The sequence below is a fragment of the Streptomyces sp. AC1-42W genome (assembly GCF_003248355.1).
Classification (GTDB): domain Bacteria; phylum Actinomycetota; class Actinomycetes; order Streptomycetales; family Streptomycetaceae; genus Streptomyces.
The window spans coordinates 2,009,266-2,065,640 of the sequence record NZ_QKWY01000001.1 but is presented as its reverse complement, the minus strand read 5'-3'; the positions used below and the strand labels follow the sequence as shown (position 1 = coordinate 2,065,640).

Genomic DNA, 56,375 nt, shown 5'->3' with positions numbered 1-56,375 from the left:
GCGGCGCCGGGTCGACGTGAACGTAACAAGGATGAAAGACGACCGAAAGAGTTTGCGGAAGATTTCTGCAAGCCCCGACGATCGTTACATTGGCGTGTCCTCAAGGTTGCCGTCAAGCCACTTGACGAAACTGCTCTCCCCCTGGCACATAAGGCCGAGCGGCCCTGATTCCGCAGTGCGACGATCTGACCGCAGCCGGCAAACCCGGCCCGCAAAGCCTTGCAAGATGTTGCCGTCGGCCGTCGCTGGGAGTGGCTTCGGGCCCGCCGGTGGGTGCGGGGCGGCACGGGGCGGGCCGGGGGACGGCGTCCGGGCCCCTGACCTGGACGGTGTCCGGCCCCCCTGACCTGGTGGGCAATCCGACCCGCTCCCGGTACAGTCCAGTGCCATGACCGCACGGCTTGCCGATATCGCAACTCAGGCGGGAGTCAGCGAAGCGACGGTCAGCCGCGTACTGAACGGCAAGCCCGGTGTAGCCGCTGCCACCCGCGAATCCGTCCTCGCCGCTCTCGACGTCCTGGGCTACGAGCGCCCCGTACGTCTGCGCAGGCGCAGCGCGGGGCTCGTCGGCCTGATCACGCCGGAGCTGGAGAACCCGATCTTCCCGGCGCTCGCCCAGGTCATCGGGCAGGCGCTGACCCGGCAGGGCTACACGCCGGTCCTGGCGACGCAGACGCCGGGCGGCTCCACCGAGGACGAGCTGACCGAGATGCTGGTCGACCGGGGCGTCTCCGGGATCATCTTCGTCTCCGGGCTGCACGCCGACACCTCCGCCGACATGGGGCGCTACGAGCAACTGCGCGCCAAGGGCGTGCCCTTCGTGCTGGTCAACGGCTTCTCGCCGAAGGTGCAGGCGCCTTTCATCTCCCCCGACGACCGGGCCGCGATGCGGCTGGCGGTGACGCATCTGGTGTCGCTGGGGCACAGCCGGATCGGCCTGGCGGTCGGCCCGAAGCGGTTCGTGCCGGTGCTGCGCAAGATCGAGGGCTTCCACGCCACGATGCGCGAGCAGTTGGGCCTGTCGACCGATGAGATCAAGGAGCTGATCCAGCACTCCCTGTACACGCTGGAGGGCGGCCAGGCCGCCGCATCGGCGCTGCTGGAGCGGGGCTGCACGGCGGTGGTGTGCGCGAGCGACATGATGGCGCTCGGCGCGATCAGGGCCGCCCGCCGGCTCTCCCACGAGGTCCCGCGCGACCTGTCCGTGGTGGGTTACGACGACTCGCCGCTCATAGCGTTCACCGATCCGCCGCTGACCACGATCCGCCAGCCGGTGACGGCGATGGGCCAGGCCGCCGTGCGTACGCTCCTGGAGGAGATCGGCGGCACGCCCGCCCCGCACAGCGAGTTCGTCTTCATGCCGGAACTGGTGGTACGCGGCTCCACCGCCGCGGGCCCCGGCCCGGACCCGGCCGGCACCACGCCGGCGTCCCTCCCAGCATCGCACGCGGACGCGTAGCCGGCCCGCCGCACCCGTCCCGCGCTCCTCCGTCACTGACCCACCGCACCCGCCCCGCGCGGGTTTTCGGCATGCCCGCGCACGGTCACCGGAGGTGCAACCCGCGCCCCACCGGAGGATCATCGGGCAGAGAGGGCAAATCTGGCAGACTCTGTGCCTATGGGTGAATTGAGCGTGAAACGACAGGAAGGCCGCACGGAGGCCACCCCGTCACCCATCGTGAACGAGGCGGCTCCCGAGGCGAACACCAAGCAGTCCGGTCGCACACACGGGCTCGGCAGAGCGCTCGACAGACCACTCGCTCACGTCGTGTCCCGGCTGCGTTCCCCCCGGTCGCCCCGGCGGCCCCGTCTCTGGTTCGAAATCCTGCTGGTGGCGGTGAGTTACTGGCTGTACTCGCTGGTGCGCAACGCGGTCCCGGAGCAGAAGGCCGCCGCCCTCGCCAACGCGGACTGGCTGTGGTCGGTCGAGCGCTTCCTCGGCATCGCGGTCGAGCAGTCCGTCAACCACGCGGTGAACTCGGTGACATGGCTCATCGTCTCGATGAACTACTACTACGCGACCCTGCACTTCGTGGTCACGATCACCGTGCTCATCTGGCTGTTCCGCCGGCATCCGGGGCGTTACGCGGCGGCCCGGCTGGCCCTGTTCGCCACCACCGGCGTCGCGCTCGCCGGCTACTACCTCTACCCGTTGGCGCCGCCCCGCCTGATGAACGGCGGCAACTTCGTCGACACGGTCCTGGTGCACCAGACCTGGGGTTCGATGGCGTCGGGCAACTTCAAGAACATGTCCAACCAGTACGCGGCGATGCCGTCGATGCACATCGGCTGGTCCCTGTGGTGCGGCCTCACCGTCTTCGCCCTGGCCTCGGTCCCCTGGGTCCGCGTGCTGGGGCTGCTGTATCCCGCGGTCACGCTGATCGTCATCGTGTCGACGGCCAACCACTTCTGGCTGGACGCGGTGGGCGGCATGGCCTGCCTGGCGTTCGGTTACGCGGTGTCGTACGCCTGGTACGGAGCGCTGCCGCACCGGCTGCCCAGGTGGATTCCGCGCAAGGCGTCCCGCCCCCGCCTCAGCGCGGTGAGAACAAGCCCCTCCGGCGATTGAGGAGCGGGGTGCGGGGCAGCGCCCCGCAAAGGCTCGGCCCCCGTGGAACCGCTCGGCCCCCGTAGAACCGCTCAGCTCCCGTAGAACCGCTCAGCTCCCGTAGAACCGCTCCTCCACCACCGCGCGCGCCCGCCGCGTGACCCGCCGGTAGTCCTCCAGCATGTCCCCGACGTGCCCCTCCTCGTACCCCAGGTACCGCCCCACCGCGGTCAGCTCGCGCGGGACCGAGGGGAACGTGTCCCCCGGCCTGCCGCGTACGAGCATCACCGCGTTGCGGACGCGGGTGGCGAGGACCCACGCCTCGTCCAGGGTCCGGGCGTCGTCCGCGCCGATCAGGCCGGCCTCATGGGCGGCGGCCAGCGCGGGGCGGGTGCGGGTGGTCCGCAGCCCGGGCACGGAGCGGCCGTGCCGCATCTGCATCAGCTGCACCGTCCACTCGACGTCGCTCAGCCCGCCCCGCCCCAGCTTGGTGTGCAGGGTCGGGTCCGCGCCGCGCGGCAGCCGCTCGGACTCCATGCGGGCCTTGAGCCGCCGGATCTCGCGGACGGCGTCGTCCGTGAGCCCGTCCTCGGGGTAGCGCAGCGGGTCGATCAGCTCGGTGAACTCCGCGCCCAGGTCCAGGTCCCCGGCCATCGGCTCGGCCCGCAGCAGGGCCTGGCTCTCCCACCCCAGCGACCAGCGCCGGTAGTACGCCTCGTACGACTTCAGGGTGCGCACGAGCGGCCCGTTCTTGCCCTCGGGGCGCAGGTCGGGGTCGATGACGAGCGGCGGATCGGCGGTGGGCAGCTGGAGGAGCCTGCGCATCTCGGAGACCACCCGGCTCGCGGCCCGGCTCGCCTCCTGCTCGTCCACGCCCTCGCGGGGTTCGTGCACGAACAGGACGTCCGCGTCGGAGCCGTACCCCAGCTCGTGGCCGCCGAACCGGCCCATGCCGATGACCGCGAACCGGGTGGGCAGCGTGTCGCCCCACTCCGCGCGTACGGCGGCCCGCAGCGCACCGGCGATGGTCACGGCGTTGATGTCCGTGACGGCGTCGCCGACGCGGTCCACGAGGGCGCCGGGATCGGACTCGGCCGGGCTGTCCTCCGTACCGTAGGAGCCGATCAGGTCGGCGGCCGTCGTGCGGAACAGCTCGCGTCTGCGCACCCCGCGCACCACCGCCACGGCCGTCTCCGCGTCGTCCGCGCGCCCCACCGCGGCCAGCACCTCCTGCTCCAGGTGCTCCCGGCTGCGCGGGGCCAGGCCGTGCGGGTCGCCGAGGATGGAGACGGCCTCCGGGGCGCGCATCAGCAGGTCGGGGGCGAGGCGGCCGGCCGACAGGACGCGCGCCAGGTTCTCCGCCGCGGCGCCCTCGTCGCGCAGGAGCCGCAGGTACCACGGGGTCTTGCCGAGCGCGTCGGACACCTTGCGGAAGCCGAGGAGGCCGGCGTCCGGGTCGGCGGAGTCCGCGAACCAGCCGAGCAGCACGGGCAGCAGGGTGCGCTGGATGGCGGCCTTGCGGGAGACCCCGGAGGACAGGGCCTCCAGGTGGCGCAGGGCGGCCGCCGGGTCCTCGTAGCCGAGGGCGACGAGCCGGGCGGTGGCGGCCTTGGTGCTGAGCCGGGACTCGCCTGGCGCGAGCTGGGCGACGGCGTCCAGGAGGGGCCGGTAGAACAGCTTCTCGTGCAGCCGCCGCACCACGGAGGCGTGCCGCCGCCACGCCTGGTTCAGTTCGGCGATGGGGTCGGTGCGCAGGCCCAGCGAGCGGCCGAGGCGGCGCAGGTCGGGCTCCTCGTCGGGGACGAGGTGGGTGCGGCGCAGCCGGTAGAGCTGGATGCGGTGCTCCATGGCGCGCAGGAAGCGGTAGGCGTCGTCGAGCTGGACGGCGTCCACCCGGCCCACGTAGCCGCCCCGGGCGAGCGCGGCCAGCGCCTCCAGGGTGGACCCGCTGCGCAGGGAGGGGTCGCTGCGGCCGTGCACGAGCTGGAGGAGCTGGACGGCGAACTCGACGTCCCGCAGTCCGCCGGGGCCGAGCTTCAGCTCCCGGTCCACCCGGTCGGCGGGGATGGTGTCGACGACGCGGCGGCGCATCTTCTGCACGTCCGGGACGAAGTTCTCCCGGTCCGCGGCCTGCCAGACGAGCGGCGCCACGGCGTCCACGTAGTCGGCACCGAGCGCGGCGTCGCCGGCCACCGGCCGGGCCTTGAGCAGCGCCTGGAACTCCCAGGTCTTGGCCCAGCGCTGGTAGTACGCGAGGTGCGAGGAGAGCGTGCGCACGAGGGGCCCGTTGCGGCCCTCGGGGCGCAGGTTGGCGTCCACGGGCCAGATGGTGCCCTCGACGGTGGTGTCGGAGCAGATGCGCATGAGGTGGGCGGCGAGCCGGGTGGCCGCCTGCATGGCCTTGTTCTCCTCGGCGCCGTCGGCCGGTTCGGCGACGAAGATGACGTCCACGTCGGAGACGTAGTTCAGCTCGTGGCCGCCGCACTTGCCCATCGCGATGACGGCGAGCCGGCTCTGCGCGGCGTCGTCGGGCGCGGCGGCGGAGGCGATGCGCAGGGCGGCGCGCAGCGTCGCGGTGGCGAGGTCGGCGAGTTCGGCGGCGACCTCGGCGACGTCGGTGGTGCCGCAGACGTCGCGCGCGGCGATGGACAGCAGGCACCGGCGGTAGCCGACGCGCAGGGCGTCCGGGTCGCCCGCCCCGGCCAGCTCGCGCTCGAACTCGGCGATGCCGGGGTGCAGGTCGGCCGCCTCGTACGTGACGAGTACCTGCCAGTCGCGGGGGTGCCGGGCCAGATGGTCGCCGAGCGCCTCGGACGCCCCGAGCACTCCGAGCAGCCGGTCGCGCAGGGGCTTGGCGGTGACCAGCGTGTCCAGCAGGATCTGCCGCTCCCCCGCCTCCTCCGCCTCGGCCAGCCGGACCAGGCCGCGCAGGGCGAGATCGGGGTCGGCGGTGGCCCCGAGCGCTTCGAGGAGCACCGGGTCGGACCGTACGGAGGACAGGTCGGGCAGGTCGAGCAGCCGCTCCGCGGCGGACGGGTCGGTGAATCCGTGCCGCAGAAGTCGGGTGAACGTACTGCTCCTGCGCCCCGGCACCATGGTCATCCCGCGCTCTCCCGCCCGCCACCAGTCCAGCTCCCAGCCTTCGGAGTTTAGGCGCTGCCCCGACGGGCCGCGGGGACCGGCGGTGCTGCGGGGCGTTGGGGCGGGGCGGCGGGAACCGCGCCCGTGCCTCCGGGCGTGTGCTCTACGGTGGGGCGGGTTGCCGGACGAGGGGGAGGGGCCGTGGAGCGATCGGGGCGAGGGGTGCGGGTGTGAGCGGTGACGGCGCGGACCTGCGTCTGGACAAGGCGTCGGTCGCCGAGTTCACCAAGGGCCTGAATACGACCGTCGACGGGCTGGGGGAGCTCGGTGGGGCGACCGGTTCGGTGCTGGGCAAGGGGTTCTCGGGGCTGGCGATGACCGGGATGGAGGCCGGGCACCACGGGCTCTCGGTGGACTTCGAGGACTTCTGCGAGCGCTGGGAGTGGGGGGTGCGGGCTCTGGTGCGGGACGCCAGTGGGCTCGCGAATCTGCTGGGTCTGGCGGCGGGTACGCAGTGGGAGCACGACCAGTACCTCGCGGGCACGCTCAAGGTGGGCGCCAACGCCCTGTTCGGCGGGAACCCGCACGCGAGCGAGGAGGAGATCGCCCGGCAGGACTGGGGCGACGTCCTCACGCCGGACTACCTGGACCCGGACTACAGCCCGGAGTCGTTCCAGCGGGCCGGCCAGGACATGGGGCAGACCTGGAAGGACACCGGCCGCACGGTCCTCACCGAGGGCACCGGCGGCCGCCGGGCCGACATGTTCAACAGCGCGCTGGGGATCTCCGACGAGCAGTTCGACGGCATGCTGGACGAGACGTTCGGCCCGTCCCCGGAAGAGCGCGCACAGCGGGCACAGCAGCGAAGTGAGCCGGGGGGCGACTGACCGTGGGCATAGGCGACGTCATCAGCGACCTGACGCCCGACCCGGTCGAGAACGCGGTCGAGGACGGTATCGAGTGGGCCGGCGACCGGGTCGAGGACGTGGGGAACTGGACGGCCGACCGGCTGGATGACGTCGGCTGGCAGTCCGGCGCGGACTGGGTGCGTGAACAGTCCCGTTCCGTCGCCAACCGGATGGGCGCCGAGGTCGACGAGATGGACCTCGGGCAGACCGAGGACAGGACCGAGCTCGTCTACGGCAGCCCCGCCGAGATCACTGCCACGGTCGCGAAGCTCCGGGCCTTCCGGGCCGCGTTCGACGGCACCGGGGACGGGCTGAAGGGGCTGGACTCCGGAGAGCTCAAGGGCGAGACGGCCGACGCCCTGCGCACCGCGGTGAGCACCCAGCCGCCGAAGTGGTACGCGGCCGCCGACGCCGCGGCCGGGGCGCTGGGGGCTCTCGACGCCTTCGCGGACACCGTCACCTGGGCACAGGGCCAGGCGCAGACGGCGATCGACAAGTGGAAGGCGGGCGTCAAGGCGTCCGAGGACGCCGCGGACGCCCACCGCAAGAAGGTGGACGACTACAACAGCGCCGTCGACCGCTGCAACGCCCTGCCCGCCGACCGGCGTGACCCGTCCTCGCTGCCGCCGCGGCCGCCGTCGACGTTCACCGACCCCGGGCAAGCAGCTGATGCAGGACGCGCAGGACTTACTCGCCGCCGCCCGCGAGCAGCGCAACTCCGCGGCCGAGACCGCCCGGACGGCGGTCAGGGCCGCCCGCGACCTGGCGCCGCGGAAGCCGTCGTACGCCGGGCAGGTGCGGGACGGGTTCGAGGAGTCCCAGGTCATGGGCATGCACCTGGACGGCGGGATCATCAAGGCGTCGGCGGGCATCGTCAACCTCGTGCGGGGCGTCAACCCGATGGACCCGTACAACCTGACGCACCCGGCGCAGTACGCCACCTCGCTCAACAGCCTGGCGGCCGGGCTGGTGGTCGCCGCGAACGACCCGGCCGGCACCGGCAGCCGGATGGTCCAGGACTTCATGAAGGACCCGGCCGAGGGCGTCGGCCGGCTGATCCCCGACCTCGCGCTGACCGCCGCCACGGGAGGCGGCGGCGCCGCGGTCAAGGGCCTGCGCGTCGTCGACGAGGCGTCCGACATCGCCCGGCTGCGGCGACTGGCGGACGACGCCCCGGAGGGCACCCACACCCGGTCGGACGGCCGGCGCGTCACCGACGGCACCGACCCCGTCGACCTGGCCACGGGCCGGATGTTCCTGCCGCAGACCGATGTCGCGCTCCCCGGCATCCTGCCGCTGCTGTTCACCCGCCGCACCGAGTCCGGCCTGACCGCCGGCCGCTTCCTGGGCCCGTCCTGGACCTCCACCGTCGACGAACGCCTCCAGATCGACTCCGTCGGCGTCCTCCACGTCACCGCGGACGGCCTCCTGATCCGCTACCCGCACCCGGCACCCGGCGCGCCCGTCCGGCCGGAGTCCGGGCGGGCCCGTACGCTGCTGGCCCGCGACGCGAACGGCGACTACACGGTCACCGACCCCGACAGCGGCCTGGTCCTCGACTTCGACGCCCCGCCCGGCGCGGAGCCCGGGGGCGACGGCGTCGCCTGGCTCGGCGAGATCACCGATCGCAACGGCCACCGCATCACCGTCGAGCGCGCCGAGGGCGGCCTGCCGCTGGCCCTGGTCCACTCCGCGGGCCGGCGGCTCGGCCTGACGACCGCCGACGGCCGGATCACCGCCCTGTCCCTGACGGGTGCGGGTGCGGACGCCACGGACCTGCTCCTGATGAGCTACGGCTACACGGACGGCGACCTCACCGCCGTTACCAAGCCGTCCGGCGCCACGACCACCTTCGTCTACGACGACCGCCACCGTGTCACCGCCTGGATCGACTCCAACGACAGCCGCTACGACTACGTCTACGACGACCGGGACCGCGTCGTCGCGGAGGGCGGCGAGGCCGGCCACGTACAGATCACCCTCGCCTACACCGACCCCGAGTCCGGCCACCGCACCACCACGCTCACCACCGCCGACGGCCACACCACCCGCCACCTCTTCGGCCCCGGCTGCCTCCCGCTCGCCATCACCGATCCGCTCGGCCGCACCACCCGCTTCACCCACGACCCACACGGCAACCCGCACTCCCGCACCGACCCACTGGGTCACACCACCACCTACACCTACGACGACAACAGCCGACTCGCCGCGATCACCCGGGCCGATGGCAACCAAGTCCGAGTCGAGTACGGTTCGCTCGGACTACCTGTGGAGATCAACGAGCCGGACGGTGCCCGCCGCACGCAGGAGTTCGACGAACGCGGCAACCGCACGGCCGTCACCGACGCGGCCGGGGCCACCACCCGCTACACCTACGACGACGCGGGCCGCCTCACCTCGGCCACCGACGCCCTCGGCGCCACCACCCACATCGAGTGCGACGCCGCCGGCCTGACCGTACGGGTGACCGGCCCCGGCGGAGCCGTCACCCGCACCGAGCGGGACCCCCTCGGACGGCCCGTCCGCATCACCGACCCGGTGGGCGCCGTCACCCGCCTGGAATGGCACCCCGACGGCGGACTCGCCCGGCGCACCGCACCGGACGGCGCCACCGAGTCATGGACGTACGACGGCGAGGGCAACGCGCTCACGCACACCGACGCGGCGGGCGGGACCAGCCGCTTCGAGTACACCCACTTCGACCTCCTCGCCGCCCGCACCGGACCGGACGGCGCCCGCTACGCGTTCGAGCACGACCGGGAGCTGCGCCTCACCCGCGTCACCAACCCGCAGGGCCTGACCTGGGACTACGCGTACGACGCGGCGGGTCGCCTCGTCGCGGAAACCGACTTCGACGGCCGCACCCTCGCCTACGAGACGGACGCGGCGAACCGGATCACCGCCCGCACCGACGCCCTCGGCGGGACCATCACCTTCGAACGCGACCCACTCGGCCGGGTGATCCGCAAGGACGTCGGCGGCCGGGTGACGACGTACGCCTACGACCGGGCGGGGCGGCTGCTCGAAGCGGTGGGCCCGGACAGCGAGATCCGCTACCGGTACGACCGCCGGGGCGCGGTCAAGACCGAACTGGTGGACGGCCGTGCCCTCTCCTACTCCTACGACGCGCTGGGCCGCCGTACCGGGCGCGTCACACCCACCGGCCACGCCACCTCCTACACGTACGCTCCCGACGGCCGCGCCCGCAGCCTCACCAGCGGCGGCCACCGCATCGACTTCACGCACGACGACGCCGGCCGCGAACTCACCCGCGCCTACGACGACGCGCTCACCATGACCTCCGCCTGGGACGAGGCCGGCCGCCTCACCGCCCAGCACATCGACGCCGGACCCCGCCGCGTCAACAGCCGCGCCTACACCTACCGCGCCGACGGCCACCTCGTGTCCGTCGCCGACCGGAAGTCCGGCACCCGCACCTTCGACCTCGACCCGGTGGGCCGCGTCACCGCCGTCCACGCCAAGGACTGGACCGAGCGCTACACCTACGACGACGCCGGCAACCAGACCTCCGCCACCTGGCCCTCCGGCCACCCCGGCGCCGAAGCCACCGGCTCCCGCGCCTACACCGCCACCACCCTCACCCGCGCCGGCGACACCCGCTTCGCGTACGACGCCCTCGGCCGGGTCACACTGCGCCGCAGGACCCGGCTGTCCCGCAAACCCGACACCTGGCACTACACCTGGGACACGGAGAGCCGCCTCACCTCCGTCACCACCCCCGACGGCACCCGCTGGCGCTACCACTACGACCCGCTCGGCCGCCGCACGGCGAAACAACGCCTGACCGCCAACGGGGACGTGGCCGAGGAGACCCGGTTCACCTGGGACGGCCTCACCCTCTGCGAACAGACCACCCACCGGCCCGACACCCCGACCGCGGTCGCCCTCACCTGGGACCACCACGGCCCGGCCCCCCTCGCCCAGACCGAACGCATCCTCACGGCCGACGACCACCACACGGAGATCGACCGCCGCTTCTTCGCCATCGCCACCGACCTCGTCGGCACCCCCACCGAACTCATCGACGAGACCGGCCACACCGCCTGGCACTCCCGCACCACCCTCTGGGGCACCACCACCTGGCCCCGCACCAGCACCACGTACACCCCGCTCCGCTTCCCCGGCCAGTACTACGACCCGGAAACCGGCCTCCACTACAACGTCTTCCGCCACTACGACCCGTCCACAGGCCGCTACACCTCCCCAGACCCCCTGGGCCTGGCCCCGGCCCCCAACCCGAACACGTACGTGGACAACCCGACCACAGGGTCCGACGCGCTCGGTCTCGCTCCCGACTATCAGTCAATCTACAAGGCCCCTCAACGAGGGCAAGGCGACATTCAGGAAACTGTGGGATACCGAGCCGAAGACTTCCCGGGTGGGCCTCATGACCCGTACATGAACGGAAAGGCATATTTCGCCAAGGAGCGTGAAATCGCAGAGAAGTACGCCAAGCACTATGGCGAAGGAATTATTGAGATCAAGATTCCCCGAGAAGAGTACGATCTTCGCTTCGGGCAATACGAGCGCCCCTATGAAGGTGGCACCTTGACCGAGATCGAGATCCCGAACACCTCGGTGGAGGATCTGAACCACTACCCCAGGGTGAGGCACAGGTAGCAGTGGAAGACGCATGGGAAGACGCGAAGCTCCGGTATCCGGTCGGCGGCAGGGCTCACGGGGTGGTCCGTGTGCGGCGCCCGTTCGGAGTGTTCATCGAGTTGGACGGTGCTCCCGAAGTGATCGCACTCCTGGACATCGCCTCGTACAATCCCGATCCACTGGTAGTCGAACTGCCCGAGGTCGGAGAAGGAGTCTTCGGCGAAGTGGCTTTCCACGACGAGCAGCAGAGGCAGATCCGAGTGCGGGTGGGCGCACCGTTCTGGAATGACGATGCCGGACGGGCGGACATGGGCGGGGGCTCAGGTGCGAACTGAACCCGAATCCCCCGAGATTCGGCAAACCCCGATGGGGGAGCAGGAGATGCCCGGCCCAGCTGAACTGGAGTAGCTCGATCAACGAACACGCGAGCGGCATCGAGCTGTGGCCGTAATGCAGACAATCGAAGATCCAGCAGGCGAGGGCGTGGTCGCATGGCTGACACGTCGACAGGGAGGACGACAGTCGGGCCCGCCCACCGCCCCCGTCTATATGGCGACGGCGGTTTTCGTCCAGGGCTCCGAGGAGGAAATCCGGCCGGGCTGGTCGGCATCAGCTGACCAGCTGAGTATCTTGCTACAGGAGACCGAACGGCTGGACAAAGGACACTGGAGGTGTCTGGTGGGATTCCTCGTGCCCGAGTTGGCCGCTCCCCACATGCGTCCCGGAGCCGAACTGGTGGTGCTGGAGGGGCCGCGCACCGTCGCCCGCTTGCGGATCGAGACCGTGCGCGGTCCGGAGGGAGGGACGTCGACGTGAGGGCCGCCACACTCATCGTCGGCGACGGACCGCGCAGCCCCAGGCGATGCGGGACCGGCATCCCCAGCACTCGGTGACGTGGGAAGTGAAGGCGGACATGTACGGAGAGTTCCTCACCCCCGACGACGAGGCCGTCTACGAGGCCACCGGCGAATGGCCGGACGCGGACGAGAGCGGCGCGCGGGTTCTCACCCTGCACGATGACACGGGGCAGTCGGTCGTCTTCTCCTACGATGCGGTGGGGAGGTCGGTGAGGATTCGCTGGGTGAACGATCAGGGGGTCGGGATGATGGACCTCTTCCGTGAAGGAGCGACGCGTCTCTCCTTCACATCAGGGAATTCGGCGAAGGGTATTTCCATCGAATTCCACATGGGCGAGTGCACGGGCTCCCTGGACATTCAGGTGACGCCCCGCATTTCGGTGAGCGACCGCCTCCTGTTCTCATAGGCGGCCGGTTCACAGGAGGGGAGCGAGAGATGGCCGCCCTGGCCCTCGCCGCCAGGCGTCTCAGCCGGGCGATCGACGGCGCCGACAGCCGGCAGATCAACGAAGCCGCCCGCGATTTCGTGGAGACGCTCACCTTCGCGACGGCTGATGAGATCCTTGCCATGCTTCGCGAGATCCTGGCCGAGGACTGGACGGCGTTGCCTCCCTGGGCCCGGAACCTCGCCTACCGCCTGGCCTGCCTGCAACGTCCTGATGACCCGCGACTGCTCCGCGAAGCAGCCGCCGACCTGCTCTGCTTCGGGCCCGACTGGGACGCGTTCGCCGAAGAACTCAAGAGCCGCGCGGCTGAGTTGGAGTAGCTCTGCCCACCACCGGTAGGCTCGTCGCCCGGTGGTCATGAAAGACGCATGGGAAGACGCGAAACTCCGGCACCCCGTCGGCAGCACGGCTCACGGGGTGGTACGAGTGCGGCGCCCGTTCGGGGTGTTCATCGAGCTGGACGGCTCTCCCGAGGTGATCGGGTTTCTGGACATCGCCTCGTACAACCCCGGCCCGCCGGTGGCCGGCCTGCCCGAGGTCGGGGCCGGGGTCTCCGGCGAAGTGGCCTACCACGACGAACGGAAGAGGCAGATCAGAGTCCGCGTGGGCGAACCCTTCTGGAACAACGCGGAACCGGGCAGCCCTTGGCCCTGGGTATTCGGCAGAACCGGTGAGTGAGCCAACCAGCCGGATCGGATGAGGTGATGATGGCGGTGCGACTGGGATTCGACGGTGACTGGTTTGCGACGGTGACGGGCGAGCCGCTCGATCTCGTTCCCCGTCTCCATACCGACCTGCAGCTTTCCCCCTGCGCGAACACCGTGGAACGGGAGGCGTTCCTCCTGGGTACCTTCGGCAGCCAGGACTGGCTGTGGGACGTGGTCGACATCCTGCGCTTCGATCCGGACGACCGGCGGCTGGTCGGGGCCGAATTCTGCATTCCGGAAGACGAGGCGTCGGCGGAGGACTCGGCTCGTCTCCGTCTCCCGCCCGAGACGCGGTCGGGCGGGCTCCGCGCGGACCAGGTCAAGGACTTCCGGCTGGAGGCCTGCACTGTACTGTGCCGTACCCCCGGCGACTCCGTGCTGACCTGCCTCCGCGACCTCGACGTCCTCGACGAGCCGCTGGAGGCGCGCGTACGCATCGCCCAGGACCTGGCGCTCCTCGTCCAGCACGGCACCGTCGTCGGCTGGAGTCTCACCGATCCCGTGCGCTACGTGACCACCCCGTACGTCGATCCCGACCCCGACCCGCCGGCGGCCGCCACCCGCAGACTGTTCACCGAGTGCATGGACCTGCTCGCCGAGCCGATGGCCTTCGCGCTCTCGGAAGGCGAACCGGCCGCCCTCGAACGGCTCCGGGCAGCCGATCAGGCCCTGCACGACCAGCGCGAGGACCGCCACCGGGCGAACGCCCTGCGCACGGTCATCAGCCAATACGTCGAGGACTACCTCGACGCGCCCGGGCGACAGCCATAGCCCGCCGCGCGAAGTGGCCGACTCCCCGGACGACACCGCAAGGCCGTCGCGTGCCGTCCCCTTCAACCGAAAGGACGGACCTGGGAGTTGGTTGTCGACACCGATACCGACATCATCCTCCGCTTCAACTTCGTCAGGTAGGAATGGCGCACGAATTCATCATTGAAGCAGCGACCCCTCTGGCGGGTACGCTTCGCTACTCCGAGGCTGACCGAGGGTTCTCCTTCCGGCCGCAAAGCCTTGACGACCTGGCTCGGCTGGAAGGGGGCGGAGGGCGGACGAGTCTCGTCGCCGACACCCTTCAACTGGAAGTCGCGGTGGACAGCGGTCGCGCCCTCTATGTGTGGGGCTACTTGCCGAAGGAATCGTGGCAGCGGGAGAAATTGAAACTGCCGACCTCCGCCGGCGGTGCCGTGGCAGTAAAACTGGATGACCCGCCGTTTGAGGAGCATATTTCTGCATCGATCGCTCGATCAGGCTGGGATTTTCTGTTCGATGAGGCTTCGGGGCTGGTCCGAGTCGTGCGAGATCGACGGGTTCCCGAGAAGCTGGTCGAGATCGCCGATGGCGTTCATCTTGGTCTGAACGGTACGGAATTCATCTCGTTCTGGCTCTGCCCGGAGTTCGTTGAGTACAACCACGCAGGCGGCCTTGCTGAGCAGCGTCAAGCGCTCACGCCGGATTTCCGTGGGGCGCATGGCGCGAGCTGCCCCCACGGGCCGCCGTACTGCGAAACGACGTACTGTCCAAGGCCTTCCCCGAGGCCTACGCCAGCGGGTAGGCGAGGATGTATCACGTGCCCGGCAACGGCATGAGTGGAATGAGTTCATGGCTGTAGTGATTGCAATGCTGGAAGAGCTCAGGGATGTCGCCCCGCTGACCGCCGAGGGTGCGGCGGCACGGTTCACTGCCCAGAAGTGGACGCCTGGGGAAAGGCCCCGCGACGGCGTGGAGACGTCGTGGGACAAGGACGGCGTCGGAAGCTGGATCCAGACGTTCCCCAGTCGGTCGGTCAGCGTCTCGTTCGCCGTCTGGATCCGCGACGTCGACGAGTCGGACTACTTCGACGACCTGGAAGCCGTCTACGAGCAGGGTGAGCAGGCGCTGGCCGACTTCCTGCCCGAGATCGAGGAATCCCCTCTCGTCGGCCACCTTGTCGAGGCCGAGCAGACGGAGGCGGACAGGGACGAATTCATCGCGGTGAAGAGATGGACCCTCGACACCCGGATCGTGACGGCCGGTGTGATCCAGCAGGACACCGATCTTCCGGTGATGGTCGTGGTGACGCTGGAGGAACCCGGCACCGCCTGAACCACCGCGCCCACGCCAGGAAGCCCGTTCCGTGAAAGCGCGACGCGTCTCTCTCAGAATTCCCTGTCGCAGTGGCCCACTGCGACACACAGGACAGGAAGGCCGGATGAGATGGTGACGGCGAGGCAACTGAGATTCGACGGTGGCTGGTCCGCGACGGTGACGGATGAGCCGCTGCGCCTCGTCCCCCGCTTCGAAGGCCGGACCGTACGTGTCATGCCCTGGGTGGACGTGACTGAGCGGGAGGAGTTCCTGCTGCATACATTCGGCAGCCAGGAACGTCTGTGGGACACGCCTGATGTCCTCCGCTTCACCCCGGCCGGCCGGGAACTGTCCGGGGCGGAGTTCCATGTGCCCGAGGAGTCCGCGTACGCCGGGGACCGCGCTCGCGTACCGCTCCGTCCCGCCGTACGCCCGGGCGGGCTGCGGGCGGACGAGGCTCGGGACTTCCGGCACGAGGTGACCTCGGTGCACTGCCGCGCTTCCGGGGACACCGTACTGACCTGCCTGCGCGACCTCGATGTCCTCGACGAGCCCCTGGACGCCCGCATCGGCATCGCCCAGGATCTGGCGCTCCTCGTCCAGCACGGCACCGTCGTCGGCTGGAGCCTGTCGGACCCCGCGCGATACGTCACCACCCCGGACGCCGTCCCTGACCCCGCCCCGCCGACAGCCGCCGTCCGAAGGCTGTTCACCGAGTGTCTGGACCTGATCACCCAGCCGCTGATCCTCGACGTGGAAGACCGAGAACCAGCGGCCCTCGAACGGCTCCGGGCAGCCGATCAGGCCCTGCGCGACCAGCGCGAGGACCGTCACCGGGCAGACGCCCTGCGCACGTTCATCAGCCAGTTGGTCAAGGACTGCATCGAGACCCCGGCCAGGCGACAGCCATAGCCCACCGCACTCAGCTCGGAGAAACTCTCACCCGGAACCGCCCGCACCGGTCGCCCGGTGAGGCGGTCGCCGCGTCAGCCCGCTGCCCGTGTTCCCGTCACCACGGTCGCGTACCGCTCCTCGCAAGTGGCCACCCGGGCGGTGAGGCCGGCGGCGGCGACGGCCTGTGCCGCGCGTTGCGCCTGGCGTTCGCTCGTCTCGACGAGGAGGCTGCCGCCGGGGGTCAGCCAGTGCGGTGCCTCGGCGGCGACGCGGCGCAGGACGTCGAGCCCGTCGCCGCCGCCGTCGAGCGCGACGAGCGGTTCGTGGACGCGGGCCTCGGCGGGCAGCAGGGGGACGTCCTCGCTCGGTACGTACGGCACGTTGGCGAGCAGCACGTCCACGCGCCCGCGCAGCGTTTCGGGCAGTGGGGCGAACAGGTCGCCCTCGTAGACGCGTCCGCGCTCCCCGATGTTGCGGCGGGCGCAGCGTACGGCGGCGGGCTCGACGTCGGCGGCGTGGAGTTCGACGCGGTCCAGGGCCGCGGCGAGGGCGGCACCGAGCGCGCCGGAGCCGCAGCACAGGTCGACGACGACGGCCGGGCCGCCGCCCTCGGGGTCCGGGGCGAGGGCGACGGCCCGTTCGATCAGGAACTCGGTGCGGCGGCGGGGGACGAAGACGCCGGGGTCCACGGCGATCCGCAGCCCGTTGAACTCGGCCCAGCCCAGGACGTGTTCGAGGGGATGTCCGGCGGCGCGCCGGCGCGCCATGGCATCGATGTCGGCGGGGTGGTCGGCGGTGGCGGCGATGAGCCCGGCCTCGTCCTCGGCGAAGACGCAACCGGCGGCGCGCAGTGCGGCGGCGAGGGAGGACAGGGCGGACGGTGACAGCGGGACCGGCATGGTGCGGAGCCTTTCGGAGAAACGCCGAGGGGTGCTCCGCGGCCGGGTCAGGTCCGGTCGGCCACGCGATCGCGGGAGGGGAGCACCCGGTGCGATACAGCGGTGATCGGTCCCACCTCCTTGGTCAGGTCCCCGTGCGGGGATGCGAAAGACTACCTCAGACGGCGCTCAGCGCCGCCGGGCCCGGTAGTCGTCGCCGCCGTTGAAGAAGCTGTTGTGGACGGCGTTCGACGAGTTCGCGGCGCGGATGTTGCGGATCTCCGCGCTGTGCTGCCGCTCGATCTCCTGGCCGTCGAAGTTGTGGGTACGCCGCCGCTGACGCAGGTTCACCCGCACGATCAGCAGAACGATCAGTGCCGAAAGCAATCCCATCAGACCAAGAACCGCGTGCACGATGCCCCTCCCCCTGGTCACGCCCCGCGAGGGGCCCGTGATCGTCCGCCCATTGTCCGGTACCGGGGGGAGGTAGTCCAGGCCGGCCGCCGGGGAGGCCGATCCTCGCGCCGGAACGTCTCAGACCGCGTCGTCGGGGGTGACGATCCCGGTAGCCGCGGCGAAGGAGACGTACGCGAAGAGGAAGCCGACGGCGAGGACGAGGACGATGGCGAGCACGCCGGGCAGGCGCTGTTTCCGCGACCGCAGGGCCAGGACGCGGCCGGGGTCGCGCGGGTCGTAGAGCGCCTCGATGCTCCAGGTGTTCACGGAGGAGAACACGGTCCGGATCATGCCGGACGGGTCCGTGAACACGTACTCGCCGGACCGGCCGTGGAGCCGGATGGCGGCGGTCCGGACGCCGTGCTTGCGCAGATACCGCTCTTCCACCGGCGTGTAGAGAAGGAACGCGCCGAGGGCGAGCACGGGGATCGCGACGAGGCCGAGCGGCGTGACGACGGCCAGGTTGGTGGGGGTGCCCAGGACGCCCACGAGCACGCTCACGCCGATGACCAGCACGACCCCGGCGTACGTGCCCAGCCGCATCCGGCGCAGCCACCTCCGGTAGCTCGGCTGGTACAGCCGCTCGCCGGAGACGAGCCCCGCCCCGTCGACCGGGTCCACGCCTTCGGGCCGCTCCGGCAGCGCCGCGTTCACCGCGTCGGCGAAGGCCGTGGCGGCCCCGGCGTCGGCCACGTCCCAGACCCGGTGGACGAACGGCTTGTCCATGACCGGCGAGGCGGTCAGCTCGATAGCGAGGTGGTCCGCCTCGACCCGCGCCCGGTTGATGGCCGCCAGCGGAATGTGCGCCTGCTCGTGCGGGCGCCGCACGGTCAGCCCACCGTCCTCCACGAGCACGACGGTGTCCGTGCCGGCGTGGAGAAGGGGTATGTGAGATGTGAGGGACATGTGCGTGATCGTATGCGCGAACACCGCTCCGGGGGAGTCCTTCGTCCCGGCATTCGACGCACCGTCACGCGGCCACGATGGCCTCGAAGATGTCGGCGTCGGTCTCCCGCTGCCACTGGGGCAACTCGCCCCAGTCCGCGACGTATCCGGGCTTCGGCTCCTCGAAGTGCTTGTACATCTGGGCCGTCCAGCACAGCGCCACGAACCGCCCCTTCTGCTCCCGCGAGAGCCGCGCCGCGTGCCCGCCGCTCACCTCGACGAACTGCCGCACCTGCTCGTACACCGCCCCGGCCGCCTCCCGCTCCCACAGCGGAGTCTCCTCCCACGGCGTGACGTACCCGGCCTTGGGTTCCCCGGGAAAATGCCGCCGCACCCCGGCGATCCAACTCTCCCGAAACAACCGCGCACCCTCGGGCTGCGACATGACTACCCCTCCTTCGCGATGTGTTCCGCACGCTGAGCGAACGCCCTGCCGTCGTGCGTGCGGACCTGCGGCGCACCGTCGAGCAGGGCATCGGCGACCCGGACCGCGTAGACCTCGGCCATCCGGGCCGTGACCTCGTCCGGGGTCAGCCACTCGACTGCGGTTGATTCGTCGGACAGTTGCTCACAGCCTCCCTCGGTGCGGCAGCGGAAGACCAGGGCGACGATGCCTCGGGACGTGTTCTTGTAAACCCCGGTCAACCGGTCGGCCCGCACCTTGAGACCGGTCTCCTCGAAGACCTCGCGCCGGACGCCGTCCTCCGGAGCCTCGGCCAATTCGAGCACGCCACCAGGCGGTTCCCAGGTCCCGTTGTCGGCTCGTCTGATCGCGAGTACGCGACCGTCCTCCCGGACGACGACTCCGGCCACGGACACGGAGTGAAGCGGCGTTGACGGGCTCTCTCGGCGGATGTTACTCATGTACATGAGGATAGGAGACTCAGAAGGACCATGACGGGCAGCGACGTAACCTCTTCGGCCAAGGCGAAGTATCTCCAGATCGCCGACGACCTCACGGCACAGATCAGGTCCGGCACACTGGCAGCCGGGGACCCTGTACCGAGCGAATCAACCCTCATGGAGCGTTACGGGGTCGCCTCGGGAACCGTGCGCAAGGCGGTCGCGGAGCTGCGAGCCACGCAGTTGATCGAGACCCACCATGGACGCGGCTCGTTCGTCCGCTCCCGGCCACCCGTGCAGCGCAAGTCCTCCGACCGGTTCCGCCGCATACACCGGAACGCGGGCAAGGCCGCCTACCTCGCGGAAGCAGAGCAATCCGACGGCAAGCCCTCCGTGGCCGTGCTCTTCATCGGCCCGGCCGAGGCACCCGAGGAGATCGCGAAACGGCTGGGCGTACCCCTCGGCTCCAAGGTACTCGCGCGCAAGCGCCGCTACTTCCGCGAGGGCGTCGCGACCGAGGAGGCCACCTCCTACCTGCCCTGGGACATCGCGAAGGACATCCCGGAACTGTTCGCCGAAAACCCCGGCGGGGGCGGGATCTACGCGCGCCTCGAAGAGAACGGCCACACCCTCGCGGAGTTCAGCGAAACGGTACGCGCCCGCCTCGCCACCAAGGCCGAGGCATCCGCACTGGCACTCAGCCCGGGTTCCCCGGTGATCCACCTCGTACGCGATGCCGAAGCGACGTCCGGGCGGATCGTAGAGGTGTGCGACACGCTCATGGCCGCCGATCAGTTCGTCCTGGAGTACCGCTTTCCCGCAACGGACTGAGCGGACGTCAGCCTTGCGCGCACCGGCGCACATTGCAGCGAAGACAGCCGCTTGACTCATGTACAGAAGTCGGGCAATCTCATCGACGTAACTCATGTACATGAGTACATGAGGTCGACTCTTACGCATGAGGTGCTCATGTCGTCGTTCAAGGTTGCCGCTACGCGTATGACGCTGCGGGTGTCACATGACTCGGGCCGGACGTGGGGTCCCATCACGGTGGTGCAGGCACCGAATGCACCAACGCTGCCCGTCCTGGGCGGATACCCGCCGTGCGACTGCGCACGGTGCGCGGAGCGGACCTCGCTCACGTCCAGCGGGGCGGTGTCGTGATGCGGTGTGCGCTCTGGCGTCGGCTGCCACTGTCCCTCGCCGAGGAGGCGCGTCGTACGGCAGCGTCAGGTTGCGTCGATGCCGCCGCACAATGCCAACTGTCCGGCCACACGAACGGCCCGCACTACGCACTCCTCGACGAGGCCGGCCCAACCACCGCTCTGTGGCTCCGATGGCATGACGCCGAAGTCGGGCTCAGCGTCCTCCCGGACTGCCCGTCCAACGCCCCCGGCCACGACGGCGACGCCTGCTGTCTGTTCGACGGCCATGGCGGTCCGCACAGTTGGCAGGACATGCGGCCGGATGACAATGGGCCGCATGGACCTTCTGTCGCATCTGGGGCAGACGCTCGATGAGTTGGACGCGCCCCGTTGGCCGGACGCGTCCGCCGGCTCCACGCAGCTGGTGCGGAAGGTGCACGCGCTGCGGCGGGTGCCGCTGGGGGAGTTGCGGGCGGCGGATCTTCGGGTGCTCGTCTCGCAGCAGGTGGCGTTGGCGTACGTCGTTCCGCTCGCCGTGCGGCTGTTGCTGGAGGAGCCGCTGCTCGACGCGTACTACTACGAGGGCGACCTGCTGCTCACGACCGTGAACGTGCCGGCGCCCGTGTGGGACCTGTTCCCGGAGTTGGCGCGGGAGTTGCGGGACGCCGTGGCCCGGCTGCCGGAGGGGGCGTTCGCCGGGCTCCCCCGTGGCGCCACGGAGGAGATCGGCCGCTTCCTCGCCTCGGCTCAGCGGAACTCGTGAACGACCTGGATCTCGCCCACGATGTGCGCGTTGAAGTCGTCCAGCTCCTCCGCCGGAACCCATAGTTCCAGGATCGTGCGTCCGCCCGCCTGCTGGACCGGGTAGCGGCGCAGGAAGTCCGTATCGACCTCGAAGCGGGTGACGAAACCGGCGCCGCTGTGCGGCACGTTCCAGTCGCGGGCGATGCGAATCGCGTAGTCCTCGTTGAGCACCGGGTAGAAGATCGGCTGCTCGGGAAGCCGGGGCGGCCAGGCACGCCAGCCCAGTTCGCGCACCAGAGCCAGCTCCTCGGGACCGGTCGGGCGCCAAAGGGTCGTCGTGGCTCGGCGGCTGTTCATGGGGCCGGACGATACCGGCCCCGCAAACCCGGCGGCCATGCCATTTCGACGCCGGGCCGCGCCGGCGTCGCCGGAGCGGCCGAGGGAGGGGCGCGCACACCTGACGTGGCGCGGCCCTCCCGGCGGAAACATCCAGCCGTGGCTACAGCACCGGCAGCAGCGCCTTCAGTTCGAAGGCCGTGACCTCGCTGCGGTATTCCTCCCATTCTCGCTTCTTGTTGCGGAGGAAGAAGTCGAAGACGTGTTCGCCCAGGGTTTCCGCGACCAGTTCGCTCTTCTCCATCAGGGAGATCGCCTCGCCCAGGTTCTGCGGGAGCGGTTCGATGCCCATCGCGCGGCGTTCCGCGTCGGAGAGGGCCCAGACGTCGTCGTCGGCGCCGGCCGGGAGTTCGTAGCCCTCCTCGATGCCCTTGAGGCCGGCGGCGAGCAGGACCGCGTAGCACAGGTAGGGGTTGGCGCCGGAGTCGATGGAGCGGACCTCGACGCGGGCGGAGCCGGTCTTGCCGGGCTTGTACATCGGGACGCGGATCAGCGCGGAGCGGTTGTTGTGGCCCCAGCAGATGTACGAGGGGGCCTCGCCGCCGGCGCCGGCCGCGCGGGACGAACCGCCCCAGATGCGCTTGTAGGAGTTGACCCACTGGTTGGTGACGGCGGAGATCTCCGCGGCGTGCCGCAGGAGGCCCGCGATGAAGGAGCGGCCCACCTTGGACAGCTGGTACTCCGCGCCGGACTCGTAGAAGGCGTTGCGGTCGCCCTCGAAGAGGGAGAGGTGGGTGTGCATGCCGGAGCCCGGGTACTCCGAGAACGGCTTCGGCATGAACGTCGCCTGCACGCCCTGTTCCAGCGCGACCTGCTTCATGACCAGGCGGAAGGTCATGATGTTGTCGGCGGTCGAGAGCGCGTCCGCGTACCGCAGGTCGATCTCCTGCTGGCCGGGCGCGCCCTCGTGGTGGCTGAACTCGACGGAGATGCCCATGGATTCGAGCATGGTGATCGCCTGGCGGCGGAAGTCCATGCCGACGTTCTGCGGGGTGTGGTCGAAGTAGCCGGAGCTGTCGGCGGGGGTGGGCCGGGTGCCGTCGACCGGCTTGTCCTTCAGCAGGAAGAACTCGATCTCGGGGTGGGTGTAGAAGGTGAAGCCCAGGTCCGAGGTCTTCGCCAGGATGCGCTTGAGCACGAAGCGCGGGTCGGCGAAGGACGGTGAGCCGTCCGGCATCAGGATGTCGCAGAACATCCGGGCCGTGCCCGGTGCCTCCGCGCGCCAGGGCAGGATCTGGAACGTCCCCGGATCGGGCTTGGCGATCATGTCCGACTCGTACACCCGGGCGAAGCCCTCGATCGCGGAGCCGTCGAACCCGATGCCCTCGTCGAACGCCTGCTCAAGCTCGGCGGGGGCCACGGCCACGGACTTGAGGTAACCGAGCACATCGGTGAACCACAGCCGTACGAACCGGATGTCGCGCTCCTCAAGGGTTCTGAGGACGAATTCCTGCTGCTTGTCCATAGCCACATCCTTGCAGTTCAGATGGCCCGGGCTCCACCTTCGCGGGCTGGGGAGGGACTCCAGTATCACGACCCCGGATTTCCCCCAGATTACGCACCCGACGTGACATGGAGCACGCGGCCACCCACTACGATCGGCGCGCGCCCCGTCTCCTCATCGCCCCTTCCCCGAAGGATTCACGACATGAGCTACGACCACGACCGCAGGACCCGCATAGAGCAGATGCGCAACGCCGACCGGGCGCGGGACCGCCGCGTCCGGGTCGTCGCCGTGAGCATGGGCGCCGTCCTGGTCGCCGGGCTCGTCGCCTTCGGCTCGTACGCGCTCATCGACAGGGCCGACGACAAGTCCGACCGCGTCGAGAGTTCGATGGGCGACGGCAAGAACGGGTCCGCCGCGCCCCGGGACGAGGACCTGGCCACCGGGCCCATCGAGGGCGAGAAGTCCTGGGACGCGAAGAAGCTGACCCGCAACCACGTCACGGACCCCGTCACGTACCCCATGAAGCCCCCGGTCGGCGGCGACCACAGCCCGGTCTGGATGAACTGCGACGGCGAGGTCTACAAGAAGGCCATCCCCGACATGAACGCCGTGCACGCCCTGGAGCACGGTTCGGTCTGGGTGACGTACAACGACAAGGCGCCCGACGCCGATGTGGCGAAGCTGGCGGACCGGGTGGCGACGACGCCGTACTCGCTGATGAGCCCCTACCCGGACCAGGCCGGGGCGATCATGCTGACGGCGTGGGGCAAGCAGGTCACCGTGGACGGCGCGGACGACCCGAGGGTCGCGCAGTTCTTCACCCACTACGTGCAGGGGCCGCAGACGCCCGAGCCGGGCGCCGCCTGCACGGGCGGCCTCGACGGCTCGTAGGGGCCGACTGCGCACCGGGCCCGGCGCCGGGCGGGCGGGGCCCGGTCCGGTCCGGTCCGGTCCGGAAATTCCCGCGTACCGGAAAACCACCCGTATGGCCGATAGCGGTCGCGTCCCCCGAACGGGTCCATGACGATGGGTGCGCTCGGGGTTGTACGTCCGGCCGTCCCTCGGTACGCAGGAGGAATCCCCCATGACCACCGCCAAGGACATCATGCACACCGGCGCCACCTGGATTCCGGCGCACGAGACCCTCGACCGCGCCGCGCAGATGATGCGCGAGCACCACGTCGGCGCACTGCCCATCTCGGCCAGCGGTGAGCAGGACCGGATGATCGGCATCCTCACGGACCGCGACATCGTCGTCGGCTGCGTGGCGGAGGGCCGCGACCCGTCCAAGGTCACCGCGGGCGAACTCGCCCAGGGCACGCCCCGCTGGATCGACGCGGACGCGGACGTGGAGGCGGTGCTGAGGGAGATGCAGAACCACCAGATCCGCCGGCTCCCGGTCGTCGAGAACAAGAGGCTGGTCGGCATGATCAGCGAGGCCGACCTGGCCCGGCACCTGTCCGACGACCAGATCGCCGACTGGGCGGAGAAGGTGTACTCGCGCACCGGGCAGCACTGAATCCGGCACCCACCGTCCGGCGCACCGGACCGGTGATTGTCGCGCGCCGCGCACCACCGAATCCGGCGCGGCGTGCCCTGTCTCACGCGGCCCGCCCAGGCATCGCGTCAGTCAGACGATTAGAGTGGGCCGCGTGCCTCAACTACGCCTCGCACTGAATCAGATCGACTCGACCGTCGGCGACCTCGCCGGCAACACCGAGGCGATCGTCCACTGGACCCGGCACTCCGCCGAACAGGGCGCCCACTTCGTGGCGTTCCCCGAGATGGTGCTGACCGGCTACCCCGTCGAGGACCTGGCCCTGCGGTCGTCCTTCGTCGAGGCCTCGCGGCAGGCGCTGCGCGCGCTCGCCGCCCGGCTCGACGCGGAGGGCCTCGGGGAGGTTCCCGTCCTCGTCGGCTACCTCGACCGCTCGGAGTTCGCGGCGGAGCGCTACGGCCAGCCCGCCGGTTCGCCGCGCAACGCCGCCGCGGTGCTGCACCGCGGCGGGATCGCGCTGAACTTCGCCAAGCACCATCTGCCGAACTACGGCGTCTTCGACGAGTTCCGGTACTTCGTGCCGGGCGACTCGATGCCCGTGGTGCGGGTGCACGGCATCGATGTGGCGCTCGCGATCTGCGAGGACCTCTGGCAGGACGGCGGCCGCGTGCCGGGCGCGCGCGCCGCCGGGGCCGGGCTGCTGCTGTCGGTCAACGCCTCGCCGTACGAGCGGGACAAGGACGACACCCGGCTCGAACTGGTCCGTAAGCGGGCCCGCGAGGCCGGCTGCACGACCGCCTACCTCGCGATGATCGGCGGCCAGGACGAGCTGGTCTTCGACGGCGACTCGATCGTCGTGGACCGGGAGGGCGAGGTCATCGCGCGCGCCCCGCAGTTCGCCGAGGGCAGCGTGATCCTCGACCTGGAGCTGCCGGCCGCCGCGGCCGAGCCGCCGTCCGGTGTGGTCACCGACGGTCTGCGCATCGACCACGTGGTCCTCTCGGAGGAGCCGCTGCCGCCGTACGAGGCGGAGCTGGCCGGCGGGTACGCGGACCGGCTGGACGACGACGAGGAGCTGTACACGGCCCTCGTGGTGGGCCTGCGGGCCTACGCCGCGAAGAACGGCTTCAACAGCGTGCTCATCGGGCTCTCCGGAGGCATCGACTCGGCGCTGGTCGCCGCGATCGCCTGCGACGCGCTGGGCGCCCCGCAGGTGTACGGGGTGTCGATGCCGTCCAAGTACTCCTCGGACCACTCCAAGGGCGACGCGGCCGAGCTGGCCCGGCGGACCGGGCTCAACTTCCGCACCGTCCCCATCGAGCCGATGTTCGACGCGTACATGGGCTCGCTGGGGCTGACCGGGCTCGCGGAGGAGAACCTCCAGTCGCGGCTGCGCGGCACGATGCTGATGGCCATCTCCAACCAGGAGGGCCAGATCGTGCTGGCTCCGGGCAACAAGTCGGAGCTGGCCGTCGGCTACTCGACGCTGTACGGGGACTCGGTCGGCGCGTACGGGCCGATCAAGGACGTGTACAAGACGTCCGTGTTCCGGCTGGCGAAGTGGCGCAACCGGGCCGCCGAGGAGCGCGGGCAGACGCCGCCGATCCCGGAGGCGTCCATCACCAAGCCGCCGAGCGCCGAGCTGCGGCCGGGCCAGGTGGACACGGACTCGCTGCCGGACTACGACGTGCTCGACCGCATCCTGGAGCTGTACGTGGACCGGGACCAGGGCCTCGACGCCATCGTCTCGGCCGGGTTCGACCCGGCGCTGGTGGCGAAGACGCTGCGGATGGTGGACGCGGCGGAGTACAAGCGGCGGCAGTACCCGCCGGGGACGAAGATCTCGCCGAAGGGGTTCGGGAAGGACCGGCGGCTGCCGATCACCAACCGCTGGCGCGAGAACGGCTGACGCCGGTACGACGGAGCCGTGGGGCCCGGGGACGCGTCCCTGGGCCCCACGGCTCCGTCGTGCCCCGGTCAGAGCCTGACGCGGGCGGCGATCGGGAGGTGGTCGCTGCCGGTGGCCGGGAGGGTCCAGGAGGACATCGGTTCGACGCCCTTGACCAGGATCTGGTCGATCCGGGCCATCGGGAACGAGGCCGGCCAGCTGAACCCGAAGCCGTCGCCCGCCGCGCCCTGGGTGGAGCGCAGCTGGGAGGTGACCGCGTTGAGCGAGCGGTCGTTCATCGTCCCGTTGAGGTCGCCGAGGAGGGCGACGCGGGACAGCCGCTCGTGCGCGATGGCCTTGCCGAGGGCGTCGGCGCTCTGGTCGCGCTGGTTGGCGGTGAACCCGGCGTGCAGTTTGACCCGTACGGAGGGCAGGTGCGCCACGTACACGGCGAGCGGGCCCTCGGGCGTGGTGACGGTGGTGCGCATGGCGCGGACCCAGCCCATCTTCAGGTCCACCGGGCGGGTGTCGCTGAGCGGGTACTTGCTCCACAGGCCGACCGTGCCCTGCACGGAGTGGTAGCGGAAGCGTCCGGCGAGCGCCTTCTCGTACGCCGCGACCTTGCCCGCGGGCAGTTCCTGGAGGGCGACGACGTCCGCGCCGGAGCCCGCGACCTGGTCGGCGGTGGCGGCGGGGTCCGGGTTGTCGGCGTTGACGTTGTGGGTGGCGACGGTGAGGTCGCCGCCGCTGCCGGACTTGTCGGTGAACAGGCCGCCGAACATGTTGAGCCAGACCACGACCGGCAGCAGCAGCGCCACCAGGGCGGTGCCCGAGCGGCGCACCAGGCCCAGGACCAGCAGCAGCGGAATGAACAGGCCGAACCAGGGCAGGAACGTCTCGGTGAGGCTGCCCAGGTTGCCGATGCGGTTGGGGACCCGGGCGTGGAAGGCCATGACGAGGGTCAGCAGGACGGCCAGGGCCGCCAGGACGATGCCGCGACGCCAGATGCCGGGGTCGCGGGTGAGTCTGTCGCGCAGGTCCCGGAAGCGGGAGCCGGTGGGCCGCGGCCCCAGGCCGTTCCCGGTGTCCGCCCTGTACGCCTGCACCATCGCGCTGTCCTCACTGCCTTGCCGTACACATCGCCGCGTCCCCGACCCTAGGGGATGAGCGATGCCTTTCACGCCGCCCGGTGCGGTGGTTCTGCCACGAGGACGTGGCGGACGGCTCCGGCAGTTCCTGCGGGGCGGCGAATCGCGGGCTCTGTGACGAAACGATCACATACGCCCGGCTCCGGCGCGTCCGCCCGTGTCGTCCGGGGCCGGGCCGGGCCGCCGGGGCGCGAGACCCTCGACGGCCAGGGCGATGATGCGGTCGGCGAGGTCCTCCGGCAGCGGCGCGTCGGGCCGGTGCATGGTGCGTACGAGCATGGGGCCGAGGAACAGGTCGTCCATCAGCTCCACGTCCGTGTCGTCGCGCAGCTCCCCCGCCTCCACGGCGCGCCGGACGGCGGCGACCATGGCGAGGCGGCGGGGGGCGATGACCGTGCCGTGGTAGGCGTCCCAGAGCCTGGGCAGGCTCTTCATCTGCGCGAACACGTTGTGCAGCAGGACCGAGGAGCGCTGGGCGAGGCCGCGCCTGCGCGTCGATTCCAGCAGGACGCGCAGATCGCGCAGGCCGCCGGTGCCGGAGACCTCCGGTTCCGGCGGCTCGATGGCGCGGAGCACGTCGACGAACAGCTCCTCGCGGCCGGCCCAGCGCCGGTAGATGGTGGCCTTGCCGACCCCGGCGGTGCGGGCGATGCGCTCGATGGAGAGGGCGGCGAGCGGTTCGCCGGCCTCGATCAGCTCGACGACGGCGTCCAGGATGGCCCGCTCGGCGGCGGCACTGCGCGGCCGCCCCCGGCGGGGCTCGTGTTCCTCGCCGGGGCCCCGGCCGCAGTCTCCGCAGCCGGGAGCCCCGCCGGACCGCTCGCCCGACGCGTCCGCCTCGCCGGCAGCCCGTTCCTCCGGTGCCTGAGCCTGCACGTGAACCACCTTTCGCCGCCCCTGATTCTCTCCGACGCGCGAGGGGGTCCCGGCGTCAGCGTTCGGCGCCGGCCGGGGCGGGTCGCTCCTCCTCGTGCACGGGACGCGGTGCGGCCGGTTCGCGGCCCGGCAGCCACAGGGCGACGACCAGCGTGCCGACGAGGGCGACCGCGGCCGAGCCGATGGCGGTGACGTGCATGGCGTTCATGAAGGCGTCGTGCGCGGCGCCGACCAGCGGGGCGCCCTCGGGGCCCAGCTTCCCGGCGACGGCCAGGGTGGCCTCGATGGACTCCCCCGCCGCGTCGCGGGCCGCGGCGGGCAGCGCGCCGAGGTGGTCCTCGATGTCGCCCCGGTAGACGGCGGACAGCACCGAGCCGAGTACGGCGATGCCGAGCGCGCCGCCGACCTGGCGGAAGGTGTTGTTGACGGCCGAGCCGGAGCCCGCCTTCTCGCGCGGCAGGGCCTGCATGACGGCCACGGTGACCGGCGGCATGACGTGCGCCATGCCGGTGCCCTGGACGAAGAAGACGACGCACATCAGCCAGACGGGCGTGTCGGCGTCGAACAGGGCGAAGGCGGCCAGGCCGACGGCGACGGCGAACATGCCGGCGGTGCAGACGGCGCGGGCCCCGAAGCGGGCGACGACGATCCTGGCGCGCGGGGCGAAGACCATCTGGGCGATGGCCAGCGGCAGGATCAGCAGCCCGGACTCCAGGGCGCTCCAGCCGCGCACGCTCTGCATGTAGAAGGCGGAGAAGAAGGTGACGCCCATCAGCGCGAAGAAGACCAGCGCGATGGCGGCGACGGCCGCGGAGAAGGCGGGCTTCCTGAAGTACGCGATGTCGATGGCCGGGCTGGCGCTGCGCTTCTCATGGAGGACGAAGAGCACCAGGACGGCGAGGCCGCCGGCGACCGGCAGCAGGACCGAGGTGTCGGTGAAGTCGGCGAGTTCGCCGCCCCGGATGATGCCGTACACCAGCAGCACCAGGCCGATGATGGAGAGGACCACGCCGAGCGGGTCGAGCCGGCCGGGGCGCGGGTCCTTCGAGTCCGGTACGAGCAGCACCATGGCGACCAGCGCGATGATGACGACGGGCACGTTGACGAGGAAGATCGAACCCCACCAGAAGTGTTCGAGGAGCAGGCCGCCGGTGATGGGACCGATCGCGATGCCGAGGCCGACGCTGCCCGCCCAGATGCCGATGGCCTTGGGCTGCTCGTCGCGTTCGAAGACGTTCATCAGGACGGCCAGCGTGGCCGGCATGACGAAGGCGGCGCCGAAGCCCATCAGGGCGCGCCAGGTGATGAGCTGGCCGGGCGAGTCGGACATGGCGGCGAGCGCGGAGCCGAGGCCGAAGAGGGTGATGCCGAAGAGCAAAACCTTCTTGCGCCCCAGCCGGTCACCGAGGAGGCCCGCGGTGAACAGGAGGCCGGCGAAGACGAGCGTGTAGGAGTTGATCGCCCACTCCAGCTCGCTCTGGGTGGCGCCGATGCCGGTGGGCGCGGGCGAGGCGATCGTCTTGACGGCGACGTTCAGGATCGAGTTGTCCAGCACCACGATGAGCAGGCTGAACATCAGGACGACGAGAATCGCCCAGCGGCGGCGGTGGACCGCCTCCGGTATCCGGGAGACGGCGGGAGCGCCGGAAGGTGTGGACATGGGGAGCAGCCTAACGGCATTCCGATACGAGACCGTCTCGTATTGTAAATTCTTTACCGAGGTCCGGGAGGTGCGGCCCACTTCCCGCGACCGGCTCCGGGATGCCACCATGGAAGTGATCCGGGGACGCCGTCAGGGCGCCTCGAGATGACGAAGGAGCCACCTGCCATGTCGCTTCCGGCTGCGCAGAATCAGTCCGCATCCCCCGCGAGCACCCCGTCCGACAGCGGAAAGACGCTGTACGGGGGCAAGAGCAACCGCCGGGTCACCGTCCACGACATCGCCGCGGCCACCGCGCGCGGCGAGAAGTGGCCCATGCTCACCGCCTACGACGCGATGACCGCGTCCGTGTTCGACGAGGCCGGCATCCCGGTCATGCTCGTCGGCGACTCGATGGGCAACTGTCACCTCGGCTACGAGACCACCGTGCCGGTCACCATGGACGAGATGGCCGTGCTGTCCGCCGCCGTCGTCCGGGGCACCAGGCGCGCGCTGATCGTCGCCGACCTGCCCTTCGGGGCGTACCAGGAGGGCCCGGTCCAGGCCCTGCGCAACGCCACCCGGCTGATCAAGGAGTCCGGCGTCGGCGCCGTGAAGCTGGAGGGCGGCGAGCGCAGCCACGAGCAGATCAGGCTGCTGGTCGAGGCCGGCATCCCGGTCATGGCCCACATCGGCCTCACCCCGCAGTCCGTCAACGCGATGGGCTACCGGGTCCAGGGCCGGGGCGAGGAGGCCGCCCAGCAGCTGCTGCGCGACGCCAAGGCCGTGCAGGACGCGGGCGCGTTCGCCGTCGTGCTGGAACTCGTACCGGCCGAACTGGCCGCCGAGGTCACCCGCACCCTGCACATCCCCACGGTCGGGATCGGCGCGGGCCCCGACACCGACGCGCAGGTGCTGGTCTACACCGACATGGTCGGGCTGACCGGCGGCAAGGTGCCGCGCTTCACCAAGCAGTACGCCGACCTGCGGCAGATCCTCGGCGACGCCGCGAAGGCGTACGCGGAAGAGGTCGTCGGCGGCGCGTTCCCGGCCCCGGAGCACACCTTCCACTGACCACCACCGGCAACGACGACGGCCCGCCGACTCCCCCATCGGCGGGCCGTCGGCCGTCCCGGGGCGGCTGTCGGCGGGTTGTCGGTCCGCTGTCGGCGGACTGTCGGTGGCGGCTGGTCCACTGGTGGGCATGACGCGAATCGACAAGAACCCCGCAAGCGGCGGGAACGCCGTAGAGGTACGGGGACTGGTCAAGCACTACGGCGAGACCAGGGCCCTGGACGGTGTGGACCTGGATGTGCGCGAGGGCACCGTGCTCGGTGTGCTCGGCCCCAACGGCGCCGGCAAGACCACCCTCGTACGCTGCCTCTCCACGCTGATCGTGCCCGACGCCGGGACCGCGGTCGTCGCCGGCTTCGACGTGGTGAAGCAGCCCCGCGCGCTGCGCCGCACCATCGGCCTGACCGGCCAGTACGCCTCGGTGGACGAGAAGCTCTCCGGCTGGGAGAACCTCTACATGATCGGGCGGCTGCTCGACCTGCCCCGCAAGAGGGCGCGGGCGCGGGCCGACGAGCTGCTGGAGCGGTTCTCGCTCACGGACGCGGCGAAGAAGGCCGCGATGGAGTACTCCGGCGGTATGCGCCGCCGGCTCGACCTGGCCGCCTCCATGATCGGCAACCCGGCCGTCCTCTACCTGGACGAGCCGACGACGGGGCTCGACCCCCGCACCCGCAACGAGGTCTGGGACGAGGTGCAGCGCATGGTCGCGGAGGGGGCGACCGTGCTCCTCACCACCCAGTACATGGAAGAGGCCGAGCAGCTGGCCAGCGAGCTGACCGTCATCGACAAGGGCCGCATCATCGCCAGCGGCGGTGTCGACGAGCTGAAGGCCAAGGTCGGCGGCCGCACCCTGCAGATCCGCCCCTCCGACCCGGCCGAACTGGCCCCGATGGCGCAGGCGCTGCGCGAGACCGGCCTCGACGGGGTGGCGGGCGCGCAGGCCGTCCCGGACGAGGGACTGCTCTACGTACCGATCCTCAGCGACGAACAGCTGACCGCCGTCATCGGGCTGCTCGGCGCCCGCGGCTTCTCGCTGGCCCATGTCGCCACCGCGCTGCCCAGCCTGGACGAGGTGTTCCTCGCCATCACCGGCGACAGGGCCACCGTCACCGACACGACTCCCGAGGAGGTCGCGGCATGAGCACGACGACCCTGACACCCGCTCCCACCGGCACGTCCGTCCGCCCGCCGGCCGCCCGGCCGCACGACGAGGGCTCGATCGGACTGCGGAACAACCTGCGCCACATCGGGGCGCTGGTGCGGCGCAATCTGCTCCAGATCAAGCGAGATCCGGAGTCGATGTTCGACGCGCTGCTGATGCCCGTCATCTTCGTGCTGCTGTTCGTGTACGTCTTCGGCGGCTCGGTCGGCGGCAGCATGGGCGGCGGCCGGCAGGAGTACCTGAACTATCTGATCCCCGGCCTGATGGCGATGATGGGCATGAACATCGCCATGGCCGTCGGCAGCGGTGTCAACGACGACTTCCGCAAGGGGGTCATGGACCGCTTCCGCACGATGCCCATCGCCCGGTCCTCGGTGCTCATCGCCAAGATCGTGGTCGAGCTGGGCAGGATGATGGTCGCCACGCTGATCCTGCTCGGCATGGGCTTCGCGCTCGGCATGGAGCTGCACGGCTCCGTCCTCGGCCTGATCGGGGCGATCGGGCTCGCGGCCGCGTTCGGCGCCGCGATCATGTGGATCTTCATCCTGCTCGGGCTGGCGATGAAGACGCCCCAGGCGGTTCAGGGCATGGGGATGCTGGTCATGATGCCGCTGCAGTTCGGGTCCTCGATCTTCGCCCCGCCCGCGACGATGCCGGGCTGGCTCCAGTCGTTCACGGACTACAACCCGCTGTCGAACCTGGCCGACGCGGCGCGCGGCCTCATGATGGGCACCCCGCTCGGCAACTCGGTCTGGCTGACGCTCGGCTGGGCCGTGGTCATCACGGCGGTCATGGCGCCGCTCGCGGTCTCCAGGTTCCGCAAGAAGTCCTGAGCAGCGGGTTCGAGTCCCGTCACACGTCGACGAGGGCGGCCGCCTCCTCCACGGAGAGGCGGGCGCCCTCGGCGTACGCGGCCTCGAAGGCGGCGTCCCCCAGCCGGCCGCGCACCAGCGCCTCGGCACGGGCGAAGTTCTCGCGCTCCATCGCGTTCAGGAAGTGGCCCCGCGGCAGGTTCTCCCGGCCGGCGCCCAGCAGCCGCGCCGCGGTACGGGAGCGCTCGTCGCCGCCGAGCCCGCCCAGCGCCCAGGCGAGGATCACCAGATTGATCACCGCCATCTGCGGCGCCACCATCTGCGTCAGCGGGTCCCGCAGCCCGCGCAGCGCCCGCCCGGCGCGGTCCAGCGCGCGGGCGTACTCGCCGTCCTGGTTGTCCAGCCAGGCCAGGCCGCCCAGGACGAACCCCTCGAAGACCGCCATCGTCTGGGAGCCGAACTCGTCGAGGAGCAGGCCGAACTGCTCGCGCGCCTCGGCGGTCCGCCCCTCCCGGCCCAGCCACATCGCCAGGAACAGCCGGGCCGCGGGCCGCGCCTCGTGCCCCGTCCGGCGCTCGTCGCCCAGCACCTCGCGCATCATCGCCTCGCCCTCCGCGCCCCGGCCCAGCTCGGTGAGCACGGAGGCGTAGCGGATGCGCAGCACGGACACCTGGGCCAGGGCGCCCAGCTTCTCCGCCGAGCCGATCGCGGCCTGGTAGTCGGTGGCGGCGCGCGCGTAGTCGCCCTGCTTCTCGTTGGCCTCGCCGCGCGAGGAGAGCGCCTCGGCCATGCCCCAGTCGTCGCCGAGCCGGCGGAAGATCGCCAGGCTCTCGTCGGCGTCCGTATGGGCCTCGCCCGCCCAGTCGGGGCGGTTGGCCAGCACATTGGCCCGCATCTGGAGGGCGGCGGCCAGCTCCCACTCGTAGCCGTACGCGCGGGCGCCGCGCACGGTCTCGTCCAGCAGATGGCGCAGGTCGGCGACGCCGCCCGTGAGCATCACGGCGTAGAACCAGAGCGAGGCCGGGCTGCGGCAGGTCTGCGGCTGGCCGGCCCGGTAGGTGGCGACGATCGCCCGCAGCCGCTCCATGCCGGCCTCGTTCGTCCACTGGTCCATGGCGTGGTCCATGTTGACCAGCTGGACCAGCGTCACCTGGCGCCGCGCCTCCTCCAGCAGCTCCTGCCGCATGGGCGGGGGCGCGTCGGTGCAGCGCTCGTGGATGGACGGGGCGGGCCGTACGGGCGGCGCGAACGGGTCGGGGCCGAGGGCGGCGGCCGCGTCGGCCCAGTGCAGGGCGTCGGCGCGCAGGTTGCGGATCTGCCAGTACCAGGAGAGCGACAGCACCATGCAGAGCGCCTCCTGCTCGTCGCGGGCGGCGACGGCGTGGCGCAGGGCGGTGCGCAGGTTCTCGTACTCGCGCTGGAGCAGCGTCACGGCGGCGAGCTGGCCGGAGCCGCGCAGCAGCGGGTCGGTCGTACGGGCCAGCTCGCGGAAGAACACGAGGTGCCGGCGCTCCACCGCGTCCCGCTCCCCCGACTCCGCCAGCCGCTCCGCCGCGTACTCGCCGATGGTCTCCAGGAGCCGGTAGCGCATCTGGCCGTCGTCCACCGGGGCGGCCACGACCAGCGACTTGTCCACCAGGGAGCCCAGCAGGCGGGCGACGTCGCCGGACCGTCCCGCGGTGTCCGCGCAGACGGCCTCGGCGGCCTCCAGGGTGCAGCCGCCGGCGAAGACGGACAGCCGGCGCAGGATGACGCGTTCGTCGTCGTCGAGGAGCTCCCAGGACCAGTCGACCACCGCGCGCAGGGTCTGCTGGCGGGGCAGCACGGTCCGGCTGCCGCTGGTGAGCAGGCGGAAGCGGTCGTCGAGCCGGTCCGCGATCTGCTGCGGGGTGAGCATCCGCAGCCGGGCGGCGGCGAGTTCGATGGCGAGCGGCAGGCCGTCCAGGCGGCGGCAGATCTCGGCGGCGGCCGCCGCCGTCGCCGCGTCCTGGTCCACCCGGAAGCCGGGCCGGGCGGCGGCGCCGCGCTCGGCGAGCAGCCGCAGGGCGGTCGGGTCCGGCAGCGGATCGACCGGCCGCAGGTTCTCGCCCGGCACGCCGAGGGGTTCCCGGCTGGTCGCGAGGACGGTGAGCCGGGGGCAGCGGGCCAGCAGGTGGTCGGCGAGGGCGGCGGCGGCCTCGATGACGTGCTCGCAGTTGTCGAGGAGGAGCAGCATGCGGCGGTGCGCGCAGTACTCGGTGAGCCGGGCCAGTGACTCGCCGGCGGCGCGCTCCTCGCCGGCGGCCCGTTCGGCCGCCCGGAGCTCCCCGGCCCCCGCCCCGCTCAGCACCGTCTCGCGTGCGCCCAGCGCGGCGAGCACCGCCTCCGGTACAGCCTCCGGGTCGTCCACCGGGGCGAGTTCGGCGAGCCAGACGCCGTCCGGCCAGGTGCCGGGGTCGATGGTGTCCGCGACCTCCTGGGAGAGCCGGGTCTTGCCGGCTCCGCCGGGTCCGAGGAGGGTGACGAGCCGGGCGCGGGAGAGGTCGCCGCGCAGCTCCGCCATCTCCCGTTCCCGGCCGACGAAGCTGGTGAGCCGGGCGCGGAGGTTGCCCAGCGGCGCGGGGGCGGCGGGCGGTGCGGGCGGGGCCGCCGGGGCGGGGCTCGCGGGCCGCTGCCGCAGCAGTTCGGCGTACAGGGTGGTCAGCTCGGTGCCCGGATCGGTGCCGAGTCGGTCGGCGATCAGGGTGCGCACCTCGTCGTAGGCGGCCAGGGCCTGGGCGGTGCGCCCGGCGTCGCGCAGGGCGCGCAGGCGCAGCGCCTGGAGGGGTTCGTCGAGGGGGTGTTCGTCGCAGAGGGCGGCCAGTTCCGGCAGCGCCTCGGTGGCGCGGCCGAGGCGGAGGGCGGCGGTGAGCCGGTCCCGGCGGGCGTCGAGCCGGCGGGCCGTCCAGCGGGTGGCGGCGGCGTGCCGGTCGGGGAGGTCGGTGAGGGCGGGGCCCCGCCAGAGGGCGAGCGCCTCGTCCAGGAGGGCCGTGGCGCGGGCCGGGTCGCCGTCGGCGAGGGCCCGTGCGCCGTCGCCGGCGAGCCGGTCGAAGCGGAACAGGTCGATGTCCTCGGGCCGGGCGGCCAGCCGGTAGCCGCTCTCCGCCGATGCGACGGCCTCGTGCCCGACGGCCCGGCGCAGCCGTCCCACCAGGGCCTGGAGCGCGCCGGCCGCGTCGGCGGGCGGTTCGCCGTCCCACACCTCGTCCACGAGGACGGCGACCGGGACCGTGCGGCCCGGCCGCAGCGCGAGCACGGTCAGCAGGGCGCGCAGCCGCGCACCGCCGACGGGGAGGGGCGTGCCGTCGTCGCCGAGTGCCTGGGTGGTGCCGAGGATGCCGTAACGCACCCGCCCATTCTCCGTGACCCGCCCCGCGGTACGCACAGCCGCCCCGTCCCGTGTCCCCGCCCCGCTCGTCATACCCCCACCCTTTCCGCAACCCGGTCCGGCGGGCGAGGGGTTTTCGGCGTGTCGGCGGGGCGGGGCCGGTCCGGCGCGTCCGCTTCCCGCCGCGACTCGACCGCGTATCCGGCCCCGGCCGCCCGTGCCCGGGCCAGGAGCGAGCACCTGGCCGGGCTGCTGGGACTCACCTCCTGACGGACGGCGGCACGTCCCCGGCGCAGGGGGCGGGCGGGGTCACTCCCCGTCCGCCCCCTGCTGCCGTGCGTCGGCGATCGTCTGCGCCGCCGCCACGATCGCCGCGCGGGTGCGCCCCATCGCGCCGGCGTCGTCGCCCATGATCATGCGGGTGACCTGCGGCACGGCGAGCGGCCAGCCGACGAGCCCGGTGAAGACCAGGAGGAGGGCCTGCGGGCCGAGCGGACCGGCCGTCCCCGCGTCGCCGATCCCCCCGATGGCCCCGGCCTTCTCCTGGTAGTGCGCCGTACGGGACTCCTCGTCGGGCACCTCCGCCGTGGAGAACTCCAGCGCCTCCCAGAGCAGCAGTCTCAGCACGGCCGGATGCTCCTGGTGGTAGGCGAAGAGCCGCTCGATGTAGGCCGCCACGCCGTCGCTCCCGGAGGGCGGCGCCACGGCTTCGGCGAGCTCCTCCAGCACCCGGCCGAGCACGAGCGCGAAGAGCTTCTCCTTGTCGCCGAAGTAGAGGTAGATGGCCTGCTTGTTGGCCTGCGCCGCCTTGGCGATCCGGTCCACGCGGGCACCGGCGATGCCGTACTGGGCGAACTCCTCCAGAGCGGCTTGATAGATGCGGTTCTTCGTCTGTTCCGACCGTGCGGCCACGTCGCAGACCCCTTCTTCTCCCGGTGCGGCAGTCAACTAAACCAACCGGTTGATTTAAACCAACTGGTTGGTGTACCTATAGAGCGTAGCCAACAGCACGGCAGCCCGGAGTCCAGGGGGAAGAGGCACCATGCGTATGAGTCGGCTCGGAGACGCGGGGCCGTTACTCCTGTGTGTCGGGCCCGGGACACGACGCAGGTTCGCCCTGTCGCCCCAGCGGGAACGCCGCGCCTGCATACGGGCGGGCCCGAAGAGGTGCTCGCCCGGTCCCCCGGCGGAAACCGGCAGCGCGCATTCGTCGCCACCAGGATCGGGGCACACGACAGCGCGGGCGGACGAAGCCGGTTCGACCGCCGGCTGCACCGCGGCGGAGTCGGGATCGGCGCACCGGTCATGCGGCCCTTCGCCGAGGGCGAGTTGCCGCCCCGTGCCGCCGTCGGCGCCCTCTACGGCCACCCTCCGGCGCACCCGTAGGCCGGGACCCGGCCCCGCCGGGCACCCCGCCCGCCGTTTCTCCCTTCGTACGTCGACCCCAGGGACCTCCCCATGTCGGAATCGGACACGCTCCCCACCTCGGCCCAACCGGGCGCCGGCCCCGCCTCCCCTCCGGGCACGGCACGCCCGCTCCTCTTCCTCGCCATGGCCGTGTGCTCCGCGGCCACGGTCGCCAACGTCTACCTGGCCCAGCCGCTGCTCGCGCTGTTCGCCGACGACCTCGGCGTCTCCTCGTCCGCGGCCGGGACCGTCGTCACCTGCGCCCAGCTCGGCTACGCGGCCGGCATCCTCTTCCTCGTGCCGCTCGGCGACATCCGCAGGCGGCGCCCGCTGCTCACCACCATGCTGGTCTGCACCGTCCTGGCGCTCCTGGCCGCCGCGGCCGCACCCGGGCTCTCCGTCCTGGCCGCCTCCGCCGCGCTCGTCGGCGGGGCCACCGTGATCCCCCAGGTGCTGGTGCCGCTCGCCTCGGAACTCGCCCCGCCGCAGCGCCGCGCCTCCATCGTGGCGAACGTCCAGATCGGCCTCATGACCGGCATCGTCGGCTCCCGCGTGATCGGCGGCCTGGTGGGTGAGGCGCTGAGCTGGCGCGCGATGTACCTGCTCGCCGCCGTGCTGACCGCCCTGACGGGCGCGGTGACCGTCGCCCTGCTGCCGCGCGAAGGGGCCCGCAAGGCCCTCCCGTACCGGCAACTGCTCGGCTCGCTGCCGCGCCTGCTCCGGCAGGAGCCCGTACTGCGCCACTCGTGCCTCATGCACAGCGCCTTGTTCGGCGCCTACACCGCGACCTGGACGACGCTGGTCTTCGCCCTCGCCGACGAGCCCTACGGATACAGCAGCGCGACCGCCGGACTGTTCGGGCTGCTCGGGCTCGCGGGAGCGTTCGCCGCGCCCTGGGCCGGCCGCTTCATCGACCGGCGGGCGGCGGCTCCGATCATCACCGTCGCCCTGTTGCTCATGGTGGTCTCCGCGGGCGCCTACTGGTTCGGCGGCAGCCTGATCGCCTTCATGATCCTGGCCGTGATGCTGGCCAACGTGTCCGTGCAGTGGAGCCAGATCGCCAACCAGGCCCGCATCTTCTCCTACCTGCCCGAGGCGCGCAGCCGCGCCAACACCGTCTACATGGTCGCCGCCTTCCTCAGCGGTGCCGTCGCGGCCGCCCTCGGCAGCGTCTGCTACGGCGCGTTCGGCTGGGGCGGCGCCTGCGCCCTGCAAGCCGCCCTCGCCGCCGCAGGACTGCTCGTCGTACCGGCCATGCGCCGCCACGACACCCACCGGGCCCCCGCGGCCTGACCCCGGCGCCGACGCGCCGCTCGTCCACACCTCCGCCCGTACACGTCCGTCCATGACACGAAAGAGAGAATCCTCATGACCGCTCCCGCCATGCCCAAGGCCGTCCTCCAGTTCTTCGACGCCTCGCAGAAGGGCGATGTCGACGCCTGGGCCGACGCGTTCGCGGAGTCCGGCATCTTCCACGACCCGGTCGGCACCGAGCCGATCAAGGGCCGCGAGGCCATCCGCGCCTTCATCGCCTCCGTCGTCCCCAACTTCGACCCGTTCCTCGGCCTGACCCCGGTCGAGGCCCACACGGTCGGCTCCTCGGTGGCCGTCTCCTGGCACGGCTCGGCCGTCTCCAAGGACGGCAAGCCGGTCAACTGGTCGGGCATCAACGTCTACGAGCTCGGTGAGGACGGCCTGATCCACGAGGCGAAGGCGTACTTCAACCACGCGATCTTCCAGGCCCAGCTCTCCTGAGCCCGGAACGCGGTGGGCGGAGGCGGAGCACATCCCCCGCCTCCGCCCCACTGGCCCGGCCTCCCCGTGCGACAACACCGGCCACCGAGGGGCCCCGCACCGCCGACGCAGGCTGTGATTACCCTTCTCGAACCAGGCACGGGAATGCAGGAGCAGGGGCTCTGATCTCAGCTGAGAGAGGGCCATCAGGGCAACCTCGCCATCGGCGTGCTGAAAACCCTCGGAGCCGACAACATCGCCAAGACCACCCGGGCGATCCGCGACGAGCCCCAACGAGCACTCCCCATCCTGGGCATCACCAACGATCCGGACACCTACGGAACTTGATCAAGCCCTGGAGATCACCGCACTCCGGAACGCCTGCTATGTCCTTGTCATCGCGCTCTCGATGATGCGCGACAGCGAAGCACGCGAGATCCGCCGAAACGCCCTGGTAGAGCACTACGGAGCCCCAGCCCTGGTATCCCGAAAGATCAAGCACGACCCGAACGTTCCCACCGCACGCTGGTGGATCACCGAACCCGTCGCGGAAGCCATCGCAGTCGCAGAATCCCTCTCCTGGGACGACGAGCTGATCTTCGCCACCCACAAAGCAGGCGCGGGCCATATCCTGAACCGGAGTGGCGGAGATGCGTTCAGCAGCAGAGCAGCCGTCAACGACTTCATCCGCCACGTCAACAACAGAACCGCATGGAACGGACTGCACATCCCGCCCGGCGGCGCCGCCGCCCCGCACCGCTTCCGCAAGACGATGTCGATGCTCGCCGGCACACACCCCGGCGCGGAGATCGCCCTCGGGATGCAGCTCAAGCATGTCGCCACGCGGGCCCTTTCCAACCAGGTCACCGGCGGCTACATGGCCGGTGACCATGACTGGGCGAAACTGCTCAACACCGCCATTTGAGGACGCGCGCTTCGAACGCCTCAGCGACCTGTACCGCGACTACAAGGACGGCAAGCCGGTCGGATTCGGGCCCGGCGCCGGCAAGATCACCGCCGAGTTCAACGCCATCCAGGACGCCGCCGATGACCTGCGCTCCACCGCCCAGGCCCGTCACGGCGACGCCCGCGTGGAGTTCGACCTGCTCCGGAAATCAACCATCTCCATCAGGTTCGGCACGCTCAACCACTGCGCCTTCGACCCCCGCAGTCCCGCCGGCGCCGTATGCCTGGAGAACGCCGCCCCTGGCCCCCTCGGCGAACCCCAGCCGGACCGATGCCGCCCCGACCGCTGCGCAAACAGCATCATCTCCCCCGCACACCTCCCCGTCTGGAAAGCCGAGGAAGAGAGCCTGAACCGGCAGCTCAAGTCTCCTAAGCCGGCCCCTCCCCGACGCCACTCCCTCGAACTTCAGCTCGCCGAGGTGCGGGCGACCATCCGGAAGGGAGAGTCCCAGTGAGCGACGCATCTCCGGCCGCCGTGAAGGCCCTACGGGAGGCCATGACCCGGCTCATCGAGGGACGCCCGCAGACCACCGACGACAAGATGACCAAGGAGAACCTGTACCGCGAAGCCGGGGTCAGCCGCGCCACCATGAACCGCGCCAGCACGGTCATGGACGAATGGGACGCCTACCTCGACCAGCACGGACGCCGCACGATCGGAGAATCCCGGCGAGACGCCGAGATCGCCGAACTGGAGCGGAAACTCAAGGCCAAGACCCAGGAATGCACCCGCCTCCAGCAGCAACTGGATGCCGCTGCCACGGTCATCGGAGCCCTGCACCACGACAACGAGGCCATGCGCGAGCACATCGCCTCACGCTCCGGATCGGTTGTCTCCATCACCTCCGGTCGTACTTCCACCGACTAATCAGACCTGGTCAGGGCGGCTTCTCTGGCCGAAACGGGCAGAGCGTCGCCCAGGAGTGGGACTTCCGCTGCTAAGGGCTGTCCCGTAATCCCCGGCGGGCGCACGACGACAGCTACGGCACCTCGCTGCGTTGTCGGAACGTCCGAATACGTCCAGTATGCGAACGCCCCTCCGCCTTGCGATGCACCGCATCTGACGCCGCGCGCTGATCCACCGGGGATTACGGGACAGCCCTTAGCGTGCGTCGCCTCCGCCAGCAGATGAGAAGGGACTTCCCGGATGGCTCGGGTTGAGCAGCACGGCCGTTTTCCGCTCGATGCGCAGGACGCCTTTCGTCTGGTGGTGACGGGAGGCGGCACAGGCGGCCACACCTACCCCGCGCTGACTGCCGTGCGCGCGCTGCGGGCGAGGCTCGCCGCGGCCGGAGCGACGCTCGATGTGCTGTGGGTGGGGACGCCGGACGGCTTGGAGGCCCGTGTGGCGTCCGGAGAGGGGATCGCCTTCAAGACGGTCGTGACGGGCAAGGTTCGGCGTTCCAAGAACCCGCTGAAGCTCGTATCTCCGGCGAACGTGCGGGACATGAGCCGCGTGCCACTGGGCGTTGCCCAGGCTCGCTCGATCGTGTCCAAGTTCGCTCCGCACGCGGTGCTGGCCACCGGCGGCTACGTCGCTGTTCCGGTTGGGATGGCCGCGCGTCTGTGTCACCGTCCGCTGGTGGTGCACGAGCAGACCGTACGGCTTGGCCTGGCGAACCGGTCCCTGGCCCGGCACGCGACCCGTATTGCCGTGTCGTCGGAGTCGACGTTGCCGCTTCTGCCGGAGGCGGTACGTGCGCGGGCCGTTGTCACAGGCAACCCAGTGCGCCCCGAGGTGTTCACCGGCGACGCCGACAAGGCCGTCCATGCGCTCGGGCTGGAGGGCTTCAGCCGTTCCCTTCCCACCGTTTATGTGACCGGCGGCGCGCAGGGCTCCCAGCAGATCAACGGTCTTGTGGGCGATGTGTTGCCGTGGCTGTTGGAGCGGGCGAACGTCATCCACCAGTGTGGTCCCGCCAATGTTGGAGATCTGAGCCAGAGGGCTCAGGCGGTTCCCGCCTCGCTGGCGGCGAGGTATCTACTCACCGGTTTCGTGGGGCCGGAGCTGCCGGATGTCCTGGCGCTGGCCGATGTGGTGATCTCCCGGAGCGGGGCCGGGACGATCGCCGAGCTGACGGCGCTCGGGAAGGCCGCGGTCTTCGTCCCACTCGCCTCCTCCGCTGGGAACGAGCAGGAGCACAACGCCCGCCACCTGCACGACGCCGGGGCAGCAGTGGCGCTGATCGGAGATGCGACCGCCGGCGCCCTGGGCGATGCGGTGGCTCCTCTTCTCGCAGACGTCGGCGTGCGCGCCGAGATGGCCCGGCGCGCACGCTCCCACGGGCGCCCGGACGCGGCCGAGCGACTTGTGGACGTCATCCTGTCCGCCGCGTCCGGCTGACCCGCGCAAGGGCTACGTGAGAGCGCGGGCGAGGCAGGCAGTGACGTGCTCGATGTCCGTCTCGGTGAGGTGCTGATGGAAAGGCAGGCTCAAGATCTGCGCGCCTGTCTTCTCGGTTGCCGGGAGCGTGCGGCGCCAGGACGCGAACGCGGGCTGAAGGTGGTTGGGCGGATAGTGGACGCCCACCCCGATTCCCTGTGCCCTCAGTTCGGCGAACACCTGGTCGCGGTGCGGAACGCGCACCTGGCACAGGTGCGGTACCGAACGGTCGGGGTCGACGTCGACCAGAGTCACCCGCTCCAGCGACGCCAGGGCTTCCCGGTAGGAGTTCCAGAGACGCCGGCGTGTGTGCTCGATGTCCTGAAAGTGGTCGAACTGGGCAAGGCCGATGGCAGCGTTGATACCCGATAGCTGGTAGCGCAGCCCGAACGCGTCCACGCGGTAGGTGGTGATGTTCGCGCGTTCACCCTGGGACTGGACGACACCGAGGAGCCGGGTGCGGCGGACGGTATCGGCTTCCTCCGCGGTCCTGGGTATGACCATGCCGCCTTGGCCGCAGGTGAGGTTCTTGATCGGCCCGAACGAGAAGCACGTCAAGGAGCCGGTGGCACCCACCCGTTGTGTGCCGAGACGGGAGCCGAAGGCGTGCGCGGCGTCCTCGATCACGGTGATTCGCCGTTCGGCGAGGTTACCGAGTACGGGTTCAAGGTCGACGGCCCGGCCGCCGAACAAGACCGGAATGACGGCTGCGGTGTGGTCGGTGACCGCTTCCATGACGATCTGTGCCGTCACGCACAGGGTGTCCGGGTCGATGTCCACGAAGCGCGGGGAAGCGCCCACGGCGAGGACGGCTTGCACCGTGGCGCAGAACGTCATAGACGGCACGATGACCTCGTCGCCGGGGCCGACACCGGCGGCGATCAGGGCCGTGTGGAGGGCAGCGGTTCCGGACGAGACGGCGACCGCGTGCGGGACTCCGAGGAAAGCGGCGATCCGCTGCTCGAACTCCTCGGTGACGTCGGTGTGGCCGTACTGCCCTGACTGAAGGATGCGGGCGACGGACGCGGCCTCCTGGCCGTACAGGTACGGAGAGGCGTTGCGTCGGGCATCGGACCTCAGCGAGTTGATCATTTCGCCTCCGCCATTGGCCGGATGACCGGTCGGATCAGTGCGCTAGCCGCGGTCAAGGCCGAGGACGCTTCCGCAGGCGACGGTCCGGCGGCGACGAGCAGCCCGATCTTGTGACCGGACTGGTCGTGTGGCCGTACGCGGTCGCCCGGTTTGGCATACAGCTCGACATCAGTGATGCCGGGGAGGGTGCGGGCTTCGGCGACGCCCTCCCACGCGATCAGACGGCCTTCGACGGCGAGCGGTGAGCCGATCAGTTCGAGCGCGGCGTGCGCCTCGCGCGTGGGTGTCAGGTGGGCGCCGAACGGTTCACCGAGCGCGAGCGCGATGAGTGCACGCACGATGTCCACGCCATAGGCGGCAGCAAGCAGCCGCGGGACGCCGTCACCACCAAGACGGGCATTGGCCTCGATGATGCGTTCCTGGCTGTCTGCTCCAAGGACGGCGTCAAAGTTCGCCGGGCCATCGACAATCCCCAGTGCACGGCACAGCCGCTCGACCGCGGCCTCAAGACGGCCGTGTGCCGCCGAGGGCAACTGAGCGGTGCGCAGCCGCCGGACAACGAAACTTCCGTCGCCGAACTCTTTGTCCTTGATACAGGTCAGCAGCGCGTGGCCGTCCCGCATGAAGACCTCGATGGCCAGCGGGCGCCCCTGAAGGTACTCCTCAGCGATCACCGTCTGAGAAGCGGAGTAAGAGCGGGCGTAGGAGATGGCGCCCAGCAGATCGTCAGGGTGGCTGATGCGGGTGACACCTTTGCTGCCCGAACCGTCCGCAGGCTTGATCACGAGCGGGAAGCGCAGCCCGGCCGCCTTCACGACGATCTCATCCGGATTCCCCGACGCGGTCCATCCGTATCCGGTGATGCCGCAGGACGCGGCGATCTCGTGGAAGGCGCCCTTGTCGACAGCCGCGAGTGCACTCTTGGGATACACGTAGGGGGTGCCGTACTGAAGGCCCAAGGTGTGCCACGTGGTCAGCGCGGCGTCGCTCGCTCCGCACACGATTCCGGCGGGGCGGACGTCGCCCAGTGCGCCGACGATGATGTCGATGTCGCGGGTGGAGACCTTCAGGACCGCGTCGGCGAACACAAACGCGGGAGCGTCCGGCCGCATGTCCACCGCGATGGTCGGGATTCCGCGACGCCGCGCCTCCCGGTACAGCGGGATCTGCTCCTCCGACGCGCCCAGCACGACAAGCGCGCCCTGTGGCCATCGCTCACACATCCTGCGGCCCCTCGCTCGTGTCAAGGAGGACGTGAGGACGCGGGGCCGCGGGGTTGCGCAGGAGCGGTGCCCAGCGGCCGGGATTGTCCCGGTACCACTGCGCTGCTTCGGCAACGCCCTCGTCAAGGGAGTGAACCGGCGCGTAACCGAGCTGGTCGGCTATCTTCGACCAGCTCATCGAGTACCGGAGATCATTGGCCTGCCGGTCGGGAATGTACGTCACCGAGTCCCACTCGGCACCGCAGACGCGCAGGATCATCGCCGTGAGCTGGGCGTTTGTCAGGTCGGTTCCGCCGCCGATGTTGTAGACCTCGCCGGAAACCCCTGCGCGGAGCACGAGTTCGATGCCGGCGCAGTTGTCTTCGACGTGCAGCCAGTTGCGTACGTGCTGGCCACGGCCGTGGAGGGTGACCGGCTCCCCCTTGAGGAGCTGGGTCACGAACAGAGGAATGATCTTCTCGGGGTGCTGGCACGGCCCGTAGTTGTTCGAGGAGCGCGTCACGCACACGGGGACGCCGTAGGTCTGCGCGTAGGAGAGCGCTACGAGGTCGCTGGCGGCCTTCGACGCGGCATAGGGGACGCTGGGGCGAAGCGGGCTCTCCTCGGTCGCGGAGCCCTCCAGGAGGGGCCCGTACACCTCGTCCGTGGAGACGTGCACGAACCGCTCGATGCCTAGACGGCGCACGGCATCCAGGAGCTGATGAGTGCCCAGGACGTTGGTCGTGAGGAAGTTCCCGGCCTCGAAGAACGAACGGTCGACGTGGGACTCGGCTGCGAAGTGGACGACGGCCTCATGCTCGCGCACGAGATCGTCTACGAGGCCGGTGTCCAGGATGTTGCCCTCAACGAAGTCCAGTTTCGGAGAGAGGAACGCTTCGCCCAGGTTTTCGAGGTGCCCTGCGTAGGTGAGGGCGTCCAGGACGGTCACTGTGGTGACGTCCTCGGCGCGTAGGAGCCGTTTGACGAAGTGCGAGCCGATGAAGCCCGCCCCTCCTGTGACCAGTACTTTTCCGATCACTTGCGTCACCTCCTGATGACGTCCGTCCGGTCGTGCGGACCGTTCATCCGGGGGCCCGGCGCACTGTCGCCGCCAGGCCCCCGTCCGCCTCGCGCGGCCGGTCTTGCCGGGCCAGGTACCGCGCGGGACTTCTCCACCTCCCTCGGGGGGCGAGGCGGAGCTGTGAGCCGTCCAGTGAAGGGCCGCAGGAGTGGCCACCACACCGAACGCGGCTGGAACCGGCAGCCGGGCGCAGGACCGTTACGCACCGCACCCGGCCGCCGCAGCGGCACACATGCGGATCGACTTCGCGGGCTCGGGTAGTAACCGACGCCTGAGCCGCCAGCTCGATGTCCGAGGGCGAAACGTCGAAACGCTCGATGCCCACCGGCGCGGCCGTCATGTGGGGGGCGAGGATGCCCACCGGCGGAGCGAGCCCGAGTATGACGAGAACGGCGACGGCTAAGTGGTCGGCTCCGTAAGTCCTTCGGGGGTTGACTTCGGATCCGGCGTTGTGCCTGGTAGTGGGTCAGATGTCGACTGCAGCGATGTGGAGCTCGCAGGCGCAGTCGAGCGCCTCCGCGGGGGTGCCGGTGGGGCTGCCGGTGGGCAGCAGGGAGTCTTCGTAGCGGTCGCCACTGGCGTAGTAGGGGGCGAAGCCCCACCTCTTGCTGACGGTGCCGGTGTAGCGCAGTCGCATCAGCTTGACCCGTTCGCCGTCGGCCAGTTCGGCCTCCACGTAGGCGAACGCTCCGCGGTGTCGGACATGCAACTGCGCAATCTGGGGCCAGACGGCGCGGGCCTGCTCGCCGAGGCGGGCTTCCAGCGAGAGGCGGGTGTGTTCCGAGGGCGTGGGCATGGCGCCCATCCTGCCCGAGGGGCCACGGACCGGATACGGCAAGCTTCGGCCTGTTGTGATCCACTTCTCCGGATTGGCCCGCCTGCATTGCCTGTTGCCGTCGCCCGCACGATCACCCTGCGCGCCGCCGAGCGCGAGCGACTGAAGCTGATGGCCTACGGCCACAAGACCGAGTACCGGCTGCGGATGCGCGCGCAGGTGGTGCTGCACGCGGCGCGCGGACGCGCCAACGCGCGCATCGCCCGGGAGACGGGTCTGCATCTGGACACGGTCCGCCGCTGGCGCGGCCGGTTCGCCGAGCACGGGCTCGCCGGGCTGGGCGACCTCGACCGGTCGGGCAGGCCCCCCTCGTTCACCGCGCTCCAGGCCGCCCAGGTCAAGGCTCTGGCCTGCCGGCTGCCCGCCGAGACAGGGGTGCCGCTGGCGCGTTGGTCGTGCCCGGAGCTTGCCCGCGAAGTCGTCGCCCGGTCCATCGCCAGCTCGATCTCCGCCTCCACTGTCCGTCGCTGGCTGGGCGACGACGCGATCAAACCGTGGCAGTACCAATCCTGGATCTTCGTCACCGACCCGGACTTCCGTCCGAAGGCCGAGCGTGTACTGGACCTGTATGCCCGTACCTGGCGGGGCGTCCCGCTCGGCGACGACGAGTACGTCATCAGCGCGGACGAGAAGACCTCCATCCAGGCCCGCTGCCGCTGTCATCCGACCCTGCCGCCCGGCCGGGCCCGCGCGATGCGCGTGAACCACACCTACCGGCGCGGCGGCGCCCTGGCCTACCTGGCCGCCTACGACGTCCACTCCGCGAAAGTGTCCGGCCGCTGCGAGCCGACCACCGGCATCACCCCGTTCATGAACCTGGTCACCCAGGTCATGACCCGCGAGCCCTACGCCAGCGCGAAACGCGTGTTCTGGATCGTCGACAACGGCTCCTCCCACCGCGGCAAGAAGGCCGCCGACCGACTGTCGGACGCGTTCCCGAACGCGGTCCTGGTCCACACCCCGGTGCACGCCTCCTGGCTGAACCAAGTGGAAATCTACTTCTCCGTCGTCCAGCGCAAGGTCGTCTCGCCCAACGACTTCACCGACCTCACCCAGGTCACAGACCGGCTCCGAGAATTCGAAGACCGCTACAACGCCACGGCACAGCCGTTCCAGTGGAAGTTCACCACCTCCGACCTGGACGATCTGCTGGCCAGACTCGACCAGCACCCCGCCGGCCGACACGAAGAATCCTCCGCCGCCCCGGCACCATGATCAACCCCCGAAGGACTTACGGAGCCGACCACTAAGCCGGGACGGCTCGGCCGATCGTCGACCGCGTGACGGCCGCTCACGGCGCGTCCATGGCCGAGATGCCGTACTGAGCCGCGCAGGTCTCGCAGGCCCGCAGACGCAGCCCTGCACGACGCAGGAGCGGCACGGGGTAGCGGTCGGACGCCCAGTACGAGCACCAGCAGCAGGAACGGCCGTCGCGCTGCTGCGGGGTCAGGTTCTCCAGCACCACGGCCGGAGCGTCCACCAGCGGCATCACTGCTCGCTCGCCTCGTCCTCAGCCGTGGGTGGCGGCGGAGCCTCACCGCGGCGACAGAACCTCTCCCACCCGAACAGGCCGCGGTCGATCAGCTCTCGGAACGGCCCTGGGGGCGGCTCCGGAATGGTGTGCTGCCGCCCGGAGGCGGCGGGGATACGGCGAGGAAGTCGCGCGGTCATTGCTCACTCCTCGGTCGGGGGTCCGTACGAGCTGACCCTCTCGGGGGTAGGAGGGTCAGCCCGGAGCACAGCAACCGGGCCACCTGCGGCCCGAGTTGGCACTGACATACAGTCAACGATCACTTAACGCTGTGGGACCATCACCGATGCGGCACCCGCATACAGATATGCGCTCAGCGGGTACGAGTAGGTGCCCGAGGCCGCATCGGCTCTTAGCGTGGGGGTACGCCGTGGATTTCCAGACGGGACCGGTACGGGAGGCATCCCGGAACGGTGACTACGGGCGGGTGATCGAACTCGTCCGGACTCACAGGCGGATGACGCAGACCGCCTTGGGGCAGGCCCTCGGGATGAGTCAGTCCGCGGTCTCTCGCCTGGAAAAGAAGGGCACGGCGGCCTACAGCACAGACACCCTCGCGGCGGCTGCGGCGCATCTGGAGATTCCGCCAGCACTGGTGGGACTCGCCGAAAGCCGACGGTCGGGGCCACAGAACGACGGTGACGACGTGGACCGACGACGATTCCTCGGCGGGGCGGTGGCAGTGGCCGCAGCCCCGGCACTTGCCGCGCTGCCCGCGGAGACAGAAACCGGCGGCGGCCAGGCCGCATCACTCCGGCTGAGCACGTCCGCGTACAGACGGCTTGACGCCTCCACCCCCTCCCGCGACCTGGAGGAATCCGTACGCACCCACATGCGCCTGATCCAGTCCATCACCCGCGACGCGAGCGAGGACCAGAGGCCCCGCCTCGCCGCCGTCGGCAGCGAGGCGGCGAGCCTCGCCGGGTGGCTGTCGTGGGACATGGGCGACAACGGCAGTGCACGCGCCTGGTACGGATCGGCGATCAAGGCAGCCCGCGCGGCCGGTGACCCCCTGCTGACCGCCTACCAGGCCGGAAGCCTCGCCCAGTTCGAGGCCCACGCCGGGAACGGCGCCCAGGCCCTGAACCTCACCCGCAAGGCGCGTCGCGCCCTCGGCGAGAAGCGCCCGGCCGTCGCGGATGCATGGCTGTCGAGCGTGGAAGCCCTGGCGCACGCGGCAGCCGGGGACCGGAGCCGCACCGACCAGGCCCTGACGGCGTCCCGCGGCGCCGCCGCCACTCTGGACGGCCAGGAAACGCCGCCGTGGCCATGGGTGTTCACCTTCACCGAAACGAAGGTCTCCGCCGCCCGTGTGGCGTGCGGGGCCCGGCTCGGACTCGCGGACTGGGTGCTGTCCGAGGACACCGAAGCCCTCGCCACCGGACACGCGAAACAGCGCGCCCTGTTGGTGCTCGACATCGCGGCCGGGCACCTCGCCGGCGGACGCGTAGAGGCAGCGTTCGCCCTCGCCGGTCGCGCGCTGGACACCGGACTCAAGTACCGGTCCGGGCGGATCGTGGAACGCGTACGGTCCGTGCACCGTACCCTCACCACCACCATGCCGCCCAAGGTGGTGCGGGACTTCGACGAGCGCCTACACGGCGTCTACCTGTAAGGAGATACGGGATGCGGGTGGGGATCACCGGACACCGGGGGCTCAGCGCGGACGTTGAGGAGCGCGTGAGGACGATGCTCGCCGAGGCCGTCAGCGGCTACGACGCCGCCGAACTGGTCGCCATCTCGTGCATCGCGGACGGCCCCGACTCCTGGTTCGCCGAAGCCGTGTTGAAGCACGGCGGCCGTCTTGAGGTAGTCATTCCGGCCGCGGAGTACCGCGAGAACCTGCCGGACTGGCATCACCCGACCTACGACGCCCTGATATCCCGCGCAGCCGACGCCCACGAGACCGGAATGACCGAATCGAACTCAGAGGCGCACCAGGCCGGTTCAGAAATCCTCGTCGGCCTCTCTGACGAACTCATCGCCGTGTGGGATGGAAAACCAGCATGGGCATACGGCGGAACGGCGGACGTCGTGGCATACGCCGAACGGACCGGAGTGCCGGTACGAGTGCTCTGGCCAGAGGGCGCCAGCCGCTGACCTGCGTCATCCCATTGTCGTCCCGCCCAGACGGTGACACCGCATTCATGCGATTGTCACCGCGGGTCGTCAGGCGCCTGAGTCCACGCTGCGAGGGACTGAGCGAGGTCGTCTTCCTGGGTCTTCTCCAGGGCTTGGAAGCGTCCGCAGAGAGAGATCAGGATGTCGCCCGATCCGCATGTTCCGGTCCGACTCCTCGACCCTGTCCTTGATCGCATCCTGCGCAGCCCCCAATCCCTTGAGGACCCTGTCCCTGGACCGATCTGCCCTCCAGGGCGGTTGCAAGTTCCAGGGTCGTGCGGCTGGTCGGGTTGTGACCGGTTGGGGTGCATGGCAGAGCAGGCACGGGCTTCGTGATCATTGTGGTGTCCAAGCCAGATGATCACGAGGTGGCCCGTGCCTGCTGCTGCATCCTCTCCCGTCCCTGCCGTGCTGGTGAAACTGGGGCCGCTGGACACCGGCCGGATCGCCGACCTGCACCCCTACTTCGATTCGGTGCCCGACCCGCGCGCACGGCGGGGCCGGTGGTACTCACTCACAGCGATCCTGCTGGTGTGTGCCTGCGCGGTCGTCTCGGGAGCGAGGAGCATCGATGAACTCGCCGAGTGGGGTCAGCGTGCTTCGAACACACTCCTGACAGTGATCGGGATCCGCCGCCACCTGCTCAGATGGCGGCGCACTCCGGCGTCGGCCACGATCGGCCGTGTGCTGGGGGCTGTTGACGGTGACGCCCTGGACCGGGCGGTCGGCGCCTACCTGGCCGACCGGCACCGCGCCGCCACCGAACCCGCCCAGGCGCCGTCGCCCTCCGCGTCCGGGCGGCTGCGCGCGATCGCGGTCGACGGCAAAGCACTCAAGGGATCAGCCCGTCTTACCGCGGCGCGCCGGCATCTGCTCTCCTCGGTCACCCACGGCACCGTCGTGCCCCTCGCCCAGGTGGAGGTCGGCGCGAAGACGAACGAAACCACACACTTCCGGCCGCTGCTGGCACCGCTGGACCTGACCGGCACCGTCGTCACCTTCGACGCCCTGCACTCGGTCAAGGCGAACATCTCCTGGCTGGTCGGAACCAAGAAAGCCCACTACATCGCCGTGATCAAGACCAACCAGCCCACCGCCTACGCCCAACTCGCCGCCCTGCCCTGGCAGTCCATCGCAGTCCAGCACACCGCCTCCGGGGCCGGACACGGACGCCGCGAGTCCCGCTCGATCAAGACATGCGGGATCGCCGACGAACTCGGCGGAATCGCCTTTCCCCACGCCCGCCTGGCCATCCGCGTCCACCGCCGCCGCAAGCAAACCGGCCGACGTGAGACCCGCGAGAGTGTCTACGCCGTCACCAGCCTCGACGCCCACCAAGCCGGGCCCGCCGACCTGGCCGCCGCGATCCGCGGGCACTGGGGAGTGGAGGACTCCTCGCACCACATCAGGGATGTCACCTTCGCCAAGGATGCCTCCACCGTCCACGCCGGGACCGCACCACGGGCCATGGCGACCCTCCGCAACCTCGCCATCGGCGTGCTGAAAACCCTCGGAGCCGACAACATCGCCAAGACCACCCGGGCGATCCGCGACGAGCCCCAACGAGCACTCCCCATCCTGGGCATCACCAACGATCCGGACACCTACGGAACTTGATCAAGCCCTGCCACCATCCTCGTTGGCGACATGGTTCTCTACGATGGCGTGTACTTCGATGTAGCAGACATGGCCTCGGCGCGCAACAGCGCCAAGATCCTACGCTTCCAGGACCGCGAGCCGCTTCTCGTCGAGGACCCGATCACGATCTTCAGGCAGATGGAGTACGCGCTCTCGTTCGGCGAGATCGTCTACAGCCGCGCCTGCCCCACAGACACCATCCCTGTCAGCAGGCCCCCGTACCGCTGAGGTGGACGGTCATGACCCCCTTGACCAGAGCGGAACCCAAGTTCCCGTCGAACTGCGCGACGCACAAAGGCAGCCGGGCGGGTGTACGACGGCCCAGGGAATCCCCCCTGGGGCGACTGGAGAGAGAGGACGTTCCAATGGAATCGGCAGCCTCGGCTCAGCCCACGACCGAGAGCAGCGAACTCCTGGTTTCCCGCGAGCAGGTCACCGCGGCGCGGGCCCGGATGTTCGTCCCGTCCGACAACACCGCCGGCAAGTCCGACGGCAACGACTGACGGAACGGACAACACATGACCGCGCCTGACTCTGCGGTCGTCGCGCGCCTCGGTGAGGACTTCCTCGCCGAGGCGTTCGGCCGCGGCTACCGCCTGTCTCGCGGCGACGCCGCGTCTGTCGCCGACGTCATCAATTGGACTGACCTCAACGAGGTACTGGCCCGGCACCGCATGGACCCGCCCCGCCTGCGGCTCTCCGCCGATGGGCTAGCCGTACCCCCCGACGCCTACACCGTTCCCGAGGTGGCGAAACGCCGTACCGTCTTTCACCGAACCCATCCGGCCGCGCTGCATGAGCAACTTGCCAACGGGGCAACGCTGGTCATCGACGCTGTGGACGAGCTGTTCCCCGATGTCCAGTCGCTCGCCTCCGAGCTGGAGACCGCGCTCCGGTCCAAGATCCAGGTCAACCTGTACGCGTCCTGGACGGCCCGAGAGGGCTTCGGAGTGCACTGGGATGACCATGACGTGGTCGTGGTCCAGATCGACGGCTCGAAGCGCTGGAAGCTCTACGGGCCCACCAGGACCGCGCCCATGCGCCTGGACATGGCGGAGCCTGAGCAGCCACCCGAGGAGCCCTTGGTCGAGTTCGTTCTCACCCCCGGAGACGTGCTCTACCTGCCGCGCGGTTGGTGGCACGCTGTCTCCGCGTCCGAGGGCGAGAGGTCCCTCCACCTGACCTGCGACCTGAGCGTCGCGACGGGAGCCGACCTCATTGTCTGGCTGTCGGAGATCCTGCGTGAACACGAGATCGTCAGGGCCGACCTGCCACGCTTCGGCACCGACAAGGAACGGGCCGAGACCGCGTTGGCACTGCGGGAACATCTCGTCACCGCGCTGAGCGACCCCGAGGTCATCGAGCAGTACTTCACGCTCCGGGACGCGAACGAACGCGTGAGATTCCGGCCGAGTCTCCCGTACGTCACCGGCCTGCCCGCGGACCCCGAGCTCTCCGCCCAGCTCCTGACCACGCGCCACGAACTCCGACTCGCCGAGGAAGGGACCACGGTTCTCACGGCGGGCGGGGAGACCCTCACCTTCGCCAGGGCTGCCCACCCCATCCTTCGGACGCTGACCGACCGGCAGCCTCACCGGCTCGGGGTACTGGCAACCGCCGTCGGCCTCACGGTTGAACAGGTCACCGGTGTGACGTGGGAGCTGGTGAAGGCACAGATCGTTGCCGTGGATGGTGCCCGATGACCGCAACTCTCGGCCTTGGCACCTACCGGGTGCGCGGCCTTCCCGAAGCGGCGAAATCGGCCATGGCCCATGGAGCCGACTGGATCGACACGGCCCCCAACTACCTGCACGGGCGTGCGGAGCAAAGACTCAAGCCGGTTCTCGCCGCCTTTCCGCTGACCCCTGTCTCCACGAAGGTGGGCTTCGTCACCGCGGAACAGAGGCGACGTGCTCTCGCGGCCGGCGTGCTGACCGATGAGGAAGCGAGGGTCGGCCACTGCCTCAGTCCGCGCGCCATCCTCTGGCAGGCACAGCAGAGCCGCGCCACCCTGGGACGCGCCCCCGACATCACCTTCGTCCACAACCCGGAGCTTGGGCGTCACGACCGGGGCGCCCTGGAGAATCGCCTGTACGAGGCGTTCGTGGCCCTGGCGAACTGCGTGGATCGCGGTCTCACCAGGGGCTACGGCGTCGCCACCTGGAACGCCATCCACGAAAACCTCGTCTCGGTGGATCGCGTCGTCGGGATTGCGAGGCAGGCCGGCCGCGAACTCGGCCGCTTCAAGGCGATACAGCTCCCCCTGTCCATCGTCCAGATCAGCCCCCTGGCGGAAGCCTCGAAGGGGTGGTCAGCTGTTCTCCGTTGAGTGTCTACGAGTGTCTTTCAGGTGTCATGAGGGTCGTATGCTCTTGTGTATGAACCTGACGGAATGGGCACGCGCGCAGGGGATCGCCCCGCGTACCGCGTACCGCTGGTTCCGTGAGGGCGCGTTGCCGGTCCCTGCGGAACGAGTAGGGCCGCGGACGATCCTGGTGAACATCGACGCGAACACTTCACCCACTGTGACTGAAGGCGTGGGCTTGTACGCCCGTGTCTCCTCTCATGACCAGAAGCCCGACCTGGAACGGCAGACGGCATGCTTGTCGGCATGGGCCGCGAAGGCCGGACACAAGGTTGTACGGGTCGAATCCGAGATCGCCTCGGGCGTGAACGGGGCCCGGGCGAAGGCGACGCGTCTGCTGGCCGACCCGAAGGTGACCACGGTCGTGGTCGAGCGCAAGGACCGGCTCGGCCGGATGAACGTCGAACTGGTCGAAGCGGCCCTGTCCGCATCGGGTCGCCGGCTCGTCGTTCTCGATGACGGCGAGGTTGAAGACGACCTGGTGCGGGACATGGTCGAGGTGCTGACCTCGTTCTGCGCCCGCCTGTACGGGCGCCGGTCGGCGAAGAACCGCGCCCGCAAGGCTCTTGAGGCGGCGGCTGCCGATGAGTAAGGCGAAGAAGGAGCTCCGCCCGATCGACGCGCCGTTCGTCGCGCCCGGGCCGTCCGGAGTGGCGGTACGCGACCGCCTCAAGCACCTCACACCCGAGGACGACAAGGTACTGCGCCTGGTCGGCGAACACCTCGGCAACCTGGCATCCGCTGACCTCAAGACCCGCTGCGCCGATGGGCTGGAGCACAGCAACGAGACGTGGGCCGCGCGGAAGCAGGGCCTGACCGCGGCTTCGTCGTCCCGGTGGGCCGGTGCGATCACGAAGGCCAGCCACGATCAGTGGGCACTCTCCCGGCGCTGTCAGACCGCCCACATCCAAGGGCTTGAGGCCGGTGTGCGGACGCTGATGCATCGCCTGTCCCAGCCGCTCGGGGAGAAGGGAACCAAGCGCGCCCCGGGCGGATACCGCTCGAAGGGCGAGTGGTTCCAGAAGTCGCGCCGCCTGGCCGTGCTGGAGCACCGCCTCGATGTCGCTCGCGCCGAGCGTGAGGCCGGTGTTGTGCGCGTCGTACGCGGCGGGCGGCGCCTGCTGGGCAACCGTCACAACCTGGCCGCCGCTCAGCTCACCGAGACCCAGTGGCGTGAACGGTGGGAAGCTGAGCGCTGGTTCCTCGCCGCTGACGGCGAGTCCGGGAAGCGCTTCGGAAACGAGACGATCCGCGTCACCCCGGATGGCGAGGTCTCGATCAAGCTGCCCGCGCCGCTCGCGCACCTGGCCAACGCCCGGCACGGCCGGTACGTCCTCGCCTCCACGGCCGCCTTCGCCCACCGGGGCGCAGAGTGGCGTGACCGGATCGAAGCGGACAGGGCTGTGGCCTACCGCATCCACCTGGACGTAACCAAGGACCGCTGGTATTTGACCGCGTCGTGGACGATCCCACCGATCAAGACGATCCCGCTGGCGACGGCACGGGCTGCCGGGATGGCCGGCGTGGACACCAACGCCGACCACTTCGCCGCCTACCACCTCGACCAGCACGGCAACCCGGTAGGCGAACCAGTC

General features: G+C 70.5%; 56 protein-coding genes and 2 pseudogenes (1 of these 58 running past the window's edge). 40 read left to right on the top strand and 18 right to left on the bottom strand.

Going from position 1 to position 56,375, the window contains the following annotated elements; genetic code table 11:
* The first annotated feature begins 388 nt into the window (after positions 1-388).
* The gene (locus DNK56_RS09420) at positions 389-1,459 is read left to right on the top strand and encodes a LacI family DNA-binding transcriptional regulator (protein ID WP_111332329.1); all 1,071 of its coding nucleotides are present in this window, start codon (positions 389-391) and stop codon (positions 1,457-1,459) included.
* A gap of 219 nt (positions 1,460-1,678) precedes the next feature.
* A complete protein-coding gene (locus DNK56_RS09415; protein ID WP_111332327.1) occupies positions 1,679-2,569 on the top strand; it encodes a phosphatase PAP2 family protein in 891 nt (296 codons plus the stop codon).
* 90 nt (positions 2,570-2,659) lie between these two features.
* On the opposite strand, the gene DNK56_RS09410 is transcribed toward DNK56_RS09415, so the two are convergent.
* Positions 2,660-5,650, bottom strand: coding sequence for a bifunctional [glutamine synthetase] adenylyltransferase/[glutamine synthetase]-adenylyl-L-tyrosine phosphorylase (locus DNK56_RS09410; RefSeq protein WP_111332325.1), 2,991 nt, complete (start codon positions 5,648-5,650; stop codon positions 2,660-2,662).
* Positions 5,651-5,859: 209 nt separating this feature from the next.
* On the opposite strand from DNK56_RS09410, the gene DNK56_RS09405 reads away from it, so the two are divergent.
* The 12 genes and pseudogenes from DNK56_RS09405 (at position 5,860) to DNK56_RS09355 (ending at position 16,146) form a co-directional block, all read left to right on the top strand.
* A complete protein-coding gene (locus DNK56_RS09405; protein WP_111332323.1) occupies positions 5,860-6,516 on the top strand; it encodes a hypothetical protein in 657 nt (218 codons plus the stop codon).
* A 2-nt stretch (positions 6,517-6,518) separates the two neighbouring features.
* Positions 6,519-7,145, top strand: a pseudogene (locus DNK56_RS36555) (putative T7SS-secreted protein); the annotation flags it as partial.
* A 61-nt stretch (positions 7,146-7,206) separates the two neighbouring features.
* Entirely contained in the window at positions 7,207-11,178 is a 3,972-nt protein-coding gene (locus DNK56_RS36440) for an RHS repeat-associated core domain-containing protein (protein WP_274578584.1), read from the top strand.
* Between the two features lie 2 nt (positions 11,179-11,180).
* The gene (locus DNK56_RS34670) at positions 11,181-11,495 is read left to right on the top strand and encodes an RNA-binding protein (protein ID WP_146610503.1); all 315 of its coding nucleotides are present in this window, start codon (positions 11,181-11,183) and stop codon (positions 11,493-11,495) included.
* Between the two features lie 343 nt (positions 11,496-11,838).
* Entirely contained in the window at positions 11,839-11,976 is a 138-nt protein-coding gene (locus DNK56_RS35290; RefSeq protein ID WP_199563809.1) for a hypothetical protein, read from the top strand.
* Positions 11,977-12,049: 73 nt separating this feature from the next.
* On the top strand, positions 12,050-12,424 hold the full coding sequence (locus DNK56_RS09385; RefSeq protein WP_241989823.1) for a hypothetical protein: 375 nt from the start codon (positions 12,050-12,052) through the stop codon (positions 12,422-12,424).
* 29 nt (positions 12,425-12,453) lie between these two features.
* A complete protein-coding gene (locus tag DNK56_RS09380; protein ID WP_111332317.1) occupies positions 12,454-12,783 on the top strand; it encodes a hypothetical protein in 330 nt (109 codons plus the stop codon).
* Between the two features lie 106 nt (positions 12,784-12,889).
* Complete coding sequence (locus tag DNK56_RS09375; protein ID WP_111332315.1) at positions 12,890-13,141, top strand: hypothetical protein; 252 nt, start codon at positions 12,890-12,892, stop codon at positions 13,139-13,141.
* Positions 13,142-13,170: 29 nt separating this feature from the next.
* Positions 13,171-13,941: a hypothetical protein gene (locus tag DNK56_RS09370; RefSeq protein ID WP_241989822.1), complete on the top strand. Its 771-nt coding sequence runs from the start codon at positions 13,171-13,173 to the stop codon at positions 13,939-13,941.
* Between the two features lie 143 nt (positions 13,942-14,084).
* The gene (locus tag DNK56_RS34665; protein WP_146610504.1) at positions 14,085-14,756 is read left to right on the top strand and encodes a hypothetical protein; all 672 of its coding nucleotides are present in this window, start codon (positions 14,085-14,087) and stop codon (positions 14,754-14,756) included.
* Between the two features lie 13 nt (positions 14,757-14,769).
* Positions 14,770-15,252, top strand: a complete 483-nt coding sequence (locus DNK56_RS09360; RefSeq protein ID WP_111332311.1) for a hypothetical protein — start codon at positions 14,770-14,772, stop codon at positions 15,250-15,252.
* A gap of 111 nt (positions 15,253-15,363) precedes the next feature.
* Entirely contained in the window at positions 15,364-16,146 is a 783-nt protein-coding gene (locus DNK56_RS09355) for a hypothetical protein (RefSeq protein WP_111332309.1), read from the top strand.
* Positions 16,147-16,220: 74 nt separating this feature from the next.
* Here DNK56_RS09355 and DNK56_RS09350 read toward each other — a convergent pair whose 3' ends face one another.
* The 5 genes from DNK56_RS09350 to DNK56_RS09330 all read right to left on the bottom strand — a co-directional run bounded on the left by DNK56_RS09350 (position 16,221) and on the right by DNK56_RS09330 (position 19,283).
* The gene (locus DNK56_RS09350) at positions 16,221-17,027 is read right to left on the bottom strand and encodes a putative protein N(5)-glutamine methyltransferase (RefSeq protein WP_111332307.1); all 807 of its coding nucleotides are present in this window, start codon (positions 17,025-17,027) and stop codon (positions 16,221-16,223) included.
* A gap of 168 nt (positions 17,028-17,195) precedes the next feature.
* Positions 17,196-17,420 (bottom strand): hypothetical protein, encoded by a 225-nt coding sequence (locus tag DNK56_RS09345; protein ID WP_111332305.1) that lies wholly within the window; start codon positions 17,418-17,420, stop codon positions 17,196-17,198.
* Positions 17,421-17,540: 120 nt separating this feature from the next.
* Entirely contained in the window at positions 17,541-18,368 is an 828-nt protein-coding gene (locus tag DNK56_RS09340) for a hypothetical protein (RefSeq protein WP_146610505.1), read from the bottom strand.
* Between the two features lie 64 nt (positions 18,369-18,432).
* Positions 18,433-18,792: a hypothetical protein gene (locus DNK56_RS09335; protein WP_111332301.1), complete on the bottom strand. Its 360-nt coding sequence runs from the start codon at positions 18,790-18,792 to the stop codon at positions 18,433-18,435.
* Between the two features lie 2 nt (positions 18,793-18,794).
* Positions 18,795-19,283: an NUDIX hydrolase gene (locus DNK56_RS09330; RefSeq protein ID WP_111332299.1), complete on the bottom strand. Its 489-nt coding sequence runs from the start codon at positions 19,281-19,283 to the stop codon at positions 18,795-18,797.
* Positions 19,284-19,301: 18 nt separating this feature from the next.
* Here DNK56_RS09330 and DNK56_RS09325 point away from each other — a divergent pair, with 18 nt between their 5' ends.
* Both DNK56_RS09325 and DNK56_RS09315 read left to right on the top strand, forming a co-directional pair.
* Positions 19,302-20,081, top strand: a complete 780-nt coding sequence (locus DNK56_RS09325; RefSeq protein ID WP_111332297.1) for a GntR family transcriptional regulator — start codon at positions 19,302-19,304, stop codon at positions 20,079-20,081.
* Positions 20,082-20,732: 651 nt separating this feature from the next.
* Positions 20,733-21,158 (top strand): contact-dependent growth inhibition system immunity protein, encoded by a 426-nt coding sequence (locus tag DNK56_RS09315; RefSeq protein ID WP_111335629.1) that lies wholly within the window; start codon positions 20,733-20,735, stop codon positions 21,156-21,158.
* On the opposite strand, the gene DNK56_RS09310 is transcribed toward DNK56_RS09315, so the two are convergent.
* Both DNK56_RS09310 and glnA read right to left on the bottom strand, forming a co-directional pair.
* Positions 21,143-21,496 (bottom strand): hypothetical protein, encoded by a 354-nt coding sequence (locus DNK56_RS09310; protein ID WP_111332295.1) that lies wholly within the window; start codon positions 21,494-21,496, stop codon positions 21,143-21,145. The genes DNK56_RS09315 and DNK56_RS09310 overlap by 16 nt on opposite strands.
* Before the next feature lie 142 nt (positions 21,497-21,638).
* Positions 21,639-23,000 carry a type I glutamate--ammonia ligase gene (glnA, locus tag DNK56_RS09305; RefSeq protein WP_111332293.1) on the bottom strand — a complete coding sequence of 454 codons (1,362 nt, stop codon included), beginning with the start codon at positions 22,998-23,000 and terminating at the stop codon, positions 21,639-21,641.
* Between the two features lie 222 nt (positions 23,001-23,222).
* On the opposite strand from glnA, the gene DNK56_RS09300 reads away from it, so the two are divergent.
* The 3 genes from DNK56_RS09300 to DNK56_RS09290 all read left to right on the top strand — a co-directional run bounded on the left by DNK56_RS09300 (position 23,223) and on the right by DNK56_RS09290 (position 26,389).
* A complete protein-coding gene (locus DNK56_RS09300; RefSeq protein ID WP_111335627.1) occupies positions 23,223-23,873 on the top strand; it encodes a DUF3105 domain-containing protein in 651 nt (216 codons plus the stop codon).
* Positions 23,874-24,066: 193 nt separating this feature from the next.
* Entirely contained in the window at positions 24,067-24,501 is a 435-nt protein-coding gene (locus tag DNK56_RS09295) for a CBS domain-containing protein (RefSeq protein WP_111332291.1), read from the top strand.
* A gap of 133 nt (positions 24,502-24,634) precedes the next feature.
* Positions 24,635-26,389, top strand: coding sequence for an NAD+ synthase (locus DNK56_RS09290; RefSeq protein ID WP_111335625.1), 1,755 nt, complete (start codon positions 24,635-24,637; stop codon positions 26,387-26,389).
* Between the two features lie 68 nt (positions 26,390-26,457).
* On the opposite strand, the gene DNK56_RS09285 is transcribed toward DNK56_RS09290, so the two are convergent.
* From DNK56_RS09285 to DNK56_RS09275, 3 genes are all read right to left on the bottom strand, one after another.
* Positions 26,458-27,477, bottom strand: coding sequence for an endonuclease/exonuclease/phosphatase family protein (locus tag DNK56_RS09285; protein ID WP_111332289.1), 1,020 nt, complete (start codon positions 27,475-27,477; stop codon positions 26,458-26,460).
* 165 nt (positions 27,478-27,642) lie between these two features.
* Positions 27,643-28,392: a TetR/AcrR family transcriptional regulator gene (locus tag DNK56_RS09280; protein WP_111332287.1), complete on the bottom strand. Its 750-nt coding sequence runs from the start codon at positions 28,390-28,392 to the stop codon at positions 27,643-27,645.
* A gap of 55 nt (positions 28,393-28,447) precedes the next feature.
* Positions 28,448-30,052: an MFS transporter gene (locus tag DNK56_RS09275; RefSeq protein WP_111332285.1), complete on the bottom strand. Its 1,605-nt coding sequence runs from the start codon at positions 30,050-30,052 to the stop codon at positions 28,448-28,450.
* 168 nt (positions 30,053-30,220) lie between these two features.
* Here DNK56_RS09275 and panB point away from each other — a divergent pair, with 168 nt between their 5' ends.
* The 3 genes from panB (at position 30,221) to DNK56_RS09260 (ending at position 33,100) form a co-directional block, all read left to right on the top strand.
* Complete coding sequence (gene panB / locus DNK56_RS09270) at positions 30,221-31,105, top strand: 3-methyl-2-oxobutanoate hydroxymethyltransferase (protein WP_111332283.1); 885 nt, start codon at positions 30,221-30,223, stop codon at positions 31,103-31,105.
* 130 nt (positions 31,106-31,235) lie between these two features.
* Positions 31,236-32,246, top strand: a complete 1,011-nt coding sequence (locus tag DNK56_RS09265; RefSeq protein WP_111332281.1) for an ATP-binding cassette domain-containing protein — start codon at positions 31,236-31,238, stop codon at positions 32,244-32,246.
* The gene (locus DNK56_RS09260; RefSeq protein WP_111332279.1) at positions 32,243-33,100 is read left to right on the top strand and encodes an ABC transporter permease; all 858 of its coding nucleotides are present in this window, start codon (positions 32,243-32,245) and stop codon (positions 33,098-33,100) included. Before DNK56_RS09265 ends, DNK56_RS09260 begins: the two co-directional genes overlap by 4 nt.
* A gap of 19 nt (positions 33,101-33,119) precedes the next feature.
* Here DNK56_RS09260 and DNK56_RS09255 read toward each other — a convergent pair whose 3' ends face one another.
* Positions 33,120-36,446 (bottom strand): BTAD domain-containing putative transcriptional regulator, encoded by a 3,327-nt coding sequence (locus tag DNK56_RS09255; RefSeq protein WP_111332277.1) that lies wholly within the window; start codon positions 36,444-36,446, stop codon positions 33,120-33,122.
* 120 nt (positions 36,447-36,566) lie between these two features.
* Here DNK56_RS09255 and DNK56_RS36435 point away from each other — a divergent pair, with 120 nt between their 5' ends.
* Positions 36,567-36,695, top strand: coding sequence for a hypothetical protein (locus tag DNK56_RS36435; protein ID WP_274543576.1), 129 nt, complete (start codon positions 36,567-36,569; stop codon positions 36,693-36,695).
* 39 nt (positions 36,696-36,734) lie between these two features.
* Here the strand turns inward: DNK56_RS36435 and DNK56_RS09250 are convergent, their stop codons facing one another.
* On the bottom strand, positions 36,735-37,337 hold the full coding sequence (locus tag DNK56_RS09250) for a TetR/AcrR family transcriptional regulator (protein WP_111332275.1): 603 nt from the start codon (positions 37,335-37,337) through the stop codon (positions 36,735-36,737).
* A 546-nt stretch (positions 37,338-37,883) separates the two neighbouring features.
* Here DNK56_RS09250 and DNK56_RS09240 point away from each other — a divergent pair.
* The 6 genes from DNK56_RS09240 to DNK56_RS09210 all read left to right on the top strand — a co-directional run bounded on the left by DNK56_RS09240 (position 37,884) and on the right by DNK56_RS09210 (position 42,876).
* Positions 37,884-39,125 (top strand): MFS transporter, encoded by a 1,242-nt coding sequence (locus tag DNK56_RS09240; protein ID WP_111332271.1) that lies wholly within the window; start codon positions 37,884-37,886, stop codon positions 39,123-39,125.
* A gap of 75 nt (positions 39,126-39,200) precedes the next feature.
* Positions 39,201-39,587, top strand: coding sequence for a nuclear transport factor 2 family protein (locus DNK56_RS09235; protein ID WP_111332269.1), 387 nt, complete (start codon positions 39,201-39,203; stop codon positions 39,585-39,587).
* 391 nt (positions 39,588-39,978) lie between these two features.
* Positions 39,979-40,491: a hypothetical protein gene (locus DNK56_RS09225; RefSeq protein WP_158564895.1), complete on the top strand. Its 513-nt coding sequence runs from the start codon at positions 39,979-39,981 to the stop codon at positions 40,489-40,491.
* Positions 40,457-40,987 (top strand): hypothetical protein, encoded by a 531-nt coding sequence (locus tag DNK56_RS09220; RefSeq protein WP_111332265.1) that lies wholly within the window; start codon positions 40,457-40,459, stop codon positions 40,985-40,987. The genes DNK56_RS09225 and DNK56_RS09220 overlap by 35 nt, the downstream gene beginning before the upstream one ends.
* Positions 40,984-41,400: a hypothetical protein gene (locus tag DNK56_RS09215; RefSeq protein ID WP_241989820.1), complete on the top strand. Its 417-nt coding sequence runs from the start codon at positions 40,984-40,986 to the stop codon at positions 41,398-41,400. The genes DNK56_RS09220 and DNK56_RS09215 overlap by 4 nt, the downstream gene beginning before the upstream one ends.
* Before the next feature lie 279 nt (positions 41,401-41,679).
* Entirely contained in the window at positions 41,680-42,876 is a 1,197-nt protein-coding gene (locus tag DNK56_RS09210; RefSeq protein WP_111332263.1) for a UDP-N-acetylglucosamine--N-acetylmuramyl-(pentapeptide) pyrophosphoryl-undecaprenol N-acetylglucosamine transferase, read from the top strand.
* 12 nt (positions 42,877-42,888) lie between these two features.
* On the opposite strand, the gene DNK56_RS09205 is transcribed toward DNK56_RS09210, so the two are convergent.
* The 4 genes from DNK56_RS09205 to DNK56_RS09190 form a co-directional block, all read right to left on the bottom strand.
* Positions 42,889-44,007: a DegT/DnrJ/EryC1/StrS family aminotransferase gene (locus DNK56_RS09205; RefSeq protein WP_111332261.1), complete on the bottom strand. Its 1,119-nt coding sequence runs from the start codon at positions 44,005-44,007 to the stop codon at positions 42,889-42,891.
* On the bottom strand, positions 44,004-45,197 hold the full coding sequence (locus DNK56_RS09200) for an ATP-grasp domain-containing protein (RefSeq protein ID WP_241989819.1): 1,194 nt from the start codon (positions 45,195-45,197) through the stop codon (positions 44,004-44,006). Before DNK56_RS09200 ends, DNK56_RS09205 begins: the two co-directional genes overlap by 4 nt.
* Positions 45,198-45,222: 25 nt before the next feature.
* Positions 45,223-46,245 (bottom strand): dTDP-glucose 4,6-dehydratase, encoded by a 1,023-nt coding sequence (gene rfbB / locus DNK56_RS09195; RefSeq protein ID WP_111335621.1) that lies wholly within the window; start codon positions 46,243-46,245, stop codon positions 45,223-45,225.
* A 511-nt stretch (positions 46,246-46,756) separates the two neighbouring features.
* A complete protein-coding gene (locus DNK56_RS09190) occupies positions 46,757-47,086 on the bottom strand; it encodes a hypothetical protein (RefSeq protein WP_111330414.1) in 330 nt (109 codons plus the stop codon).
* An 87-nt stretch (positions 47,087-47,173) separates the two neighbouring features.
* Here DNK56_RS09190 and DNK56_RS09185 point away from each other — a divergent pair, with 87 nt between their 5' ends.
* Positions 47,174-48,340 (top strand): IS630 family transposase, encoded by a 1,167-nt coding sequence (locus tag DNK56_RS09185; RefSeq protein WP_241989748.1) that lies wholly within the window; start codon positions 47,174-47,176, stop codon positions 48,338-48,340.
* A 76-nt stretch (positions 48,341-48,416) separates the two neighbouring features.
* Here the strand turns inward: DNK56_RS09185 and DNK56_RS09180 are convergent, their stop codons facing one another.
* Positions 48,417-48,605 (bottom strand): hypothetical protein, encoded by a 189-nt coding sequence (locus DNK56_RS09180; protein WP_146610506.1) that lies wholly within the window; start codon positions 48,603-48,605, stop codon positions 48,417-48,419.
* Between the two features lie 337 nt (positions 48,606-48,942).
* Between DNK56_RS09180 and DNK56_RS36430 the strand changes: the two are divergent.
* The 10 genes and pseudogenes from DNK56_RS36430 to DNK56_RS09135 form a co-directional block, all read left to right on the top strand.
* A pseudogene (locus DNK56_RS36430) lies at positions 48,943-49,242 on the top strand (helix-turn-helix domain-containing protein); the annotation flags it as partial.
* 60 nt (positions 49,243-49,302) lie between these two features.
* The gene (locus DNK56_RS09170) at positions 49,303-50,271 is read left to right on the top strand and encodes a hypothetical protein (protein ID WP_241989952.1); all 969 of its coding nucleotides are present in this window, start codon (positions 49,303-49,305) and stop codon (positions 50,269-50,271) included.
* Positions 50,272-50,282: 11 nt separating this feature from the next.
* Positions 50,283-50,756, top strand: coding sequence for a hypothetical protein (locus DNK56_RS09165; RefSeq protein ID WP_111332251.1), 474 nt, complete (start codon positions 50,283-50,285; stop codon positions 50,754-50,756).
* Positions 50,757-51,185: 429 nt separating this feature from the next.
* Positions 51,186-52,394 carry an ISAs1 family transposase gene (locus DNK56_RS09160; RefSeq protein WP_241989818.1) on the top strand — a complete coding sequence of 403 codons (1,209 nt, stop codon included), beginning with the start codon at positions 51,186-51,188 and terminating at the stop codon, positions 52,392-52,394.
* Between the two features lie 30 nt (positions 52,395-52,424).
* The gene (locus DNK56_RS09155; protein ID WP_111332249.1) at positions 52,425-52,643 is read left to right on the top strand and encodes a hypothetical protein; all 219 of its coding nucleotides are present in this window, start codon (positions 52,425-52,427) and stop codon (positions 52,641-52,643) included.
* Positions 52,644-52,780: 137 nt separating this feature from the next.
* Positions 52,781-52,918 (top strand): hypothetical protein, encoded by a 138-nt coding sequence (locus tag DNK56_RS34925; protein ID WP_158558535.1) that lies wholly within the window; start codon positions 52,781-52,783, stop codon positions 52,916-52,918.
* Between the two features lie 15 nt (positions 52,919-52,933).
* A complete protein-coding gene (locus DNK56_RS09150) occupies positions 52,934-54,118 on the top strand; it encodes a cupin domain-containing protein (protein WP_111332247.1) in 1,185 nt (394 codons plus the stop codon).
* On the top strand, positions 54,115-54,744 hold the full coding sequence (locus DNK56_RS09145) for an aldo/keto reductase (protein WP_111332245.1): 630 nt from the start codon (positions 54,115-54,117) through the stop codon (positions 54,742-54,744). The genes DNK56_RS09150 and DNK56_RS09145 overlap by 4 nt, the downstream gene beginning before the upstream one ends.
* Before the next feature lie 49 nt (positions 54,745-54,793).
* Entirely contained in the window at positions 54,794-55,372 is a 579-nt protein-coding gene (locus DNK56_RS09140) for an IS607 family transposase (protein WP_111332243.1), read from the top strand.
* Positions 55,347-56,375, top strand: partial view of an IS200/IS605 family accessory protein TnpB-related protein gene (locus DNK56_RS09135; RefSeq protein WP_446750459.1) — the 5' portion only. The gene runs 672 nt beyond the window's last position; 1,029 of the gene's 1,701 nt are visible here — the first part of the coding sequence; its start codon is at positions 55,347-55,349; its stop codon lies off the right edge, out of view. Before DNK56_RS09140 ends, DNK56_RS09135 begins: the two co-directional genes overlap by 26 nt.

Coding starts and splice junctions, on each gene's coding strand:
- DNK56_RS09220 (WP_111332265.1), top strand. CDS start 40,457: ATGACTGGGCGAAACTGCTCAACACCGCCATTTGAGGACGCGCGCTTC.
- DNK56_RS09370 (WP_241989822.1), top strand. CDS start 13,171: ATGGCGGTGCGACTGGGATTCGACGGTGACTGGTTTGCGACGGTGACG.
- DNK56_RS09335 (WP_111332301.1), bottom strand. CDS start 18,792: ATGTCGCAGCCCGAGGGTGCGCGGTTGTTTCGGGAGAGTTGGATCGCC.
- DNK56_RS34925 (WP_158558535.1), top strand. CDS start 52,781: ATGGAATCGGCAGCCTCGGCTCAGCCCACGACCGAGAGCAGCGAACTC.
- DNK56_RS09140 (WP_111332243.1), top strand. CDS start 54,794: ATGAACCTGACGGAATGGGCACGCGCGCAGGGGATCGCCCCGCGTACC.
- DNK56_RS09205 (WP_111332261.1), bottom strand. CDS start 44,007: ATGATCAACTCGCTGAGGTCCGATGCCCGACGCAACGCCTCTCCGTAC.
- DNK56_RS09350 (WP_111332307.1), bottom strand. CDS start 17,027: ATGCCGGTCCCGCTGTCACCGTCCGCCCTGTCCTCCCTCGCCGCCGCA.
- DNK56_RS09325 (WP_111332297.1), top strand. CDS start 19,302: ATGACGGGCAGCGACGTAACCTCTTCGGCCAAGGCGAAGTATCTCCAG.
- DNK56_RS09310 (WP_111332295.1), bottom strand. CDS start 21,496: ATGAACAGCCGCCGAGCCACGACGACCCTTTGGCGCCCGACCGGTCCC.
- DNK56_RS34665 (WP_146610504.1), top strand. CDS start 14,085: ATGGCGCACGAATTCATCATTGAAGCAGCGACCCCTCTGGCGGGTACG.
- DNK56_RS09235 (WP_111332269.1), top strand. CDS start 39,201: ATGACCGCTCCCGCCATGCCCAAGGCCGTCCTCCAGTTCTTCGACGCC.
- DNK56_RS09150 (WP_111332247.1), top strand. CDS start 52,934: ATGACCGCGCCTGACTCTGCGGTCGTCGCGCGCCTCGGTGAGGACTTC.
- DNK56_RS09340 (WP_146610505.1), bottom strand. CDS start 18,368: ATGTCCCTCACATCTCACATACCCCTTCTCCACGCCGGCACGGACACC.
- DNK56_RS09360 (WP_111332311.1), top strand. CDS start 14,770: ATGGCTGTAGTGATTGCAATGCTGGAAGAGCTCAGGGATGTCGCCCCG.
- DNK56_RS09300 (WP_111335627.1), top strand. CDS start 23,223: ATGCGCAACGCCGACCGGGCGCGGGACCGCCGCGTCCGGGTCGTCGCC.
- DNK56_RS09145 (WP_111332245.1), top strand. CDS start 54,115: ATGACCGCAACTCTCGGCCTTGGCACCTACCGGGTGCGCGGCCTTCCC.
- DNK56_RS09315 (WP_111335629.1), top strand. CDS start 20,733: ATGGACCTTCTGTCGCATCTGGGGCAGACGCTCGATGAGTTGGACGCG.
- DNK56_RS09295 (WP_111332291.1), top strand. CDS start 24,067: ATGACCACCGCCAAGGACATCATGCACACCGGCGCCACCTGGATTCCG.
- DNK56_RS09260 (WP_111332279.1), top strand. CDS start 32,243: ATGAGCACGACGACCCTGACACCCGCTCCCACCGGCACGTCCGTCCGC.
- DNK56_RS09155 (WP_111332249.1), top strand. CDS start 52,425: ATGGTTCTCTACGATGGCGTGTACTTCGATGTAGCAGACATGGCCTCG.
- glnA (WP_111332293.1), bottom strand. CDS start 23,000: ATGGACAAGCAGCAGGAATTCGTCCTCAGAACCCTTGAGGAGCGCGAC.
- DNK56_RS09380 (WP_111332317.1), top strand. CDS start 12,454: ATGGCCGCCCTGGCCCTCGCCGCCAGGCGTCTCAGCCGGGCGATCGAC.
- DNK56_RS09225 (WP_158564895.1), top strand. CDS start 39,979: ATGCGCGACAGCGAAGCACGCGAGATCCGCCGAAACGCCCTGGTAGAG.
- DNK56_RS09190 (WP_111330414.1), bottom strand. CDS start 47,086: ATGCCCACGCCCTCGGAACACACCCGCCTCTCGCTGGAAGCCCGCCTC.
- panB (WP_111332283.1), top strand. CDS start 30,221: ATGTCGCTTCCGGCTGCGCAGAATCAGTCCGCATCCCCCGCGAGCACC.
- DNK56_RS09285 (WP_111332289.1), bottom strand. CDS start 27,477: ATGGTGCAGGCGTACAGGGCGGACACCGGGAACGGCCTGGGGCCGCGG.
- DNK56_RS09420 (WP_111332329.1), top strand. CDS start 389: ATGACCGCACGGCTTGCCGATATCGCAACTCAGGCGGGAGTCAGCGAA.
- DNK56_RS09265 (WP_111332281.1), top strand. CDS start 31,236: ATGACGCGAATCGACAAGAACCCCGCAAGCGGCGGGAACGCCGTAGAG.
- DNK56_RS09275 (WP_111332285.1), bottom strand. CDS start 30,052: ATGTCCACACCTTCCGGCGCTCCCGCCGTCTCCCGGATACCGGAGGCG.
- DNK56_RS09165 (WP_111332251.1), top strand. CDS start 50,283: ATGCGGGTGGGGATCACCGGACACCGGGGGCTCAGCGCGGACGTTGAG.
- DNK56_RS09240 (WP_111332271.1), top strand. CDS start 37,884: ATGTCGGAATCGGACACGCTCCCCACCTCGGCCCAACCGGGCGCCGGC.
- DNK56_RS09355 (WP_111332309.1), top strand. CDS start 15,364: ATGGTGACGGCGAGGCAACTGAGATTCGACGGTGGCTGGTCCGCGACG.
- DNK56_RS09210 (WP_111332263.1), top strand. CDS start 41,680: ATGGCTCGGGTTGAGCAGCACGGCCGTTTTCCGCTCGATGCGCAGGAC.
- DNK56_RS36440 (WP_274578584.1), top strand. CDS start 7,207: ATGCAGGACGCGCAGGACTTACTCGCCGCCGCCCGCGAGCAGCGCAAC.
- DNK56_RS09410 (WP_111332325.1), bottom strand. CDS start 5,650: ATGACCATGGTGCCGGGGCGCAGGAGCAGTACGTTCACCCGACTTCTG.